52 protein-coding genes and 7 tRNA genes (1 of these 59 only partly in view) are annotated in these 57671 nt (G+C 48.8%); 24 read left to right on the top strand and 35 right to left on the bottom strand.

Annotation, left to right across the window (positions count from 1 at the left end; translation table 11 throughout):
- From frr to rpsB, 4 genes are all read right to left on the bottom strand, one after another.
- On the bottom strand, positions 1–15 hold the start of the coding sequence (gene frr, locus WCN91_RS04185) for a ribosome recycling factor (RefSeq protein ID WP_105200533.1). It extends 543 nt beyond the left edge of the window; only the first 15 of its 558 coding nucleotides appear in the window; the start codon lies at positions 13–15; the stop codon falls past the left edge of the window.
- Positions 16–28: 13 nt separating this feature from the next.
- Entirely contained in the window at positions 29–775 is a 747-nt protein-coding gene (gene pyrH, locus WCN91_RS04180; protein WP_342676595.1) for a UMP kinase, read from the bottom strand.
- Between the two features lie 210 nt (positions 776–985).
- Positions 986–1837 (bottom strand): translation elongation factor Ts, encoded by an 852-nt coding sequence (gene tsf / locus WCN91_RS04175; protein WP_342676593.1) that lies wholly within the window; start codon positions 1835–1837, stop codon positions 986–988.
- A gap of 111 nt (positions 1838–1948) precedes the next feature.
- Positions 1949–2677: a 30S ribosomal protein S2 gene (gene rpsB / locus WCN91_RS04170; RefSeq protein ID WP_342676591.1), complete on the bottom strand. Its 729-nt coding sequence runs from the start codon at positions 2675–2677 to the stop codon at positions 1949–1951.
- A gap of 301 nt (positions 2678–2978) precedes the next feature.
- Between rpsB and map the strand changes: the two genes are divergently transcribed.
- The 4 genes from map to WCN91_RS04150 all read left to right on the top strand — a co-directional run bounded on the left by map (position 2979) and on the right by WCN91_RS04150 (position 8461).
- Positions 2979–3767: a type I methionyl aminopeptidase gene (gene map, locus WCN91_RS04165; RefSeq protein WP_342676589.1), complete on the top strand. Its 789-nt coding sequence runs from the start codon at positions 2979–2981 to the stop codon at positions 3765–3767.
- Positions 3768–3784: 17 nt separating this feature from the next.
- Positions 3785–6415, top strand: a complete 2631-nt coding sequence (gene glnD / locus WCN91_RS04160) for a [protein-PII] uridylyltransferase (protein WP_342676587.1) — start codon at positions 3785–3787, stop codon at positions 6413–6415.
- 22 nt (positions 6416–6437) lie between these two features.
- The gene (gene dapD / locus WCN91_RS04155; RefSeq protein ID WP_342676585.1) at positions 6438–7262 is read left to right on the top strand and encodes a 2,3,4,5-tetrahydropyridine-2,6-dicarboxylate N-succinyltransferase; all 825 of its coding nucleotides are present in this window, start codon (positions 6438–6440) and stop codon (positions 7260–7262) included.
- 149 nt (positions 7263–7411) lie between these two features.
- Positions 7412–8461 (top strand): S66 peptidase family protein, encoded by a 1050-nt coding sequence (locus tag WCN91_RS04150; protein ID WP_342676583.1) that lies wholly within the window; start codon positions 7412–7414, stop codon positions 8459–8461.
- Between the two features lie 236 nt (positions 8462–8697).
- On the opposite strand, the gene WCN91_RS04145 is transcribed toward WCN91_RS04150, so the two are convergent.
- The 3 genes from WCN91_RS04145 to WCN91_RS04135 all read right to left on the bottom strand — a co-directional run bounded on the left by WCN91_RS04145 (position 8698) and on the right by WCN91_RS04135 (position 10871).
- On the bottom strand, positions 8698–9438 hold the full coding sequence (locus WCN91_RS04145; RefSeq protein WP_342676581.1) for an HvfC family RiPP maturation protein: 741 nt from the start codon (positions 9436–9438) through the stop codon (positions 8698–8700).
- Positions 9439–9440: 2 nt separating this feature from the next.
- Positions 9441–10286, bottom strand: coding sequence for an HvfB family MNIO-type RiPP peptide maturase (locus tag WCN91_RS04140; protein ID WP_342676579.1), 846 nt, complete (start codon positions 10284–10286; stop codon positions 9441–9443).
- Between the two features lie 120 nt (positions 10287–10406).
- On the bottom strand, positions 10407–10871 hold the full coding sequence (locus WCN91_RS04135; protein ID WP_342676577.1) for an HvfA family oxazolone/thioamide-modified RiPP metallophore: 465 nt from the start codon (positions 10869–10871) through the stop codon (positions 10407–10409).
- A 186-nt stretch (positions 10872–11057) separates the two neighbouring features.
- Between WCN91_RS04135 and WCN91_RS04130 the strand changes: the two genes are divergently transcribed.
- Both WCN91_RS04130 and WCN91_RS04125 read left to right on the top strand, forming a co-directional pair.
- Entirely contained in the window at positions 11058–12017 is a 960-nt protein-coding gene (locus WCN91_RS04130) for a tRNA-dihydrouridine synthase (RefSeq protein WP_342676575.1), read from the top strand.
- Positions 12018–12274: 257 nt separating this feature from the next.
- The gene (locus WCN91_RS04125; RefSeq protein ID WP_342676573.1) at positions 12275–12631 is read left to right on the top strand and encodes a TraR/DksA C4-type zinc finger protein; all 357 of its coding nucleotides are present in this window, start codon (positions 12275–12277) and stop codon (positions 12629–12631) included.
- On the opposite strand, the gene WCN91_RS04120 is transcribed toward WCN91_RS04125, so the two are convergent.
- The 9 genes from WCN91_RS04120 to WCN91_RS04080 form a co-directional block, all read right to left on the bottom strand.
- On the bottom strand, positions 12618–13598 hold the full coding sequence (locus tag WCN91_RS04120; protein ID WP_342676571.1) for a DUF885 domain-containing protein: 981 nt from the start codon (positions 13596–13598) through the stop codon (positions 12618–12620). The two genes, WCN91_RS04125 and WCN91_RS04120, sit on opposite strands and share 14 nt — an antisense overlap.
- Positions 13599–13676: 78 nt before the next feature.
- Positions 13677–14942 (bottom strand): tetratricopeptide repeat protein, encoded by a 1266-nt coding sequence (locus tag WCN91_RS04115; protein WP_342676569.1) that lies wholly within the window; start codon positions 14940–14942, stop codon positions 13677–13679.
- A 13-nt stretch (positions 14943–14955) separates the two neighbouring features.
- Positions 14956–15573, bottom strand: coding sequence for an energy transducer TonB (locus tag WCN91_RS04110; protein WP_342676568.1), 618 nt, complete (start codon positions 15571–15573; stop codon positions 14956–14958).
- Positions 15573–15974: an ExbD/TolR family protein gene (locus WCN91_RS04105; protein ID WP_342676566.1), complete on the bottom strand. Its 402-nt coding sequence runs from the start codon at positions 15972–15974 to the stop codon at positions 15573–15575. The genes WCN91_RS04110 and WCN91_RS04105 overlap by 1 nt, the downstream gene beginning before the upstream one ends.
- Positions 15975–15988: 14 nt before the next feature.
- The gene (locus WCN91_RS04100; protein WP_105190820.1) at positions 15989–16513 is read right to left on the bottom strand and encodes a MotA/TolQ/ExbB proton channel family protein; all 525 of its coding nucleotides are present in this window, start codon (positions 16511–16513) and stop codon (positions 15989–15991) included.
- Positions 16513–17877: a MotA/TolQ/ExbB proton channel family protein gene (locus WCN91_RS04095; protein ID WP_342676561.1), complete on the bottom strand. Its 1365-nt coding sequence runs from the start codon at positions 17875–17877 to the stop codon at positions 16513–16515. Before WCN91_RS04095 ends, WCN91_RS04100 begins: the two co-directional genes overlap by 1 nt.
- Before the next feature lie 6 nt (positions 17878–17883).
- Positions 17884–18654 carry a DUF3450 domain-containing protein gene (locus WCN91_RS04090; RefSeq protein ID WP_342676559.1) on the bottom strand — a complete coding sequence of 257 codons (771 nt, stop codon included), beginning with the start codon at positions 18652–18654 and terminating at the stop codon, positions 17884–17886.
- A 969-nt stretch (positions 18655–19623) separates the two neighbouring features.
- The gene (locus WCN91_RS04085; protein ID WP_342676557.1) at positions 19624–22257 is read right to left on the bottom strand and encodes a TonB-dependent receptor; all 2634 of its coding nucleotides are present in this window, start codon (positions 22255–22257) and stop codon (positions 19624–19626) included.
- 257 nt (positions 22258–22514) lie between these two features.
- On the bottom strand, positions 22515–24842 hold the full coding sequence (locus tag WCN91_RS04080) for a DNA polymerase II (RefSeq protein WP_342676555.1): 2328 nt from the start codon (positions 24840–24842) through the stop codon (positions 22515–22517).
- A gap of 164 nt (positions 24843–25006) precedes the next feature.
- Here WCN91_RS04080 and dinG point away from each other — a divergent pair, with 164 nt between their 5' ends.
- The 6 genes from dinG (at position 25007) to rsmS (ending at position 29885) form a co-directional block, all read left to right on the top strand.
- Positions 25007–27076, top strand: coding sequence for an ATP-dependent DNA helicase DinG (dinG, locus tag WCN91_RS04075; RefSeq protein ID WP_342676553.1), 2070 nt, complete (start codon positions 25007–25009; stop codon positions 27074–27076).
- A 2-nt stretch (positions 27077–27078) separates the two neighbouring features.
- Positions 27079–27855, top strand: a complete 777-nt coding sequence (locus tag WCN91_RS04070) for a TSUP family transporter (RefSeq protein WP_342676551.1) — start codon at positions 27079–27081, stop codon at positions 27853–27855.
- Positions 27855–28463, top strand: a complete 609-nt coding sequence (locus tag WCN91_RS04065; RefSeq protein ID WP_342676550.1) for a primosomal replication protein — start codon at positions 27855–27857, stop codon at positions 28461–28463. The genes WCN91_RS04070 and WCN91_RS04065 overlap by 1 nt, the downstream gene beginning before the upstream one ends.
- The gene (locus tag WCN91_RS04060) at positions 28460–29368 is read left to right on the top strand and encodes a histone deacetylase family protein (RefSeq protein ID WP_342676548.1); all 909 of its coding nucleotides are present in this window, start codon (positions 28460–28462) and stop codon (positions 29366–29368) included. Before WCN91_RS04065 ends, WCN91_RS04060 begins: the two co-directional genes overlap by 4 nt.
- An 87-nt stretch (positions 29369–29455) precedes the next feature.
- Positions 29456–29746 (top strand): late competence development ComFB family protein, encoded by a 291-nt coding sequence (locus WCN91_RS04055; RefSeq protein ID WP_342676546.1) that lies wholly within the window; start codon positions 29456–29458, stop codon positions 29744–29746.
- On the top strand, positions 29718–29885 hold the full coding sequence (gene rsmS, locus WCN91_RS04050) for a pleiotropic regulatory protein RsmS (protein ID WP_342676544.1): 168 nt from the start codon (positions 29718–29720) through the stop codon (positions 29883–29885). The genes WCN91_RS04055 and rsmS overlap by 29 nt, the downstream gene beginning before the upstream one ends.
- A gap of 41 nt (positions 29886–29926) precedes the next feature.
- Here the strand turns inward: rsmS and WCN91_RS04045 are convergent, their stop codons facing one another.
- Positions 29927–30691 (bottom strand): class II glutamine amidotransferase, encoded by a 765-nt coding sequence (locus WCN91_RS04045; RefSeq protein WP_342676542.1) that lies wholly within the window; start codon positions 30689–30691, stop codon positions 29927–29929.
- A 176-nt stretch (positions 30692–30867) separates the two neighbouring features.
- On the opposite strand from WCN91_RS04045, the gene fadE reads away from it, so the two are divergent.
- The gene (gene fadE, locus WCN91_RS04040; protein WP_342676540.1) at positions 30868–33324 is read left to right on the top strand and encodes an acyl-CoA dehydrogenase FadE; all 2457 of its coding nucleotides are present in this window, start codon (positions 30868–30870) and stop codon (positions 33322–33324) included.
- Between the two features lie 163 nt (positions 33325–33487).
- The gene (locus WCN91_RS04035) at positions 33488–35443 is read left to right on the top strand and encodes a S9 family peptidase (RefSeq protein WP_342676538.1); all 1956 of its coding nucleotides are present in this window, start codon (positions 33488–33490) and stop codon (positions 35441–35443) included.
- 144 nt (positions 35444–35587) lie between these two features.
- Here the strand turns inward: WCN91_RS04035 and WCN91_RS04030 are convergent.
- From WCN91_RS04030 to dnaQ, 9 genes are all read right to left on the bottom strand, one after another.
- Positions 35588–35664, bottom strand: a tRNA-Asp gene (locus WCN91_RS04030).
- Positions 35665–35692: 28 nt separating this feature from the next.
- Positions 35693–35769 (bottom strand) — tRNA-Asp (locus tag WCN91_RS04025).
- Positions 35770–35803: 34 nt separating this feature from the next.
- Positions 35804–35880 (bottom strand) — tRNA-Asp (locus WCN91_RS04020).
- Positions 35881–35919: 39 nt separating this feature from the next.
- Positions 35920–35996 (bottom strand) — tRNA-Asp (locus WCN91_RS04015).
- Positions 35997–36026: 30 nt separating this feature from the next.
- Positions 36027–36103, bottom strand: a tRNA-Asp gene (locus WCN91_RS04010).
- A gap of 26 nt (positions 36104–36129) precedes the next feature.
- A tRNA-Asp gene (locus WCN91_RS04005) sits at positions 36130–36206 on the bottom strand.
- Between the two features lie 24 nt (positions 36207–36230).
- A tRNA-Asp gene (locus WCN91_RS04000) sits at positions 36231–36307 on the bottom strand.
- A gap of 100 nt (positions 36308–36407) precedes the next feature.
- Positions 36408–37760, bottom strand: coding sequence for a TIGR03503 family protein (locus WCN91_RS03995; protein ID WP_342676536.1), 1353 nt, complete (start codon positions 37758–37760; stop codon positions 36408–36410).
- A 77-nt stretch (positions 37761–37837) separates the two neighbouring features.
- Positions 37838–38551, bottom strand: coding sequence for a DNA polymerase III subunit epsilon (gene dnaQ / locus WCN91_RS03990; protein ID WP_342676534.1), 714 nt, complete (start codon positions 38549–38551; stop codon positions 37838–37840).
- Positions 38552–38617: 66 nt separating this feature from the next.
- On the opposite strand from dnaQ, the gene rnhA reads away from it, so the two are divergent.
- Together rnhA and WCN91_RS03980 are read left to right on the top strand one after the other, a co-directional pair.
- The gene (rnhA, locus tag WCN91_RS03985) at positions 38618–39082 is read left to right on the top strand and encodes a ribonuclease HI (protein ID WP_342676532.1); all 465 of its coding nucleotides are present in this window, start codon (positions 38618–38620) and stop codon (positions 39080–39082) included.
- A 100-nt stretch (positions 39083–39182) separates the two neighbouring features.
- Positions 39183–39980 carry an MBL fold metallo-hydrolase gene (locus tag WCN91_RS03980; RefSeq protein ID WP_342676530.1) on the top strand — a complete coding sequence of 266 codons (798 nt, stop codon included), beginning with the start codon at positions 39183–39185 and terminating at the stop codon, positions 39978–39980.
- On the opposite strand, the gene WCN91_RS03975 is transcribed toward WCN91_RS03980, so the two are convergent.
- Positions 39957–40730 (bottom strand): class I SAM-dependent methyltransferase, encoded by a 774-nt coding sequence (locus WCN91_RS03975; protein ID WP_342676528.1) that lies wholly within the window; start codon positions 40728–40730, stop codon positions 39957–39959. The genes WCN91_RS03980 and WCN91_RS03975 overlap by 24 nt on opposite strands.
- A gap of 52 nt (positions 40731–40782) precedes the next feature.
- On the opposite strand from WCN91_RS03975, the gene gloB reads away from it, so the two are divergent.
- The gene (gene gloB / locus WCN91_RS03970) at positions 40783–41547 is read left to right on the top strand and encodes a hydroxyacylglutathione hydrolase (protein WP_342676526.1); all 765 of its coding nucleotides are present in this window, start codon (positions 40783–40785) and stop codon (positions 41545–41547) included.
- A 92-nt stretch (positions 41548–41639) separates the two neighbouring features.
- Complete coding sequence (locus WCN91_RS03965; protein WP_342676524.1) at positions 41640–43202, top strand: lytic transglycosylase; 1563 nt, start codon at positions 41640–41642, stop codon at positions 43200–43202.
- A 65-nt stretch (positions 43203–43267) separates the two neighbouring features.
- Here WCN91_RS03965 and WCN91_RS03960 read toward each other — a convergent pair whose 3' ends face one another.
- The 3 genes from WCN91_RS03960 to WCN91_RS03950 all read right to left on the bottom strand — a co-directional run bounded on the left by WCN91_RS03960 (position 43268) and on the right by WCN91_RS03950 (position 45169).
- The gene (locus WCN91_RS03960; protein WP_342676521.1) at positions 43268–43711 is read right to left on the bottom strand and encodes a flavodoxin; all 444 of its coding nucleotides are present in this window, start codon (positions 43709–43711) and stop codon (positions 43268–43270) included.
- 359 nt (positions 43712–44070) lie between these two features.
- Positions 44071–44850 (bottom strand): tRNA pseudouridine(65) synthase TruC, encoded by a 780-nt coding sequence (truC, locus tag WCN91_RS03955; RefSeq protein ID WP_342676519.1) that lies wholly within the window; start codon positions 44848–44850, stop codon positions 44071–44073.
- Entirely contained in the window at positions 44843–45169 is a 327-nt protein-coding gene (locus WCN91_RS03950; RefSeq protein ID WP_342676517.1) for a YqcC family protein, read from the bottom strand. Before WCN91_RS03950 ends, truC begins: the two co-directional genes overlap by 8 nt.
- A 447-nt stretch (positions 45170–45616) precedes the next feature.
- Here WCN91_RS03950 and WCN91_RS03945 point away from each other — a divergent pair, with 447 nt between their 5' ends.
- Complete coding sequence (locus tag WCN91_RS03945) at positions 45617–46648, top strand: DUF3549 family protein (RefSeq protein ID WP_342676515.1); 1032 nt, start codon at positions 45617–45619, stop codon at positions 46646–46648.
- 14 nt (positions 46649–46662) lie between these two features.
- Entirely contained in the window at positions 46663–46947 is a 285-nt protein-coding gene (locus tag WCN91_RS03940; protein ID WP_425416007.1) for a DUF3301 domain-containing protein, read from the top strand.
- Between the two features lie 539 nt (positions 46948–47486).
- Here the strand turns inward: WCN91_RS03940 and WCN91_RS03935 are convergent.
- Complete coding sequence (locus tag WCN91_RS03935) at positions 47487–48128, bottom strand: GNAT family N-acetyltransferase (protein WP_342676511.1); 642 nt, start codon at positions 48126–48128, stop codon at positions 47487–47489.
- A 68-nt stretch (positions 48129–48196) separates the two neighbouring features.
- Between WCN91_RS03935 and WCN91_RS03930 the strand changes: the two genes are divergently transcribed.
- From WCN91_RS03930 to WCN91_RS03920, 3 genes are all read left to right on the top strand, one after another.
- On the top strand, positions 48197–48427 hold the full coding sequence (locus WCN91_RS03930) for a DUF2789 domain-containing protein (protein WP_105200572.1): 231 nt from the start codon (positions 48197–48199) through the stop codon (positions 48425–48427).
- Between the two features lie 146 nt (positions 48428–48573).
- Positions 48574–48840, top strand: a complete 267-nt coding sequence (locus tag WCN91_RS03925; protein WP_105200573.1) for a hypothetical protein — start codon at positions 48574–48576, stop codon at positions 48838–48840.
- Between the two features lie 2 nt (positions 48841–48842).
- Positions 48843–49616, top strand: coding sequence for a Zn-ribbon-containing protein (locus tag WCN91_RS03920; protein WP_342676507.1), 774 nt, complete (start codon positions 48843–48845; stop codon positions 49614–49616).
- Between the two features lie 2 nt (positions 49617–49618).
- On the opposite strand, the gene syd is transcribed toward WCN91_RS03920, so the two are convergent.
- Complete coding sequence (syd, locus tag WCN91_RS03915) at positions 49619–50161, bottom strand: SecY-interacting protein (RefSeq protein ID WP_342676505.1); 543 nt, start codon at positions 50159–50161, stop codon at positions 49619–49621.
- Positions 50162–50217: 56 nt separating this feature from the next.
- Here syd and queF point away from each other — a divergent pair, with 56 nt between their 5' ends.
- Positions 50218–51066: an NADPH-dependent 7-cyano-7-deazaguanine reductase QueF gene (queF, locus tag WCN91_RS03910; protein WP_342676503.1), complete on the top strand. Its 849-nt coding sequence runs from the start codon at positions 50218–50220 to the stop codon at positions 51064–51066.
- On the opposite strand, the gene WCN91_RS03905 is transcribed toward queF, so the two are convergent.
- From WCN91_RS03905 to WCN91_RS03895, 3 genes are read right to left on the bottom strand one after another with little or no spacing between them, the layout of a single operon-like run.
- The gene (locus WCN91_RS03905; protein WP_342676501.1) at positions 51053–51946 is read right to left on the bottom strand and encodes a peptidylprolyl isomerase; all 894 of its coding nucleotides are present in this window, start codon (positions 51944–51946) and stop codon (positions 51053–51055) included. The two genes, queF and WCN91_RS03905, sit on opposite strands and share 14 nt — an antisense overlap.
- Before the next feature lie 31 nt (positions 51947–51977).
- Entirely contained in the window at positions 51978–55739 is a 3762-nt protein-coding gene (tamB, locus tag WCN91_RS03900; protein WP_342676498.1) for an autotransporter assembly complex protein TamB, read from the bottom strand.
- Positions 55736–57487 carry an autotransporter assembly complex protein TamA gene (locus WCN91_RS03895; RefSeq protein ID WP_342676496.1) on the bottom strand — a complete coding sequence of 584 codons (1752 nt, stop codon included), beginning with the start codon at positions 57485–57487 and terminating at the stop codon, positions 55736–55738. The genes tamB and WCN91_RS03895 overlap by 4 nt, the downstream gene beginning before the upstream one ends.
- Between the last annotated feature and the right edge of the window lie 184 nt (positions 57488–57671).

Raw genomic sequence — 57671 nt, 5'->3', positions numbered from 1 at the left:
AATGTCGTTTATCACGCTAGTATCCTACTTATTTTGTCTCACTAGAGGCTTCAGAAGAAATCAAGGTTCCCTCTTCTTCACCCATGATCACGCGCTTAAGCGCACCAGGTTTATTCATATTAAAGACACTGATTGGCATATTGTGGTCGCGCGCCAGGGTAAAGGCGGCTAAGTCCATCACTTTCAGTTCTTTTTCAATTACTTCATTATAGGCAAGGTGACGATAAAGAGTGGCTTCTGGGTTTTTAACCGGATCATCACTGAACACACCGTCTACCTTAGTGGCTTTAATTACCGTGTCGGCTTCGATTTCGATGCCGCGTAAACAGGCCGCCGAATCTGTGGTAAAGAATGGGTTACCTGTACCGGCAGAGAAGATCACTACACGACCCGACTTCAACAAGCTGATCGCCTCAGCCCAGTTGTAAGCATCACATACGCCATTTAGAGGAATGGCAGACATCAGGCGCGCATTTACAAAGGCGCGGTGCAAAGCATCACGCATTGCCAGGCCATTCATAACCGTAGCCAGCATACCCATGTGGTCGCCAACAACACGGTTCATACCCGCTTCTGCCAACGAACCGCCACGTAGGAAGTTACCGCCACCGATAACCAAACCCACTTCTACGTCGAGCTCTACCAACTCTTTAATTTCTTGTGCCATGCGGTCAAGCACTTTAGGGTCGATGCCGAAGCCTTCTTCGCCCATTAAGGCTTCACCACTTAGTTTGAGTAGAACACGTCTAAAAATAGGTTTGCGATTAATATTCATATTTTCCTGGCCAATAACGAATTGAGATAAAAAATAACCGCGCCTATGTGGGTACATAAGAGCGCGGTTATTCTAATTAATTTTGCTGGGCGAAGCAAAAGCAAATCATGGCTTTTGCTCACTTAAGGCCGCCGTTTTCTTTACTAAATGCAAAGAAACACAGGGCTGGTAAAAGGTTCGCCACAGCATGCTTATACAAGCTTAAAGAAATTACTCGCCTTTAGCAGCAGCGATTTGCGCAGCTACTTCAGCAGCGAAGTCTTCTTCTTTCTTCTCGATACCTTCACCTACTTCTAGGCGAACGAAAGCTGATACTGATGCGCCACGCTCTTTAAGCATTTCGCCAACAGTTTGCTTAGGTTCCATGATGAAAGCTTGACCAGTAAGTGAGATTTCACCAGTGAACTTCTTCATGCGGCCAACAACCATCTTTTCAGCGATTTCGGCTGGCTTGCCTTCGTTCATTGCGATTTCTACTTGAACTGCTTTTTCTTTTTCAACTACTTCAGCAGGTACGTCTTCTGGGTTTACGAACTCAGGCTTAGACGCAGCAACGTGCATGGCAACGTGCTTAAGAGTTTCTTCGTCAGCTTCACCAACAACAACAACACCGATACGGTCGCCGTGACGGTAAGCAGCTAGTTTAGCGCCATCGATGTACTCAACGCGACGTACGTTGATGTTTTCACCGATTTTAGCAACTAGAGCAACACGCGTTTCTTCGAACTGAGCTTGAAGAGTTGCGATGTCTGCTTTTGATTCAACAGCAGCGTCAAGTACCTGGTTAGCGAAACCTAGGAAGTTTGCATCTTTAGCAACGAAGTCAGTTTGACAGTTAACTTCAAGAAGCGCAGCGAAGCCGTTGCCTTCTTTGATAAGGATTGTACCTTCGGCAGCGATGTTACCCGCTTTTTTAGCAGCTTTAGCAGCACCGCTCTTACGCATGTTCTCGATCGCTAGATCGATGTCACCGTTAGTTTCAGTTAGTGCTTTTTTACAATCCATCATGCCAGCGCCAGTGCGCTCGCGTAATTCTTTAACTAGGGCAGCAGTTACAGCCATGGGAGTTTCCTCAAATCAATGTTTAGAGCAAGTGACGATGCGTCACTTTGAATTAAGAATATCAAGTCTTCACCACTTTAGGATGAAGACTTGATGACAAGCGAGTCGCGATTACTCAGCGGCTACGAAATCGTCTTTTTCAGCTTGAACGGCGATGTTGCTTTCACGGCCTTCAGTAACGGCAGCAGCAACTGCGTTAGTGTAAAGCTGGATTGCACGGATCGCGTCGTCGTTACCAGGAACGATGTAGTCAACGCCATCTGGGTTAGAGTTAGTATCAACGATAGATACTACTGGAATGCCCAGGTTGTTCGCTTCTTTGATAGCAATGTGCTCGTGATCAGCATCGATAACGAATAGTGCGTCTGGAAGACCGCCCATATCCTTGATACCGCCAAGGCTCTTTTCAAGCTTAGCCATTTCACGAGTAAGCATTAGCGCTTCTTTCTTAGTTAGCTTCTCAAACGTACCGTCTTGGCTTTGAGTTTCAAGATCTTTAAGACGCTTGATTGACTGGCGAACAGTTTTCCAGTTAGTAAGCATACCACCTAACCAACGGTGGTTTACGTAGTACTGGTCACATTTAACTGCCGCTTCTTTTACTGCTTCGCTTGCAGCGCGCTTAGTACCAACGAAAAGTACTTTACCTTTGTTAGATGCAGCATTCTGGATGAAGTTAAGTGCATCGTTGAACATAGGTACAGTTTGCTCAAGGTTGATGATATGAACCTTGTTACGCGCACCGAAGATGAACGGCTTCATCTTAGGATTCCAGTAACGAGCCTGGTGACCGAAGTGTACACCCGCCTTAAGCATGTCGCGCATTGAAACGTTTGCCATTGTATTTTCCTCTATAATTTTGGGTTAAGCCTCCACATACCCCATAGCACCAACACCGCGGAAAATTTCGTAAAATCATTCCTAAGTGCACCCAAGTGTATGTGTCGATATGTGTGTGTGTTAATATTAAATGGTTATGTCTTCGTTACAGACAAATCACTCGCAGCAAGTTGAATTTTAACTGCAGTGATTTTATTTGTAAAAAGACGGCGCGCTTTATACCATATTAGCGATCAAGACTCAAATTTTTGTGTACTATTTGTGCGCAGCAAATCTCATTAAAAACCGAATTGGAGCATCAATGACTGCAGTGATCAAAACCCCGGAAGAAATCGAAAAAATGCGCGTTGCGGGCCGTTTGGCGGCCGAGGTACTGGAAATGATCGGCCCTTATGTAAAGCCTGGGGTGACCACTGATGAGCTCAACACCATTTGCCACGACTACATAGTGAACGAGCAAGATGCGATTCCGGCGCCGCTAAACTACCACGGTTTCCCTAAGTCCATCTGTACCTCAGTGAATCATGTTATTTGTCACGGTATTCCTAACGACAAACCGCTTAAAGAAGGCGATATCATCAATATTGATATCACAGTGATCAAAGATGGTTATCACGGCGACACCTCAAAGATGTTCCATGTCGGCCAGCCAACGATTCAAGGCAAGCGCCTGTGTGAAGTAACACAAGAAAGCCTCTACCTGGCCATTAAAATGGTTAAGCCGGGTGCTCGTTTGGGCGATATCGGTGCTGCTATCCAAAAATATGCCGAAGGCTTTAGCTACTCAATCGTGCGCGAATACTGTGGTCACGGCATAGGCAAAGACTTCCACGAAGAGCCGCAGGTAATGCACTATGGCCGTCCGGGCACGGGCGAGACCTTAAAAGCCGGCATGTGTTTAACCATAGAGCCTATGGTGAACGCCGGTAAGCGCCAGTGTAAACTGCTTAAAGACGACTGGACTGTTGTCACCAAGGACCGCAGTCTGTCGGCGCAGTGGGAGCACACCCTGCTGGTTACCGACAACGGCGTTGAAGTGTTAACGCTGCGCAGCGATGAAAACCTGCCGCGAGTGATTGAGCACAGTTAATAAGCAAGGATAATTAAGTGGCCCTACCGAATAAGTTAAAAGACCTGCTTGAGCAGGCGAGCAAATTGGATGAATACAAGGCCTGTAGCCAATACTTTTATAAATGGCTGGGCAATCAATTTGATAAACAACCGGTAGGCTCGCTTATCCGAGCCCGCGCCGAATACATAGACCGCTTACTGATCAAGCTGTTTCACTGCTGCAATCTGGCCCATGAGCCGGAACTTGCCTTGGTTGCGGTCGGCGGTTATGGTCGCGGCGAATTACACCCCTATTCCGATATCGACTTTCTGCTTTTAGTACGCAATGAGCCCGCCCCTGAGCTGTGCGAAAAAATCGGCCAATTCGTTACCCTGTTGTGGGACTTGAATCTTGAAATTGGCCACAGCGTACGTACCCGCGAGCAAGTTCTCGAGCAAAAAAAAGAAGATGTCAGCTTCGCCACCAGTTTGCTGGAAAGCCGCCTTATCTTCGGTAACCATATCGAGTTTGAAAAGCTCAAAGAGCATATTTTGCAAACGCCAGTATGGGGCTCGGACGACTTCTTTATCGCCAAGCGCCAGGAGCAAGACCTGCGCCATCGCAAATGCCACGGCACCGCCTACAACCTGGAACCCAATATCAAGGAAAACCCAGGTGGCTTGCGTGACTTGCAAACCATTATCTGGGTGGCGAAAAAACACTTTCAGGCCGAAGCTCTTGAAGAGCTGATCAACCACGGTTACCTCACCCACGAGGAATACCAAGAGCTGCTCGAGTGTTTGGAGAACCTTTGGAATATTCGCTTTGCCTTGCATTTAGCCGCCGGACGCAACGAAAACCGCCTGCTGTTCGACCATCAGCCCCATGCCGCCGAGATTTTAGGTTTCGGCAGCGACGGTAAAGCCTCGGTCGAGCGTATGATGAAACGCTTGTTCCGCATTATGAGCCGGGTGCGCGAGCTCAACCAGATGCTGCTGGCTTATTTTGAGCAAAGTATTTTACCGGACCAACGCCAATTACCCGTGGTCGAGCTCGACCGTAACTTTGAGCGTATTGGTCATCAAATTCGGGTAAAAAACCCTTCAGTATTTTTCCGCCGCGACCAGCTTTTGGCGCTGTTCGAGCATATTGCCGATCACCCGGAGATTACTCATATCTACCCCAGTACCATACGCACCATGCGTCAGGTACGCCGTCGTTTACTCGGTGATTTACAGGACTACGCTGCTTGTCGCGATGCCTTGATGCGCTTGGTCAAGCACCCCAATGGCATGGGCCGTGCCTTTACCCTGATGCATAAGCACGGCATTTTAGCGGCCTACTTGCCACAGTGGCGTAATATATTTGGACAGATGCAGTTTGATCTCTTCCACGCTTACACAGTGGATGAGCACACCCATAGACTAATCAACAATATCTACCAATACGGCGATAAAACCCGCGTCAGCGATTTCCCCATTTGCAGTGAAATCGTCACCCGCATGGATAAGCCGGAGCTCTTGTATCTGGCGGCGATTTTCCATGATATCGCCAAAGGGCGCGGCGGCGACCACTCCGAACTTGGTGCCGTGGATGCCCTTGCCTTCGCGCGCTTACATCAGTTGCCGACTTCCGATGGCAGGTTAATTGCCTGGCTGGTTGAAAATCATCTATTGATGTCGGTTACGGCGCAACGCAAAGACATTAACGACCCGGATGTAATCAATGAATTTGCCGGCAAGGTTAAAAATGAGCGCCAGCTCGATTACCTCTATTGTTTAACCGTGGCGGATATTCGCGCCACCAACGACAATTTGTGGAACGATTGGAAGAACACCCTGCTGCGCGAACTCTACCTGCATACCCAAAGGGCACTGCGTTTAGGCTTGGAAAACCCCATGGATATGCGCGACCAAATTCGCGACAAAAAACAGCAGGCTAAGCAAAGGTTAATCAACCTGGGTTATGATGAGGGGCAGATTGACCTGCTTTGGAGTCGTTTTAAGGCTAATTATTTTACCGCCTTTAGTGAGCAGCAGATTTCCTGGCATTGTGAGCACTTGCTAAGCGCCGAGGACTTGTCTCAACCCAGTGTTACCGTTTCCCCGGAGCCAATGCACGGCGGCACCCAGGTCTTTGCCTACAGTCCGTACAGTGCCGCGCTATTTGCGCGTCTGGTCAGTGTTATCGGCTCGAAGAAAGCGCAAATTCAACATGCCCAGGTGATGACCACCAAGGACGGCTATGTGATTTTCAGCTTTGTGATTTTAGAGGTCAATGGCGAGCCGTTAAGTAAAGGACGAGGCACAAGTATTAAACGGGCGCTGGAGCTCTTTATGCTCGATCCCAAGAAGAAGATCCGCATTAAAAAGAATCGCTCACAACGCTTTAAAGACTTTAATATTAAACCCAAGATAATATTACGACCTCATGCCCACGCGGATCGCAGTCTAATAGAAATTCAAGCCGTGGATATTCCCGGATTATTGACCAAAATAGCCCAGGTATTTCAACGTCACCAACTGCATATTCATGCCGCCCGCATCACCACAGTGGGCGAGCGTGCGGAAGACTTTTTTGTCGTTTCCAACAACGACTACAAGGCCTTGACGGATGAAGAGCAAGTTAAAATCCATCAAGCACTTAGGAAGAAACTAAACGCCGACAATGAAGCAACAACCGCTTAGTCGGCGCACTAACGAGGATAATATGGCAGATTTAAAAACCATTATTGAGCAGGCGTGGGATAACCGCGACGCCATTAGCCCAAGCAGCGTATCGAGTGAAGTCAAAGACGCCATTATCGCCGTACTTGAGCGCCTGGATAAGGGCGAAGCTCGTGTTGCCGAGAAGATCTCCGGCGAATGGGTGGTGCATCAGTGGCTGAAAAAAGCAGTATTGCTATCGTTTCGTATTCGCGACAACCAGGTGCTTGCCGACGGTGCCAACCAGTATTACGACAAGGTGCCACTTAAGTTTGCCGATTACACGCCAGAGCAGTTCCAGCAAGAAGGCATGCGCGTAGTGCCTAATGCAGTCGCCCGTAAAGGCAGCTATATAGGCAAAAACGTAGTGTTAATGCCTTCTTACACTAATATCGGCGCCTATGTCGATGATGGCACCATGGTTGATACCTGGGCCACCGTAGGTTCATGTGCGCAAATCGGTAAAAACGTGCACCTGTCTGGCGGCGTGGGTATCGGCGGCGTACTTGAGCCACTGCAGGCCAACCCAACCATTATCGAAGACAACTGCTTTATTGGCGCACGCTCGGAAATCGTTGAAGGCGTGATAGTCGAGGAAGGGGCGGTGATCTCTATGGGTGTGTATATCTCGCAAAGCACCCGCATCTTTGATAGAGAAACTGGCCAAATCCATTATGGCCGCGTGCCTGCCGGTGCTGTTGTGGTTCCAGGCTCTATCCCAAGTAAAGATGGTACCCACAGCCTATATGCCGCTATTATCGTGAAGAAGGTCGACCAACAGACTCGCGAAAAAGTGGGCGTGAACGCCCTACTACGAGGCGTAGAATAATCATTTCATTAGCCTCCACAACCAGTGGAGGCTTTTCCTTCCTGATTAATTTATTCCACCCTGACTATAAAGTTTGAAATATTTGCTTCACTGCGGTAATCATAGAGTCTGTTGACCGTGATTCTAGTACGCATCCTGTGAGGTAGAAAATGAACAAACGCGCCTTTTTAAAAACCTGCTCCCTTCTCGGAATAGGCCTGATGGCCAGTACCAGGGCACAGGCAATTGGTATACCTAAATTGGGCGCTCAAGCCGTTATCAAACCCAAGGCACTAAAAAAAGGTGGCACAATCGCCATTGTCAGCCCCTCTGCGGCGACCGTAGAGCTCAAAGAGCTAACCCTGGCGAGCCAGTTGGTGGAGGCTCTGGGGTATAAGGTTAAGCTGGCTGAACATGTACTGGCCCGCCGTGGCCATTTGGCGGGAACCGATGCCCAGCGTGCGGCGGATATCAATGCCCAGTTCGCCGCCCCCGAGGTCGATGCACTCTTTTGTCTGCGCGGTGGCTCAGGCGCAGCCCGCATTCTTCCCCTACTCGACTACCCAGGTATCGCTGCCAACCCCAAACCTTTATTGGGTTACTCAGATATTACCGCCTTGCATAACGCCTTGCTTTCCCAAGCGGGCCTGATCAGCTTTCACGGCCCCAATGCCACAAGTGATTGGAATCCATTTAATGTGCAGCAGTTCCAACGCCTGTTTGAGCAGCGCCAGCGCATGCACTATATGAATTTACCCCGCGGTGAGGGCGAGCTGGTAAACAGCCGCTATCTGACGCAAACCATTAACCCAGGGCGCAGCAGTGGCCGCTTAATTGGCGGCAATTTAACCGTGCTCACGGCCTTGGCAGGCTCGCCCTATTTACCTAGCTTTGATGGCGCTATTTTATTTTTGGAAGATACCGAGGAAGCCCCCTATCGTATCGATAGAATGATGAGTACCTTAAAGCTGATGGGCGCGTTGGATAAGCTCAGTGGCTTTGTGTTTGGCGATTGCAACCTGTGTAAACCTAATTCTGGTTACGGCTCGCTGAGCCTGGATGAGATTTTCGCAGATTATATTAAGCCGCTGGGCATACCCGCCTATCGCGGCGCTATGATAGGTCATGTGAAGCAACAGTTTATCTTACCCGTGGGCGCTCGGGTTACACTCGATGCCGATGCAGGCTCCATCACCCTGGCCGAGTCGGTGTTTAGCTAGGTTTTTTTCAGGCACAAAAAAGCCCCTAACGGGGCCTTGTGCAAATATTTTCTTAGGCTGAAATGGCGGTTACCCAACCTAGAATTGCATTAAGGCAACCTATACCTACGAATACCGCAAGAAATGCAGCGAAATACTTGAAGTTGAAAGGGTCTTTAAAATCACCTTTATGCGCCATAGTCATTACCTCTTAAACACGACAAAAAACGGCGCATATAGTAATCTAATATCGGCTATCAATCCAGCGTTAGCACTATGCTTCTTTGTGCTAAGTCCGCTAGAATCTGCTGCGCTCCGGCTTGCAATTGTTCTTCACTGAAGCTGGGGGCCTGCTGCTTAAGCAAGGTACATAAAGCGCTAAGGCTAATGCCCGGAGACTTATCGAGAGTATCGAGTAACAGCGCGGTCATGGCATTGAGGGCCAAAAATTGCACCTCATCATTCCTATCACGATAAACACAGATATAGCTTGGCACCTGATCTGGGGCAGTAGGTTGGTTATCAATAGAGATGGTTTGCACCGGATAGTGATAACAGACCACCTGCGCACATTCACTTAAATATAAGGGCTCACTCTCCACGGCGGCGATGGCACGATATTGGCCCTGCACCTTGGCAGTAGCCACCGCAAGCTCGACCCATTCATAATGAGCCAACTCAAGTAAAAACGCAGGGTCGCTGGCTTGAGGCGTATACTCTTGCGCTAAAAAATCCACAAACTCCTTCGAGATATCAAGAAAGTATGGGGATTGCGCCTGATGTTGAGCAAAAAAGGCGCGCACCAGCTGCAGCCATTGCTGCGGTTTATAAAGGCTATGCAATACCGGAAAGCCACTTTCTAAAAAGCCGTTGACGTTATTAAAAAACAGCTCACGGTAGATTTTCATGCGCCGCTCTTCGATATCCACAGGCTTAGGATTAGCCAGTGGATCGCGAATATAATCACTGAATTGCTTTTGCACCTGTTTAAACTGCATCTTTAAGCTCGCTGCTGATTAACTAAAAAAGGCTTTTGCAGCTCGGCTATGGTATCGAGCTCGGTTATTAACTGTGGCAAGGGTGGAATATTAAAGTCACGCTCAAGCAAGGTTGGGTGCACACCATGACATTCATAAGCCTGCTGTAGCAGACGCCACACCGGATCTATGACATCGGCACCATGGGTATCGACAATTAAATCTTCGGCCTCATTATAGTGACCGGCCACATGGATATAGGCGATGCGCTCCGTGGGCAAACCTTGAAGAAACGCTGTGGCGTCATAGCCGTGATTGACCGAGTTCACATAGATGTTATTTACATCAAGCAGGAGCTGACAATCGGCCGCCGCCAGCACCTGGTTAGTAAATTCCAATTCCGTCATTTCTTGCCCAGGCGCACCGTAATAAGAAACATTTTCCATGATCAGCGGTCGCTCTAAAATATCCTGCACTTGACGGATACGCGCCGCAACATAGTCTACCGACTCGCTGGTAAAGGGAATGGGCATAAGATCATACATATGGCCACCGGCGGAGCAATAACTTAAATGCTCGCTATACATACGAATATTGTGCTCATCAAAGAAGCGTTTCAGGGCCTTGAGAAAACTAATATCCAGGGGATCCGGCGAGCCTATCGATAAGGAAAGGCCATGACAAATAAAGGGGTGGCGCTCGGTCAAGGCTTTAAATTGCTTACCCAGTTTGCCACCAAAGGGCAACCAGTTCTCCGGCGCGACTTCCATAAAACCAATTTGCTCGGGGATATGGGTGAGCATCTCCTCGACCATCTCGCGACGCAGCCCAAGGCCAACCTTACCTATGTCTGTGACATGGGATTTCATTTCGTACTCCTAAAAACACAAGCCGCGTGTGACAGCGGCTTGTGTAGGTTTGACTTTGCCCTAGTGCTTTTGCCCTAGTACTTATGCGCTGTGGCCGCCACATTTACCTTCTTTTTCGGCTTAGCCTTCACCGCACTTGCCTTCTTTCTCGCCTTTTTTGGCCTTACCTTCACCGCATTTACCTTCGCCACACTTGCCTTCTTTTTTGGCTTTACCTTCACCACACTTGCCTTCGCCGCACTTACCTTCTTTTTTGGCTTTACCTTCACCGCACTTGCCTTCGCCACATTTGCCTTCGCCGCACTTACCTTCTTTTTTGGCTTTACCTTCACCGCACTTGCCTTCGCCACATTTGCCTTCGCCGCACTTGCCTTCTTTTTCGGCTTTCTTGGCTTCACCGCAGCGACCTTCTTTTTCACTCTTACCTTCACCGCATTTGCCTTCACCGGCGTCTAATTGATAACCAGCTACCATTTCTTGCATCTCAAATGGGTTTGCCTGGGCATCGGTGGCTGTCATTGCAGCACCACCGGCAACAACCGCGCCTAAGGTCAATGCAATTGAATTTTTCTTTAATGTGTTCATGCTCTTGCTCTCTCTGTGTTAGTAGCAATCAAATTAAGTAGACCCGACCTGGCGGCGGATGCTTTCACTAATGCTAGATTAATTTTGTAATCAGATCACAGACTTAAATATGAACTGATAATGCTATTTTATCAATAGCCTAGTTCAGGTTAGAATACGCGGCCAAAATTTACCATAAGGTCAAACATGAAACTTATCCTCGCTCCCATGGAAGGCGTTGTAGATTTTAAAATGCGCCAGCTGCTGACCGACATTGGTGGCTTCGACCTGTGTGTGACCGAGTTTGTTCGTGTTGTTAACCAGCGCCTACCGCGACGCGTGTTTATGCGTTATTGCCCAGAGTTACATAATGGCGGCTATACCCGCGCCGGCACACCGGTGCGCATCCAGCTGCTTGGGCAAGACCCATACTATTTAGCTGAAAATGCCGTTAAGGCGGTTGCTTTGGGCTCCCACGGCATAGATTTGAACTTTGGCTGTCCAGCCAAGACGGTAAATAAAAGCAAGGGCGGCGCCGTGCTTTTAAAAGAGCCTGAGCAGGTCTATCAAATCGTCAAGGCGGTACGTGATGCCGTTGATAATGAGCATATTGTTACCGCCAAGGTTCGACTTGGCTTTGACGATGACTCCTTAAGCAGTGAGATTTTCGATGCCGTTGCCCAGGCCAAGGCCGATGGTATCGCCATACATGCGCGCACCAAACGCGATGGCTACCGCCCACCGGCCTACTGGGACAAAATAGCGCCTCTTCTGGCCAGAAATACCAATATGGAAGTGGTCACCAACGGCGAGATTTGGGATCTTAAAGATGCCCATAACGCCCGCGCCCAAAGCCAGTGTCAACACCTGATGCTGGGCCGAGGCGCCCTGGCCATGCCCGACTTGGCGGCCTGGATAAAAGCAGATGATTCAGGGCAAGCCCACCGCCGCTTGAGCTGGCATGATGTTATCTATCATATAGTGCACTCATCCATGCATGACGATGAGTTGATGTCAAAACGCTACTTCGCCAATCGTACCAAGCAATGGTTAGGATACTTAAAACGCACCTACAACCAGGCCGATGCCCTGTTCGAAGATATCCGCCGTCTACACGATAAAGACGAGGTGTTAGCTGTGTTAAAACACCATAGTGAGCAAGCGTAATACCAATTCTGTTAAATATGTGATCAGAGATAGCGCTAGATAAATGATGTGATAACAAGGCGGAATTTTTCTTATGTAGTTACTCTACATAAGAAAATCCCAACGCCGTTAGCACGATATTTAGCCCGCTAGAATGATTAGCTACTTAAGTGAATTGGTAGAACTCACTCTTTTTCGCCTTTAGTTGATCACGGTCATATCGACGCAGCCATTTACTGGCCACAATAAAGCTACCTAAGTAAACAGTGGATTGTGTCATGACTATCGAGACGCTCAACTTTGAATCGAAAGTAGAGGTGTTACTCGCGCAAGTACGTGAAGAACTTTTAAACCGCTTGCGCTATTCCACCCTCAGCCATGAGAACGACATATACCAGAACCTGGCAGCGCATCCGGAATGGGATTGGGTGGCGCATCTTCGCGATAAATCTGGCCCCACCTATAAAGATCTGGTGGATAAACTGGAGCGCTTAGAGGCAACCCAGTGTCAATTCGATCTCGGGCTATTCGGTTTTTGCAGCGATTGCGAAGAACCCATTGAGGCGGCCCGTCTTTTAGAAGACGTAACCACCCAACGCTGTGGGCAGTGCGAAATGAACCTTAAAGCTCGTTAAGCACGCCAGCATAAATAAAGCTTTGCCCTGGGTGGGTTAAAACCTGCATCAAGATGCGCGTTGCCACCCCGGCATCTATTCCCTTCCTGGCCAAGGCCGTATAAACAAATTGTTCGCTCCACATATGAGCATGCACGCCTAAGTCAACTTCCATCCATATTAACGCCATACGGTGCTGTGCCGGGCTCAACGCTTGCTCTTTAGCCCATCCCCTTAGGTCGTCATAGTTTTGTCGCCAATCAAGGTCTGGGAGCATTTGTGCACCGTCTCTGTTAGGCAAAGGCTGCGTATCTGTCCCTTTTAGACTCTTTTTCTTGTCTTGGATATGGGTAAACCATTGAATGGGTGAGCGCACCTGGCCGCTGTAATAATTAATTTTTGTCTGATACCACTGGGCCCCATTAGGCAACTGGGACAAACCCAGTTGATTGCGAGGCGTATACTTGTCTAAATAGACCTCCAAACTGGTAATGGCCTTATTGAGCGCGGGCTCTGTACCCTTGCCTTTAAAATGCCCTAACTGCGCCTGAATATGCGCCACTTCAACAGCATTGAGGAAGATTTTACTCTCTTTCGCCAGCTCCAAGGTCTGCTCTATATGCGTCAACCACATGGCTAAGCCTTGCTGCCATTGAGGGTTTTGAAAAGCAGCGGCATCGACATTGATTTTTGCCGCTAAGGGCCAGGGCTGATAACGGCGGACAAAGCGCTCTTCAGTAATAAGGTAATCCAGGGTTTGCGCTTGCTCTGGGGTTAACTGCGAGCGCGCTATGGCATTGTAGATATCATGACGTTGCTTTAAATACTGCTCGGTATAGGGCCAGGGCTGGCTGTTGTCGCTTGATTCGCCACTGAGCTTGGCATTGAGCTGCTGTAAGGCCGCAATAGCCTGTTGTGAATTTAAATCAGGTGCATCCGAGCACCCCGCCAATAACAATAAACCTACCGATAAAATTCGCTTGATCATAATCTGCTCAATGCTGTTATTTGTTCTATAAATATAAAAAAAGCCCCAAATGGGGCTTTTTATGGTCACATGCTGTGATTAAAGACTTACGCCGTTACGCTGCGCCTTATCTTTAATAAAGGTCTTCCAGCTGCGAGCAAACTTACGTGTGCTTGGATCTTCCGCTGCTTTGGAGATCGCTGCATACGCCTGCTTGTATTTCTCTTGCTGTAAGTAGGCTTCGGCTAGGTCTGAATAAATTTGACCTTCTTTATCCGAGCCCAAATCAAGCGCTTTGTTTAACAAGGCCACGGCCTTATCGAACTGTTGCTCTTGTAAACGCAATGAACCTGCTTTACGGAAAAGCTCGGCATCGTTATCAAACTTTGCTGCTTCTTCGTAGTACTTAGCCGCTGTCTTAATGTTTTTCGCATTATGATAGTAGCTGGCAATTGCAGTTACATTTGGCTTAGTGCGCTCAACCTTACCTTCATTAACCGCTTTTTCCATATGGAAACCGGCTTTATAAGGTATGCCAACGAACGAGTATAGCTGGGCAAGTACCTTATAGTCTGTTTCAGACTCTAGGTAACCGTTGTCGTATGCGATATCCATGATATTCAGACCTTTTGAATAGTCTTCTACCTGCATATAGAAACGACCTAGGTTAGTCCAAGACTTTTTGTCTTCGGGCCAACTTTTCACCATACGTTCGCCAACTTTAACTACGTTCGGAAAGTCTTTCGTCTCGTAGTAAGCACCCATAAGCAGCGAGAAAGGTGCCTTTTTAGGCTCACCTTTCGCATTTAGCTCAATGGCGCGCTCGGCTGGTTGCACTACATCTTTAAACAAACCAAGCTCATAGTTAGCCTGCGCAATACGCGTGTACACCGTGGCATCTTCTTCACCAGTGAAGTCCATCCAGTCAATGTAGGCTTGCTTTGCTTCTTTGTACTTCTTGGTATTAGCCAACAAGTCACCAATCAGCTTCATTGATTGCTCTTGGTCGTTGAAGTTAAGCACATCAGGCTTTACTGCATCGCGAATATGCTTGATCGCTAACTGATAGTTATCCTTTTGAGCGTACAACTGACCTAAATAACGGTCTACCGTCGCCTTATCGAATCTATCCGATGGATCCAGCTCTTTCAATACAGCAATCGCGCCATCGATATCTTCCGCTTCATAAAGCTCGAACGCTTTAACCACTTTTTTACCGACGCGCTCGCCCATGACCTTAGTCTTAGCGTTTTTGCGTTTTTCGATCTCCGCGTAGTTTGGCGCAGCCACCGCTGAGGTGCTGACTACGCCGCCCGATACGGAGATTAGCAGAGCGAGTGCAGTAACTTTCGATAGATTTTTCATCTCTACACTCTCCTTACTGGTCTTGGTTCAGTTTAAAGTCAAGCTGTACTGTGATGCCAGGCTGTTTAACCGGCTTGCCATCAACAACTTTTGGCTTGTACTTCCATTTACGCAGTGCACGCTTAGCTTCACGGTCGAAGATACGCTTAGGCTCGGCATCGATTACCTCAACGTCATCAACTCCACCTAGCTCGTTAATGGTGAATGAAAGTTGTACCCAACCTTCTTTACCATCACGTGCGGCTTGCACTGGGTATTTAGGTTCAATTCGCACAAGAGGTGTCGCATCACCATCTCGACCAAATGCACCTGGGCCGTTTAATCCACCGGCAGAACCACCCACGTTAACACTTGGCATATTAAAGCCTAGTGCGCCAGCATCAGGGTTGCTGTTGTCTGGCTGTGGCGGCTGCGGCTTAGGCGGCTGCTTTGGCGGTGGAGGCGGCGGCGGCGGTACACGCTTACGCTCCTGCACCTTGGATTCAGGTGGATTCGTCATAATTTCGACAACGATCTTCTCTTTCTCGTTAGCGGCGCGTCCGTCTCCCCCGGAGATCAGATACGCCATGAAAAAGAATAAGCCGAAAGTAACTGCCCCACCTGCAATCAGTGAAAACAGAAAACGAATCATTACTTTTCTCCAGCGATGGATATCTTATCGATACCTGCAGCTTTAATTTGGTCCATTACCTTCACAACTACACCGTGCTTCGCATCTTTATCCGCTTGGATAATTACGATTTCGGTTGGTTGCTCGGCTAATAGACGTTCGATATTCGCAGCTACACGCTCGGCATCTACCTGACGCTTATCCATCCAAATTTCACCGTTAGAGCGAATAGCGATGAAGATATTTGCATTTTTCTTCTTAGTCGCTTGCGCTGCTTCAGGTTTATTTACATCAATACCAGCTTCTTTAACGAACGATGTAGTTACGATAAAGAAGATCAGCATGATGAATACGATGTCTAGCATCGGCGTCATATCGACGGCTGCTTCTTCTTCTTCACGAAAACGTTGTTTACGTGCCATATTCAAATCTCTCTCTAGTGATGAGGCAAGCTATCAATCAGCTTTTCTTTAGCCATTTTTGCACGTGCTTCTAGACGTGTACTAAAGAATACACCTGATAGTGCCGCAACCATTCCAGCCATTGTTGGGATTGTTGCCATTGAAATACCTGATGCCATTAGTCGAGGGTTACCAGTACCTTGAGTAGCCATGGTTTCAAAAACCGCGATCATACCCGTTACAGTACCCAGTAGACCAATCAATGGACATACAGCTACCAATGTCTTAATCAACAACATGCGCTCATCTAATTTTTCAGACGCTTCAGAAATCCATGCATCGCGGATTCTGTGTGCGTACCAAGACGTAGTGTCCTGGCGGGCGTCCCACTTAGCTACGATTCCTTTTTTCATTTTCGGAAACTCAGCAAGTAGGAACCAATAGCGCTCAATCATTAAAACCCACATGAGGAAGAGTGCTATCGCGACCACGTATAAAACCTGGCCGCCTGTGCCAACAAAATCCCTGATAGATTCCCAAATCTCCATCAGGACTAGCATTAGGCTTTCTCCTTCTCCGCGTGAGCAGCGATGATACCAGCGCTTTGCTCATCAAGAATGTGGATAATTGATTTACTACGACCGGCAACAACAGCGTGTACTAGGATTAGCGGAAGTGCCGCGATTAGACCTAGGGCTGTAGTTACTAGAGCCATTGAGATTGAACCAGCCATGATCTTCGGATCACCTGTACCGAATAGCGTGATCTGCTGGAAGGTGTTGATCATACCAACAACGGTACCAAGTAGACCTAGTAGTGGTGCGATAGCAGCCAAGATCTTGATGATGTTGATACCCATTTCGATGCGTGGCGTTTCACGTAGAATCGCTTCATCAAGCTTAAGCTCAAGGTTTTCAACGTCTTGGTTTTTGTTGTCTTGGTAAACTTTAAGGATACGACCAAGCGGGTTACCTTCAGAAGGTGCGCTGGTGTTCTTAAGTTGACTCTTGATCTTACCTGAAGTAATTGTTAGGTCTACTAGACGTACAATCGCGATTAGGAAACCAATCACTAGTAGAATAGCGATGATGTAACCTACTTCACCACCTTGGTGGAAACGCTCTTCAGGAGTCGCTTTTTGCGTGTTTAGGCGCAGGATTGAACCACGAGTTGGGTCAACGTAGAAGCCAGTGTACGCGTCTGCTGAAGTATTGATAAGTGACTTAGCAGTGTCTAGTACGTAACCGTCTGGTTGACGACCTAGTGGTTGAATCGACTGAGTGTCGCCTGAGTAGATCAGGTAACCTTCGTCTGTGATCAGGTTGAAGTTACCGATACGAGTTACTTGCTTGGTAGAGATTGAACCATCAAGCTCAGAAACTTCAGCTTCGAAAGTAGATACTTTCGCAGACTCGGTCATTTCAGTTTGTAGGGCAATCCAAAGCTCTTCTAGTTCACGAGTAGTTGGTAGCTCTTTTGCTGCCGCTAGTGAACGAAGGATTTCAGCACGTCCAGGCTTTTCAGCACTTACTAGTGATGCTTCGATTGAACCGATAGTTTCTTGTGCCGCACGACGTACAACACCGAACATTTCACCTAGGGTACCTTTTGCATTTTCAAGTGCAGTTTCTTTTTCCGCTAGAGTGATTTCGTTTTGTGCGTATTCTTTTTGCAGACGCTCACCACGTGCTTTTTCAGCCGCTAGTTCACGCTTTGCAGTGTTAAGAAGCGCTTGCTGGTCAGCACGAGCCGCTAGGAACTCTTGCTCACGTTGCTTGTTTAGCTTGCCTTCAGAGATACGCTCTTTCTTTACTTGCTCAAGGATTTGGTCAAGTACTTGCGTGTTTGCGTGGGCATTAAGCGCAGCACCGGCAGAAACAGAAAGTACTGCTGCAACAGCAAAACCTTTAAATAGTTTCTTCATTATCTATTACTCCGCGCCGAAGATTGGTAGTTTAACAAGATCCGGAGCCGCTTGCTTACGGGCCATACGGATTGTCTCTTTGATAGGCTTCAAGAATTCATCGCCTAACGCTTCCCATTGCTTAGTAGTGTTGTTCCACACCCAAGCACTCTTCTGGTCAAATGACTGCGCTACATAAGCAATACGACCAAGACGCGCGAAGTCTACAGAGATATCACGACCGTCGATGTTTAGGGTGCCTTGGTTAGCAACCATAGTCGTGCTGTAGTCTTTCTCTATCATGTAAGCTTCAAGAACCTGACGGAACTTCTCAGAAGTTGTTACAGAAGCGCTAGTCATGATGTCGCGTAGTTTTTCAATACGCTCAACACGCTCTTCAGTATCAAACGGAACGTCCGCTTTGATGAATTGCTCAAGCGTATCGATCATGCGATACATCAAAGGCACAACGTTTTGTTTCGTTTTGTCGATACCGGCGATCTGACGCTCCAAAGACTCGATTTGAGAGTTTTGGTCATCAACAAGGCGCTGAACGTGGTCGTTATAGACCTTCATGATTTCTGTTTCATCTACAGTAGAGCGGTAATCGGCGATTAGCTCTTGAGTTTGACCGTAGATGTTGTCGATTTTAGTTTGAGACTTAACAGCAGCCGTTTGAATTGTTGCACCAGCTTTGTGCAAGTCATTCAACGGATCTGCCATCACATTGTTGCTTGCAAGTGCAGCTGCGCCAACCAACGCAGAAGCTACAAGACTCTTTCTGATTTTAACAGACATAGTTCCCAACCAATTAAGTAATGTTACTTTTTGAATTTTTATCGGCCCACTCGAAGTGAGCCAACCTAGGTATCTTTATAGTGATACCAACTAGCCAATAATGCTAAAAGCTTCCGGTGCTGTCAACTTGATGTTCATCGCAATTTTCCTTGCATTCGTCTTATTTCTTCATATGAAACATAAAATTAACACACAACTTATCTATATAGCCCAAAATGCCTAGCTCCCTCTGCATTTTGGAAATAAAAAGTTAATATAAAAACCCTAACAATTGACATAAAATTTAAATTATTAATTATCCTGTGACGGTAAAAATCACCTTATTTTCGGCTCAAAATCACTATCAGCAACAGACATCGGTGCCTATTAATCAGGCTGAACCTTTTTGTAGTCCTAGTTACTTAAGCTGCATATCTACACATAAATTTAGCGAAAAAGTTAATCATGCGCGTTATTGCGATTAACTTTATCGATATCTAAATTCGTGCAAGGTTTAGAGATTGTTCCATACAGATAATTGCGTTCAACTTGAGTTCTTAATACATACCCTTCATACCCAAGTTTAGATGAATAAAAGCCATTGCATCAGGGCTCTAAAAGGCACTACAGAGACACTATAACCCTTCTCTAAACCACTACCTCTAAGGCCTCTAAGGGCAACTAAAAAGAGTGCAATAAAACAATTTCGAGCTTGTGTAAGCTAGCTAATAAACAACCAAGTAACGAGCCCCCTCTCGTTTACCTCGTTATGTATTATCGCTTTATTAAGAGTGACACAAAGACCTGTAGTGAACTGAAATAGCAAAGCACATAAAGGTTAGAAAGTTAGGAGGAAATTCAGCTGAGCAAGGGCAGAAAAAGCTATTGATTATAAAAACCGTTCCTGTCTCCAGACCATAAAACGCAAAAAAATGGCCCCACTTGTGGGGCCATTCGGTATTAATTTATCTAATTATGCCAAAGGCACTATTAGAAAGATTGCTCTACTTTGATGAACACTGTGCGACCTAGTACGTCGTATAGTGCTGTAGAAGCATCACGGTAGTCGTAGAAACCGTCGTACCACTTAGGTGCTTCACGGTCGAATACGTTGTTCACACCAAGAGTAACCTTACCGTTCCAGTCGTGGTTGTACGATACTTGTACGTTGTGCTTGAAGTAGCTTGGAACCGCTTTCAAGTAAGTCACGTTGTATTCTTCGTTACCTGACTCTTGCTTACCGATGTAGTAAGTTGACCAAGCAGCGCCGAAGTTCTCGTAGCTCCAGTCTAGAGTCATGTTACCACGCCACTCTGGGTAGTCTTGAAGACCAGCTGAATCAAACGGTTCTGCACCTTTCTCAGTAATTTCTACGTAGTCACGAACGTAGCTTGCTTCACCGCGTAAGCCGAAATCACCGAAACCAGTTTCCATTGAGTAATGAGTCTTGAAGTCAAAACCTGAAGTCTCAAGAGACGCTTGGTTTTGGTCGAAGCTGTACATTACGTCGATTTTGCCTTCAGCATCACGGATAACGGCAGGGTTTGAACCGTTTTCGATTTCATCTGAAAGTAGACGAGCAGTACTGATAGACGCGATACGGTTTTCTAGCTCAACGTCATAGTAAGACAATTCCATTGAGAAATTATCGGTAACGTTCCACACAGTACCCATAGTCAGAGACTCACCTGATTCAGGCTTAAGGTCTGGGTTACCACCGAACCATGTTTTGTGCTGAATACCGCTTGGTGCACAGTAAACTGTATCGCTTGCGGCATTACCTTGGATATCACACCAAAGTGTATCGTACTCAGTTTCAAAGCTTAGCGCTTGGCTAGAGAACATTTCGCCCATGTTAGGAGCGCGGAATGACTCACCCCAGCTTGCACGTAGGATCCAGTCATCAGTTACACGCCATGCAGCACCGAACTGAGTAGTAACTTCGTCGAATTTACCAGAAACAACCTGTGCACCTACGTCACCTTCTTGGTCGTATTCGTCATAACGCATAGCAGCGTTAAGATCTAGGCCGAATGGGAACGCGGCTTGAAGCTCTACGTAAGCAGAAGTGCGGTCACGCTCAGCGAATACGTCATCACCACCTGAACCACCAGATACGTTACCTGATGCAGATAGAGGATCTGAGTACTGAGTGAACTCGATGTTTTCGAATTCAGCACCAACAACACCGGCTAGCTGCCATGAGCTGTTATCGATTAGCGTAGTAGACACTAGGCCGTCGAACTGAGTGCTTTCGAATTCTGCTTTGTATGTACCCATGTGCGCAGCACCTGCATACATTTCAGCCATTTGCGCATCCCAAGTAGCGAAATCCATACCTGATGTATTGAAGATATCGTACTCACCAGTGTTGATGATGGTTTGTAGCAGTGGGTCATTGATCAGGTTTTGGTTGAATGACTCAGTATTTGAACGGCTGCGCTGTGCATTGATTTCCCAATCAATACCGTTACCTAGGTCAGAGAAACCTACCAGGCCACCTACGAAATCGATGTTAGAGATTTCTACGCGAGTATCACGGTTACCCAGGTTAGCTGAACGCATGCTTAGCGTTACGTCTTCACCGAATGGGTTCATTGGGTTGTCAGCTGACATTACCGGCTTCGAAGTAGAAACCGGAGTACCTGCGTAACGCGCATCGGTCTTAGACATTGACGCGCTAGCACGGCCACGGAACGTGATATTGTCAGTGATCGAGTAGTTGAAGTTTGACAGGATTGAGTCTTGCTCAGTGTCCGCGAACAACTTGGTTACCGCACCATAGCTGTATAGACAACGACCGTCGCCACTTGGAACTACGTTTTCAGCTTGATCACAGAAGTCTGCTGAGTACCAGTTTTTGCTGTCTTTACCTTGACCATTTGGTACAGAGCTGTATCCAGAGAATGCACCGTAGTCAGGAGAGTCTAGTTCCCAGATATCACGGTCAAATACTGCATCCGCTTTCGAGTGCTCATAAGTAAGAGTGATGTTACCCTTGTCAGTCGCGAAGCCGCTGCTAACAGAGAAACGGTTAGTGTCACCACCGTCTATTGAAGGAAGTTCAGTATCATATGTAAGGCTAACACCGTTGAAGTCTTTCTTGGTGATGATGTTGATTACACCAGCAACCGCGTCAGAACCGTATACCGCAGAAGCACCGTTACGAAGAATTTCGATGCGCTCTACGATAGCCATAGGGATACGTGAAGTATCGGCAGCGGCACCTGAGCTTGAACTAGTACCAGGCATACGACGGCCATCAAGAAGTACTAGCGTGTAGTTAGCACCAAGACCACGCATGTTTACGTTAGAAGTAGCAGCCCCACCTGAACCGTAACCAGACATACCACGCCATGAACCGAAGCTGTTTACAGAAGAGTTATTTAGTACGTCAGCAACGCTGGCTTCACCAGAAAGCTGGATGTCTGCTGCAGTGATAACTGTAACTGGTGCAGCTGTTTCCATATCAACTTGTTTGATACGTGAACCAGTAACTTCGATACGCTCTACTTCGTCTGCGCTTTCTTCAGCGGCCATAGCCGTTGCTGAAATACCAGCAGTTGAAGCAGCGCCAAAAACTAGCGCTAAGCGCACTGATTTTGCAATTTTGCTGTTTAACATTGGATTCTCCCTGGGCCACACAGAGGTGTGACTAATTATTTTTTTGTTGTGAACAACTCTAAATGAAATGTAACAAAATACACTTCCTAAGGAGATACTAAACAATTTAAGAAATACCGGTCAACAGCAAATTAACAACAAAAGCATAAAAAAAAACGTTAAATAAACAAAAGATTAGAATCAGCTATAAAATTAACCTTTAAAAACAACAATATAAACATTCAATTATATAAATGTAATCGTTATAAATTATTTTGTTACAGCAGTGGAAATTGTTTGCCTGAGTGGCCGTAATTAATGTTAATTCCAAGGCCCTGAAGGTCATCAATAATGGGCCGTAATTGCTTTTCTAAATAGTGGTCTAAGTCCAGCGGTTGCGTGGTCGGCAGCAGCTTTGGCCCCGAGAGGGTTATAACATAATGCACCCAGTCACCCTTACTGAATCCTTTATCGGATCCCCGCGCGGCGCGCACATGAGGAGGGATAGCTTTTGTATAGTGATCAGGGTCTTTACCCAAACGTTTGCTATAGGTAAGGAGTTTCACATCATCGCAGTGGTGCAGCTTATCTAGATACTCTGCAACCACCTGTTGCAGGTCGCCGCCTGTAAATAATGCTTTAAATAAGTCTTGTTGAAAATCCCGGGCGAACTGCGTCCAGTCGCTACGTACCGACTCCATTCCTTTAAACACCAGACGATAATCTGCTTGTGCTAACAAACCCGCATAACGCTTTTTGCTGCCAATATCCTTATGACGAGCTTTTGGCATAAAAAATGGCCTATACAAGCTCTCATACTCTAACTCGAGATAACTGGTTAACTTTAGGTTATTTTTTAATCTAGCACGCCATTTTTGATTAATTTTTGCCACCAAGTCCGCTGCAACGTGATGACTTTGCGCTTCATCCAGTTCCCTAGGCAGGGCCACAAAGGTCGAATCCGTGTCACCGTAAATAACGGTAACACCCAATTCCTCAAGCCACATTTTGGTGGTTTGCATAATTTCATGGCCGCGCAAGGTGATAGAGCTTGATAACCTGGGATCATAAAAGCGACAGCCCTTTGAACCGAGCACGCCATAGAGACTATTCATAATAATCTTGATCGCCTGCTGCAAATGGTGATCGCCATCATTTTTTGCCCGTTGACGCGCCTCGGCCAAATTGGATACTAATAGCGGCAGGTGATGCTCGGTGCGAGAGAAATAAGCATGATTAAACCCCGGCACACTGTCTTGCGGCTGCTGCAAACCCAGGATAAGCGCCATGGGGTCGATACAAAAGGTGCGAATAATGCTCGGATACAGACTTTTAAAATCGAGCACGGCAACGTTAACGTAAAGCCCTGGTGTGGAGTCCATCACATAGCCCCCGGGGCTATCAAAGCTCAGGCCATGATCGCCCAAGTTCGGGGCGACATAGCCACTACGATGCAAATGGGGAAGATACAGGTTGGTAAATGCCGCCACCGAGCCTCCTAAGCGCTCAAGTGGTAAACCGGTAAGCTGAGCACGAGCTACGGCAAATTCGCACAGCTCCAGCTTATTGAATATCGCCAGTACCAACTCACTGTCTTTAAGGTTGTATTCGGCTAACTTAAGTTTATCCTGATGGAAAAGACGCTGTATGGCGCCGAGCTTATCCCCCTGCTCCAGCAATTTACACTCGCCGAGCACCTCGGCGGCGACATTATCCAGGCTGTAACTGTTAAAGTGGTAGGTGGCATTTTTTAACATATCAATGCCATCGAGGACCACCCGCCCCGGTACTATTAGCTTATTAACCTGACCACCGCGCCAGATCACAGCTTCGCTATCGCGTCCCAGGGTGAGCTCAATACCCAATTGCTGGGCACGAAAACACAAAAGCTGCATATCAAAGTCAGCCACATTCCAGCCGATAATTAAGTCCGGATCTAAATTTTTAATTTGCTCAATAAGCGCATATAGAAGCGCAGCTTCGTCCTCTACATATTCAAGCCAAGGTTGCTCTGAGCCTGCGCTGGGGCTTGTGCCTATCATAAACACCTGGCGGCTGTGCTCACTCACCAAGGCCACACTGTATAAAATGCCCTCGGGACTGCACTCCAAGTCTAGCGACAACATGGAGAGCTTGGGGCGAAAGCCATCATTAGCTTTAAAGCGGGCGTTACGAATTAGACTGTTATCACCGCCGGACGCTTCGCCTTGCACCCAAACGCCACCGCGAATAAAGCGCTCCATTAAGAATTGTTCTTGCGGACGGATATCATCCTCATAGAGTTCGATACCCTGCTCACGCAGTAACTCTCTGCTCTGGTAATAATCTTGCAGAGAAGAAAAATAAAGCGCACAGACTGGCTCACCCGCAAATGTTTTAAGCGTCAGAGTACGTTGCTGATACTGGCCTGAAAGAGATGAGAGGATACGCTCGGCGCTCGCACTATTTTTTTGCGCGATAAAAAACACCGCCTTTTGCGCCGTCGATATGACCTTAACCGGACCACGCTCGGTAGCCAGCCAGGCAACATAATAAATACCATGGCGGCGCTGCTGCGTTTGCATGGAAAGGATAAAACCGGCGGTGGCAGGGTTAGGCGTAGACAAGGCGGGTTCACTCAAACTTCAGATATGGCACCAGTGTAACCAAGCAGCGCCATAATTACAGCAGCTAAAGATGCCAAGTAGTAGACTCTGGTTGACTAATCCTTGAGTCTTTCTTCTAGTCCCCCTAGAATATCAGCACTGTAAATATATACATAAGTTAAATCATGCTCTGTGATCCGCTTAAAAAGACCATACGTACCGCTCATCAGCGGATCGCTACCAGCCTTGAGGATTATCGACCCAGGCCGAGCCAAAACTACCTGGTGGCGGAAATAGCCAAAACCCTGGCCGGTGAGTATGACAAAAAGCAACGCATCTGCGTTATCGAAGCGGGCACGGGCACGGGTAAATCTTTGGCTTATTGTTTGGGTGCTCTGCCCATCGCCCTAAAAGCAAATAAGAAGTTAGTTATTTCCACCGCAACGGTCGCATTGCAAGAGCAACTTATCTATAAAGAGCTGCCATTTTTTGCCGAGCACAGCGGCTTGAGCTTTAGCTATGATCTGGTTAAAGGACGAGGCCGTTATATCTGCGCCCACAAGCTGGAAAATGCCGTCAACGGCGATGAACAGCAAATGGCATTGATGCCCACACTCAGCTCGCCGCTCAGTGAGATGGAGCAAAAATGCCTGAAGCAATTGCATCAGGCCTATAGCAATAAGAAATGGCAGGGCGACAGAGACTCTTGGGCCGATGTAATACCGGATAGAGTCTGGGGGTTGATCAGCGGTGATAAGCATTCCTGCCAACGGCAAATGAAGGCACACCAAACCTGCCCCTTCCATCTGGCGCGCAATAAAATTGCGCAAATGGATGTACTGATTGCCAACCATAGTTTGTTACTGGCAGACCTAGACCTTGGCGGCGGGGTTATTTTGCCCGAGCCGGAAAACTGCATTTATGTGATAGACGAGGCGCATCACCTCGCCCATATTACCCGAGATTTTTCCTCCGCCGCGGCGACCATCAAGGGTACCCAGGATTGGCTGGAGAAATTACTTAAGTTCAGCGGCAAAATGGCACAAACCATTTTCAGTGCCAGTGCCGCAGGCAGCCAATTTAAGCTAAACGATGCCGTCGATGATATCGGCCGTGGCCATAAAGCCGTGTTGACCATGCTCGATAGCGCCGCCTATGAATACAATGAAGACCATACCTATCGCTTCGCCCATGGCCTTTTACCAGAGCAACTTACACAGCAGGCACAGGACATAGGCGAGGCTGCAAAAATCGCGCTACGCACCCTGAATAAAATGCACGAAGCGCTCAGCAGTGATGTTAACGATGGTGATGTGAAGGGCTTTATCGCCGAGCCCTTGCTGGCCGAAAGCGGCCAATACATCGCCCGTTTAGAAACCCTGTATAAACTTTGGTCAAGCTACAGCAAACACAGTGAAAGCGTGCCTCATGCCCGCTGGATAAAGCGCATGGAGTACAAAAATCACCATGATTACCTGCTCAGCGACTGCCCTATCGAAGTGGGTTTTTATCTTAAAGACAAATTATGGCGAGAATGTGCCGGCGCCGTGCTCTGCTCGGCCACACTCACGGCTCTTGGTTCGTTTGAACATTTTGCCCATGAAAGCGGCCTGCGTGGCGAGCCAGGTGTTAAGTTTATCAAGGTGCCTTCACCCTTTGATTACCCGCAGCAAGCCCTGTTACATATTCCAAAAACCGAATGTGAACCCACGGATAAAGCCTTTAGTGACTATCTAGTCAAAGCCTTGCCCCAGAGTTTAGAAAAGAAACAGGCTAACCTAGTGCTGTTCGCCTCCTACTGGCAAATGCAGCATGTGGCCGAGCGTCTGCGCAAACAAGGCTGGGACATATTAATGCAAGGAGAAATATCTCGGGACGCCCTAGTGCGCCGTCATAAGAAACGCATTGATGATGGCCAGGGCAGTATTTTATTTGGTACCCAAAGCCTATCGGAAGGTCTTGATTTACCTGGCGATTACCTTACTAACCTGGTGATCACCAAGATCCCCTTTGCGGTGCCTACCTCACCCATTGAAGAAGCTCAAGCCGAGTTTGTACAAAGCAAGGGAGGCAACCCGTTTTTATCCATTACCGTGCCCGATGCGGCTAAGAAATTAGTACAAAGCTGTGGTAGACTACTGCGCAAAGAACGCGATAGCGGTCGCATTACTATCTACGACAGGCGCTTAGTCAGCAAAAGATATGGTAAGGCGATGCTTGATACCTTGCCGCCATTTAAAAGACAAATTGACTGATCATGTTTGAATTAGCGATCGACCCTTCTACCTGGGCCATACTGTGCGCCGTGGCACTGGCCGCTGGTTTTATCGATGCCATTGCCGGCGGTGGTGGCATGCTCACTGTGCCGGCACTTTTAACCGCTGGCCTGCCGCCTCATTTAACCTTAGGCACCAACAAGTTGGCTGCCAGCTTCGGCTCCCTGACCGCCAGCGTCACCTATTACCGTAAGCGCTTATTCGACCCGGCTTTTTGGGCCGGCTCAATTGTCGCCACCGCCATTGGTGCGGCCATAGGCACCTTGATCGTTGACCGTCTCAGCATCGAATTTTTAAATAAACTGATCCCCGTGGTGATCATCCTGGTGGCCATTTATTCTTTATTTGGCAAACTCAGTCCCGAGCAAAGCGATAAACTGCCCATTCTCACTCCCATTCTGCGCGTGAAGCAATGGTTGCAAGGCTTGGCGCTGGGCTTTTTTGACGGCATCGCCGGCCCGGGCACAGGCACCTTCTGGACCGCCAGCAACAGTGTTTTATACAAGATGAACCTATTGCTGAACTGCGGCCTGGCGCGCTCGATGAATTTTGTCAGCAACTTTATATCCCTGATCACCTTTGTTGCCCTGGGTCATGTGAATTTTATCCTCGGCATTACCATGGGACTGTTTTTAATGTTCGGCGCCTGGCTGGGTGCCCACTCGGCCATTCGCTTTGGCTCTAAGGTGATCCGCCCGGTATTTAATACCGTGGTGATCCTGCTGGCACTAAAACTTGTTTATGAGGCCTATCTCTAATGGCGCGCGCCGATGCCCTGAGTAGATTAAAGCAGCAGGTGCAGCGTTTGCGCCATGATGCAGACCAATTCGATAAGGCCAAGTGGTTTGCCAAAAACCGCTATATGCAGAACCAGCACGCCCTGTTTGAGCGTTCGGTGTTTAATACCCGCAGCATGCAGTTACTCGACTATGTGGATGAAGTCGAACAACAGTTAGAGCGACTTGGGCGCAGCGAGCTACAAGCGGCGCGCCACCAGTACCGCTTTGCCCTGACCCAGCTCAGCGAGCAGATAGAAGCCATAGTCAAAGTATTAAAGGCCACCCCGGTTTGGGAAAAGGAAAATACCCCAAGTAGCAGGGCGAGAAAATACCAAAAGGCGGTGCAGCAGCTCATTCAGCCCACCAGTGAGCTCTATCAGGAGCTGGCCAAAAACCATGAGTTTGAGCGCCGCTTAGAGCTGATGATAAGCGAACGTCAGCAGCTGTTACACAAGGCACAGGGTGAGCAAGCAGGTCAGTTAAATAAAGAAATACTGGCATTACACGCCCGTTTGGGACGCTGTCGTAAAGCCATAGGGGCCTGTGAAGAGCGCATTCAATACGCGGAAAAACAGCAAGCGCGATGAATGTCTTTTATCATCCCCTGTATTCGGCACTGCCCTTACCGGCGCACCATCGCTTTCCTATCAATAAATACCACCTGCTACACGAGCGCTTGCTTGCAGATCCTGAGCTTGGTAAAGCTGTGCAATTACAGTGTGCCGAGCCTGCCACACTAGCGCAGCTAGCTCGGGCTCACACAGCAGAATATATAGATGACTTTATCGGCGGCACCTTGCCCGCCAGCGCCCAAAAACGCATAGGCTTCCCTCACAGCGAGGCCTTAGTAGCACGCACCTTACAGTCTGTGGGCAATTCTCTGGGCGCCGCCTATTGCGCGCTGGAGCACGGCATAGCGGTAAACCTGGCCGGTGGTTATCATCATGCCTTTGCCGACCATGGCAGTGGCTACTGTATCTTTAACGACTTCGCCATCGCCGCCCGCGAGCTGATACAGCAAGGGCGTGTAGATACCGTGTTACTGCTTGATTTGGATGTCCATCAGGGCGATGGCAGCGCCAGCATTCTCGGCGATGATGCGGATATCATCACCCTCTCTTTACATGGCGAGCAGAACTTTCCCCGCCTTAAGCAAAGCTCGGATTATGATTTCCCGCTGCCGATGGGCTGCGATGATGCCCTTTATCTTGAAACCCTGAAAACGGCGCTTAATCTGGTACTGCGCCTGCATCAACCAGATATAATCCTGTATAACGCCGGAGCCGATGTGGTGGCCGAGGATGAACTTGGCTCCCTGTCCCTATCCCTTGAAGCGGTTCGCCAGCGCGATACCCTAGTGATGACCATGGCGAAAGAAAAAAACATTCCATTATGCTGCGCCCTCGGCGGTGGTTATCAACGTAACTTGGAGCGGGTGGTGGATGTGCATTGGCAGTTGTTGCTAAGCGCCTACCATAACTACCAGAAATAACCCCCGCAAGGCAAAAGGTATTTGCTGGACAGCTGTTTCTGGTGCGCTATGATAATTGGGTATCAATTAGATTAGAGCATAGAATTCATGAAGTTACATGACGATGTTCATAATTACTATGAAAAACTCGTAGTTGAAGAAATGGCACAGCAGCAGTTGCAGCAAAACTATGATGAAGATACCTTGGCCGATCTTAGCTGCACCGCTTTAAATCAACTGCCATCACGTTATATCCGCTCCGATGTCGATATGTTGTTTTATTTGTCTGCAGAAGAAGCCGCCCACATGCGGTTGCAGGTACAGGCAGCCATTGAAGTGGCTCGCGGTTTAATAGCAAAACGAGGAAACCATGGAGAATTCAGGCAAGCCCCTAGATAAAGCCCCGGATGACGTCAAACTGGCAGTCGATCTGATCATGCTGCTGGAGCAACATAATATAGACCCGCACCTGGCCCTAAGCGCTTTAGAAATTGTCAAACGCGACTTGGAGTTGCGCGTCAAAGAGTCAAACTCATAACACTACGGCGCCAATAAATTCAGCGCCGCAAGAGACTAGTCTTAAATCTTTTCCCCAAGCTTAAATAAAGCGAACTCACCCGGCTCCATTTTATGCCAGCACTCGTCATTAGTGAGTGGCCGCGTCGCTATCACTGTGACTATATCGTTGGGGGTGGTTTCTTCTTGAAAATTCACCACCAATTCGGTGTCGATCAAGGTTGCCTTGCCAAAGGGTGCACGACGGGTGATCCAGTGCAAATTATTGGTGCAATACGCCAGCACATAGACGCCATCTGTCAACAACATATTAAACACCCCTTTCTCACGCAAATGATGCGCTAATTTAGCCGCGTAGCGAAATACGGGGGCCATATTCGAGGGGCGCTTTGGATACTTTTCGCGAATTTGATCAAGTAACCAACAAAACGCCAACTCACTATCTGTGTTACCTACCGGCTGGTAATAGCTCGGCTTAAGGTCATTGTAATTGGATAACTGGCCATTATGGGCATAAGTAATTTCCTTGCCCCACAACTCACGGGTAAAAGGATGGGTATTCTCCAAACAGGTTCGACCGCGATTGGCTTGACGAATATGGCTTATCACAGATTTACTTTTAATGGGATAAGCACGCACCAGCTTAGCAATTTCCGACTCGGCGCTAGGTAAAGGGTCTTTAAATGAGCGACACCCCTTACCCTCATAAAAGGTAATGCCCCAGCCATCCGTATGCGGGCCGGTGTTACCGCCGCGCTCTAATAAGCCGGTAAAACTAAAACAAATATCGGTGGGGACATTGGCCGACATGCCAAGCAATTCGCACACATAAGCTCCTAATGAACAAAAGTACTAAGGGTATATAAGAAAGTACTCGCCGCTAGCGAGTCAGGTACTAATAAAATTCATATCACAGCCCTATAATTAAATACAGGACTTGCAACCCCCATAGAGTAACGCTAATCTACTCGGTAGTGGTCAGACCTCTAACAAGGAATAAGATTATGACACTCCTATTTTTACTCGCGCTTATTGCGGTGCTGTCTTACGCCAGCTACCACAGAGCCAGTTACAACACCTGCCTGGGCTTGGCCGCTGCGACCATGCTTATCGGCACCTTTGCCGGCGCCTTTGGTTTTATCAGCTGGCTATTATTCTTGGTTATTGCGGTGCCTCTATCGGTTACCACAATTCGCCAAGAATATATCACTCAGCCGCTGTTTAAGGCCTTTAAAAAAGTCACCCCCACCATGTCAGAGACCGAAAAGTCGGCCATCGACGCAGGTACCACCTGGTGGGAAGCAGATCTTTTCTGTGGTAATCCAAACTGGAAAAAGCTCCACCAATATCCAGCCCCTAAACTCAGCGCCGAAGAGCAGGCCTTCCTAAACGGCCCTGTGGAAGAGGTATGCGGCATGTTCAACGATTGGGAAGCAACCCATGAATTGACAGATCTGCCGCCTGAGGTGTGGCAATACCTGAAAGACAACAAGTTCTTCGCCATGATCATCAAAAAAGAATATGGTGGCCTGGAATTTTCTGCTTATGCTCAATCATGTGTACTGCAAAAACTCACCAGTAAATCGACCCTGCTCTCTTCTATAGTAGGCGTGCCTAACTCATTAGGCCCGGGCGAATTACTGCAACACTATGGTACTAAAGAGCAAAAAGATCATTATCTACCGCGACTAGCCCGCGGTGAAGAGATCCCCTGCTTTGCACTAACCTCACCGGAAGCCGGCTCAGATGCCAGTGCCATTCCTGATTATGGTGTGGTGTGTAAGGGTGAATTTAATGGCGAAGAAGTAACGGGTATTCGCCTGACCTGGAATAAGCGCTATATCACCTTGGCACCGGTTGCTACCGTCCTTGGCCTGGCCTTTAAAATGCAAGACCCCGATGGCCTGCTTGGCGATACAAAAGAGCTGGGCATTACCTGTGCGCTGATCCCAACCGATATGGAAGGCGTGGAAATCGGCCGTCGTCACTTCCCGCTGAATGTGCCGTTCCAAAACGGTCCAACTCAGGGTAAAGACGTATTCGTGCCCCTAGATTACATTATCGGTGGCCCAAAAATGGCCGGTCAGGGCTGGCGTATGCTGGTTGAATGCTTATCCGTAGGCCGCGCTATTACCCTGCCTTCTAACTCAGCAGGCGGCATAAAGTCGTTGGCTCTGGCAACTGGCTCCTACAGCCGTATTCGCCGCCAGTTCCGTTTGCCCATAGGTAAAATGGAAGGGGTTGAAGAGGCCATGGCAAAATTGGGCGGTTACGCCTATGCCTGTGACGCGGCGGTAACTATGTCTACCGGCGCCGTGGACTTGGGTGAGAAACCCTCTGTGGTTTCCGCCATCCTTAAATATCACCTGACCGAGCAAATGCGCGAGTCGACCATGCACGCCATGGATGTACACGGCGGTAAGGGTATCTGCTTAGGTCCAAATAACTACCTGGGCCGCGGTTACCAGGGCGCGCCTATTGCCATCACGGTGGAAGGTGCCAATATCCTTACCCGTAATATGATCATCTATGGTCAGGGTGCGATCCGCTGTCATCCGTTCGTGTTGACCGAGCTTAACGCCACCACCATAGAAGACAGTAAAGAAGCCCTGGATGTGTTCGATAACGCGCTAATGGGCCATATCGGCTACACCATTTCTAACCTGGTACGTACCAAATGGCTGGCCTTCACCGGTGCCCGCTTTACTTCGGTGCCCTTTAAAGATGAAACTGCTGAGTTTTATCGCGATGCAGCGCGCTTCAGTGCTTCACTGGCGCTTATGTCTGATATCTGTATGGCGGTATTTGGCGGCTCATTAAAGCGTAAGGAGCGTATTTCTGCGCGCCTTGGCGATATGCTCAGCTACCTATACTTGGTATCGGCAACGCTAAAACGCTATGACGATGAAGGTCGCCGTAAGGAAGACTTACCTTTGGTACGTTGGGCTTGCCAAGAGTATCTGTATCGTTGTCAACGCGCCCTGGCGGATCTGATCAACAATATGCCATCGGCACCACTTCGCGGATTGCTTAAGGTGGTACTCTTCCCTTGGGGCCGCCCAGTGCGCAAGCCAACCGACAAGCAGGAGCAGCTTATTGCCCAGCTATTGCAAACGCCGAACGAAACTCGTACACGTTTGGCACAGCATATTTTCTTGAGCGAAGGGCCAAACAGCCTGTTAGGTAATCAGGAAAAAGCGCTACGTGATATTCTTGCCGTCGAGCCACTGTTCGACAAAGTATGTCGCGCTACAGGTAAGAAACTGGCCTTTATGCAGCTCGATAAAATTGCCGAGCAAGGCCTCAAAGCCGGTGTGCTAACAGAAGATGAAGCACAGCGTCTGCGTGATGTCGAAAAGCAGCGTCTTAAAGTGATCAATGTCGACGACTTCGACCCTGAAGACCTGCTTGCCGGTAAGGCGGCACGCAAACAAACAAGTAAAAAGGCATCGGTAGCGTAAAGCTTCCTGACTCCTCTTCTAAAAAGCCGGCCCAGCCGGCTTTTTTTATACCCGTTAAATTTTTCTGACTATAAATTCCACACTTTTCTTGCATTTACGCCTGCCAGGGCAAACACTATTAACGCTACAAAAAGCTATAACAACAACTCTAAGGACGAGAAGCATGTCAAAAGCCCTAGTCGCGACCAGTTTGGCTGCCGCGTTAACCCTAGCCTTAAGCGGTTGCCAATCAAACACTTCCAGAACTGCTCAAAGTCAAGCATCAGCTCCTGCTACCGCCCCCGTGGCAACAAGTGTTGCAACTATCCCTACTTATAGCGCGGAAACCTTTTTCGACACCATCAGCCTGAGCGGCAACAGCTTTAACCACAGCGGTAACAAGCTGCTGCTGAGCAGCGATGAAACGGGTATTTACAACCTGTATGAGGTCAAAGTCAGTGACGGCAGTCGTACCCAGATCACAGATGCACAGGACAGCACCTACAGCGTTGGCTACTTTCCCAAGGATGACCGTATCTTGTTTAGCCGCGATAACGGCGGTAACGAGCTACACCACCTTTTTGTGCGCGAACTCGATGGCACCATCAGAGATCTGACACCCGGCGAGCAAACCCGCGCCGGATTTGCCGGCTTCAGTAAGGACGACGCCAGCTTCTATGTCTTAAGCAATAAACGCGATCCTAAGTTTATGGACTTGTACAAGTACGATGCCAAAACCTATGACAACGAGCTGATTTATAAGAACGAGCTAGGCTTTAATGTGGCCGCCGTCAGCCCGGATGGCCGCTTTATCGCCTTAAATAAAACCAACAGCAACCGCGACAGCGATTTTTACCTGCTCGACACCCGTAAACGCAGTGCCAAACCAAGCTTACTCAGCGCCCATGACGACCCAGCCAATTACAATGCCTGGGGTTTTAGTGTCGATGGCCAGTCGCTGTACTATGCCACCGATGCCAGGGGTGAGTTTCGCCAGCTCTGGCGTTATGATTTAGCCACCAATGAGCACAGCCTGGCGCTAAAAGCAGACTGGGACATCAGTTTTCTGCGTTTTTCCGAAACCGGCCGCTATATGGTTAGCGGCGTCAATGCCGATGCCAGCACCGAGATCAGCATCTTCGATACCAGCACCAATAAGCAGTTAACCCTGCCCAGCTCGCTTCCCAAGGGCACCCTTAGTGGTGTTGAGTTCAGTCATGACGAGCGCTTTATGTCATTTTATCTCAGCTCGGATACCAGCCCACGTAATCTCTATCACTGGGAGATCGGCAGCGATACGGCGCAGCGTCTGACCAGCACCCTAAGTAAGCAAATAGACGAAAACAACTTGGTTAACAGTGAAATTGTGCGCTTTAAGAGCTTCGATGGCTTAACCATACCTGGAGTGCTCTACAAGCCTAAACAGGCATCGGCTACCAATAAGGTGCCCGCGCTTATTTGGGTGCATGGCGGCCCAGGTGGACAAAGCCGCACCGGCTACAGCGCCATGCAGCAGCACTTGGTTAATCATGGCTATGCCATATTTGCGGTCAACAACCGCGGCAGCTCGGGCTATGGCAAAACCTTCTTCCACCTTGATGATAAAAAGCATGGCGAAGACGACCTGCAAGACATCATCTATGGCAAAAAGCACCTGCAGACTCTTGATTGGGTCGATGGCGACAAAATAGGCATTATGGGCGGCAGCTACGGCGGCTATATGACGGCGGCGGCACTGACCTTCACCCCGGAAGAATTCGAGGTGGGTATTAATATCTTCGGCGTAACCAACTGGGTGCGCACCCTCACCTCCATCCCGCCTTGGTGGGAAAGCTTTAAAAAGTCGCTGTATGACGAAATGGGCGATCCGGCCACGGATGAAGCACGTCACCGTCGCATCTCGCCCTTGTTCCACGCCAAAAACATCACCAAGCCTCTGCTGGTAGTACAAGGCACTAACGACCCTCGGGTGTTGCAAGTGGAAAGTGATGAACTGGTAGCGGCGGTGAAAGCGAATAATGTCCCGGTTGAATATGTGCTGTTCGATGACGAGGGCCATGGTTTTAGCAAACGGGAAAACCGCATTGCCGCATCCAACGCCTATGTTCGCTTCTTGGATAAATACTTAAAAGGCGAATAAGAATGGCAGATAAAGCCAAAACATAAATAGCTGGTTTAAACACCGGCTATTTTTTTGCCTGGATTTTTATTAAATAAAGGCAATAAATAATTGGGACTTTTAAGAGAGTTTCAAGGGAGAAATTTGCTTAAGGGGAGAAGCAAATGGCGGAGTGGACGGGACTCGAACCCGCGACCCCCGGCGTGACAGGCCGGTATTCTAACCAACTGAACTACCACTCCGCAGTGGTATGCATTGTACATCATTAAATGGCGGAGTGGACGGGACTCGAACCCGCGACCCCCGGCGTGACAGGCCGGTATTCTAACCAACTGAACTACCACTCCGCAGTAATGATGCTGTACATGTTTTCAGGCTAAATGGCGGAGTGGACGGGACTCGAACCCGCGACCCCCGGCGTGACAGGCCGGTATTCTAACCAACTGAACTACCACTCCGCAGAAGCGCTGAATTGCATGTACTAAAGAGATATAAAATGGCGGAGTGGACGGGACTCGAACCCGCGACCCCCGGCGTGACAGGCCGGTATTCTAACCAACTGAACTACCACTCCGCAGTATCTATATTCTTTAATTATTCCTTGTGGCGGAGTGGACGGGACTCGAACCCGCGACCCCCGGCGTGACAGGCCGGTATTCTAACCAACTGAACTACCACTCCGCGAAGGAATATTGTGTTTGCTTAACTGGCGGAGTGGACGGGACTCGAACCCGCGACCCCCGGCGTGACAGGCCGGTATTCTAACCAACTGAACTACCACTCCACAGAGTAAGCAAACTGGGATAATTGGCGGAGTGGACGGGACTCGAACCCGCGACCCCCGGCGTGACAGGCCGGTATTCTAACCAACTGAACTACCACTCCGCGTTATCCAAACTGTTCAGGACTCTGCCCGGACAGCGGCGTGAATGATACGAATCACCCCTTGGTGAGTCAACAGTTTTTTTGAAATTTTAAGGCTTTTTTAGTCATCCGACAGCGAAAGGTTTAAAATTTCACCTGATTTATCACTTTTTGAGCCATTTTTACCTAAGTTTACTTGTGAAGCATTTAACTGGCCTTGTTGTTTTTTACGCCAAAACAGCAAATTAGCACCTGGCACTAAGGGCTTTTTCAACAGGAAAACACGGATCAGCACGGCGCCAATAAACAAAATAACCAGATTAGCCAACACCACCAGCTGAATATTTTCTAACAGACTTTGCGAGCCCTTACTTTGCTCTTGGGTCATTAGGCTGTCTTGCTCATCAAGAGCTAAATTTGCCCTTTGCATATCTGCTTCTGAGTTTGGCGTTGTCGCTTGGCTCTCGACAAGCCGCTCTATGGGCTGGGTGATCACAAACTCATGCTTAGGCAAGTAAGCCATAAACTCGCGGCCATTGATGTTGGTGGCAAACATTTCCACCTCCACTTCATAGCGGCCGCGGTCATAATTACTGATTTTTAAGCGACGCTCGGCCAAAGCACTCGCAGGTAAGGAAAAGACTTGCTCATCATTATTGGGGTAGAAAATGCGCCCTTGCAGTAACACCGACTGTGGCTGCACCAATTCAGGGTCAAGGCGAAATACCAGCTCATGATCGGCATCGTTTTCTCCTTTAATCAATTCATAGGTTAATGGCGGCTCCTTGACCACCACGGGCTCTTGCACCACCTTGCGCTGAATAAGCGGCGTGGTTAAGGCGATTTCCGGGCGCCACTGCCCAGGTGCAAAATCAAGACGGAATTCTCCGGTAAAAATAGCATCACCGGGGCGCTCATCAAAGCCGCGACCATCGTCTTTAAAATAGGCCACATGCTCAGTGCCAGCACCAAAGTTGGTGAATTCGTTGTTGTTGGTGCTGACAAAGTCCACCTGCAGGTTAATCACCTGTTGGAAATGCCCCACTTCCACATGCTCACCATCGTTGAGCACGCGCCCAGTCAGTTTTATTATTTCACCACGAAACAATAACGGCGGCAAGGCATCCACTTCTAAGGAGATATCGCCGAGCACCATGATCCGGCTTTGTGGAAGGATTTGGCCTACCACCTGCCAAGGGCCAGGCATAGGATTGCGCAGCTCAATCAAATCATAACCGCGTTCATCATGCCATTGCAGCTGATCGTCATTCAGTGCGTGCGGGGCATACAATTTACTGCCATCGGGGCGTATCAAGACTACAGCGGGAGAGCCGGGGCGACGGAAAAAAAGCAGGGTTATTTTGTCAATTTCATGATCGATGCGAAAGCGGTTATTCAGCAAAGGCAACTCATTGCCTTCGGCTAGCAAAGTCAGTTTTTCTTGCTCGCTGGCATGCGTACTCACGCCTAACATTGTGACAGCAGTCAATAGACAAAAAAGACGCGTTATCATGCTGGTCATATTATCTCCCTGTTGTAAAAGCCAGGTTTTTACTCACCACGCCATAAACAGCTGCCACCCTCTTTGGCGACCAAGTCCAAACGCTCTTCATGCTCGGCCAACTCAGCTTCGCTGGCGCTTATCACTCTCAGCGGGGCTCGTTCGCTCGATAGGCGGATAATACCGCCGCTGTTTGCGCTGTCTTGTTGTTCGTTATTTTGCGCTAGATTCAGCTTTTTTTGCCCCCCGGTCATGGCCAGGTAAACATCGGCCAAGATCTCGGCATCCAGCAAAGCGCCGTGCAGAGTTCGCTTTGAGTTATCTATATCATAGCGACGACATAAGGCATCCAAGCTGTTCTTTTGACCCGGATGCATATTTCGGGCCATAACTAGAGTGTCGAGGACCTCACAGACATCCGCGGTTTTTGGCAGGCCGCGATTAAGCAGGGCAAATTCATGATCCATAAAGCCAACGTCGAACGGCGCGTTATGAATGACAAGTTCAGCACCGCGAATATAGTCAAGAAACTCATCCGCCACTTGATGGTACAAGGGCTTATCCTTTAGAAACTCGGTGGTGATACCGTGTACATCAATGGCTTCGTCTTCGATACCCCGTTGCGGGTTGATATAAACGTGAAAGTTATTGCCGGTCAGGCGGCGATTAACCAATTCCACACAGCCTATTTCTATAATGCGATGACCGTCTTTGGGGTTGATCCCCGTGGTTTCAGTATCCAGGACTATTTGTCTTTGCGCCATATCAGTTTACGCTCATATTTGCTATCTTTGCTGCTTCGGACATTGTACATAATAACAAGGTAAAGCGTGCAAAAAAGCGTAGAAATTTATACCGACGGCTCCTGTTTAGGTAATCCCGGACCGGGCGGCTACGGCGTGTTATTACGCTACGGAGAACATCAAAAGACGCTCAGCCAGGGCTATAAGAACACCACCAATAATCGTATGGAGCTACTTGCGGCCATTGTCGCTCTGGAATCCCTTAAACGCCCTTGTCATGTCGATATCACCACCGACAGCCAATACGTAAAACAAGGCATTGAAAGCTGGATAGACAATTGGAAGAAGCGCAACTGGCGTACCGCCAATAAACAGCCGGTAAAGAATATCGACCTGTGGCAACGCCTTGATGCAGCTCGTGCTGCACATCAGATAAGCTGGCACTGGGTAAAGGGCCACAGCGGCCATGATGAAAATGAAATCGTTGATGATTTAGCACGTGACGCGGCGATGAGCGATAATTTATTGGTGGATGAGGGCTACCAAGGTTAGTCCCAAAGATGCCGCCGCCGTTGACCGAGGCTAACTTTACTCAAGGGTGTGAATGCTATATAACGAATGGATATAACTTATAACTAATTTTGGAATAGCTATGTCACTCAAGGTCATTCCCTTTTTCCATGATGACAGTAACACCCTGAGTTACATTCTTTATTGCGCCCATACTAAGGTCGCGGCGGTGATAGACGCCGTTGCCGACTATAACAGCGAGTCGCATACCCTTAGCTATGGCAACGCCGACAAGCTACTGGCCTATATCAATAAGCATCAGATACAGCTTAAGTGGATCATTGAAACCCATGTTCATGCTGATCACCTCAGCGCCTGTGCCTATCTGCGCCAGCACAGTCACGGGAAAATCGTGGTCAGCGAGCATATCACTGAGGTGCAACAAACCCTCAAACCCATCTATCAACTGGACTGCGCCACCGATGGCTCACAATTCGATGTGCATGTGAAAGACGGCGATATTTTAGATCTAGGTGAGTTGCATATTGAGGTTATAGCCACCCCGGGGCACACGCCCGATGGCATTAGCATTTACTGCGATAATCAGGTGTTTATTGGCGACACCCTGTTTATGCCGGACTCCGGCAGCGCCCGTTGCGATTTTCCTAATGGCAGTGCTGCACAGCTGTATGACTCCATCACTCGCCTGCTGGCCCTACCCGGGCACACCAAGGTCTGGGTTTGTCATGATTACCAGCCCAATGAGCGCGCCCTGGATTGTCACAGCACTATCTCGGAGCAACGCCAGGCAAATGTGCATTTGCAACAGCACAAAGAGGATTTTATCGCCCAGCGCCAATTGCGAGATGCCAGCCTGAATAAGCCAAGACTGATGGATATCGCCGTGCCCTTTAATTTACAAGGGGCGCTGGTCCTTTAAGGTTTTGTTAGTTCGCCGCTGGCGGCTCACTTCCACTCCCTTGATGGCAGGTTTAAAGGTTGGACGAGCCTGCCACTTGGGCTTGATTGGCGTCAAAGGTGTCACTCTTTTGCGCGCCACCAGCATATAAACACTGCCCATGGGTTTTAGATAATGACGGCAAAAGCTGCGCCAGCGAGCAAAGCGGGATAAACGTGAGCCACGCGCCAAAGAGGCGTGTAAAAAACGCTCCTCGGCAACCAATTCAAACCCTAGTAAATCCAGCCAGTCTTTAACCCTTGAGGGAGTAAAGAAACGACCGCTCCAGGGGAGTTTTTTTCGGCTAAAAGGCATCAAACTGGCCAGGCCGCAGAAACTAAGCGGATTAAAACCGGTAATAACTATATAGCCACCCGCTATCAGGGTGCGATGGGCTTCCCTGAGTATATGATGGGGATCTGTGTTGTATTCCAGGCACAGACTTAATACACAGGCATCAACACTGCCCTCGGCAAAGGGCAGCTCATCCACCTCGGCGATCACCCCAGCCTTTGGGGCACGCGCCGACACTCCAACCTGGTGCTTAATTGGGCTTGCAGAAGTATCCAGTTGCACACTGAGATCGCCTATTTTCAACAGGTGATAGCCAAACATGCGCTCCAGCCAAGGCTGCATCTTGCGTTCAATATCGCTTTGCAGATACTCGCCATGGGGAAACTGCCCCCAGGCATGGGGCGGCGGATGTCTTTGCAAACTCAGGGCTGGTTTCACACAATTAGCTCGTTATACTAATGAATATGTTAACGATATAGAGCAATGACCCATGGTGCAAGTAGAGGCAATAAAAGCCTACAATGATAATTATATTTGGGCGCTACAAGGTAGCGATAATAAAGAGGTCGTGGTCGTCGACCCAGGCCTTGCAGAGCCGGTTTTTGCTTACCTTAAAGAGCAAGGTAAAACTCTGGCCGCCATCCTTATTACCCATCATCACTGGGATCACACCACAGGTGTGGAAGCACTCAAACAGGCCTATCCACACATCACAGTGTACGGGCCAAAAAACAGTCCCTTTACCCAGGTCGATGTGGCGCTTGGCGAAGACGATACGTTCAGCGTACTTGGATGCGACTTTAAGGTTCGTACCACCCCGGGGCATACGCTTGATCATATTTGTTATATCGGAGTCGGCCTGGTTTTTTGTGGTGACACCCTGTTTAGCGGTGGCTGTGGGCGCCTGTTTGAAGGCAGCGCCGAGCAGATGTGGCAATCTATGCAGGTTTTTCGCGCCTTGGATGACAACACACAAGTTTATTGCACCCATGAATATACGCAGGCCAATATGCAGTTTGCTGCCGCCAGTCAGCCCAATAATGCCGATGTCTTAGCCTATCAGCGTCAAGTAGAGGCCAAGCGTGCGCAGGATATCAACACCTTGCCAAGCACCATAGGCCTGGAAAAACGCATCAATCCCTTTTTGCGTGCCGATGAAATAGCCCTGAGCGCCCTGCCCCCGCAATATCGCCCGCAACAGGACGATGCGGCGGGCAAGTTTGCGGCTCTGCGCGCCTGGAAGGATAACTTCTAAGGCCATTGCGAGCTCAGCAAACTGTGCAAAATTTGTCTACCCTCATCATTTTTTGCTAGTATGCGCGCAGTTTTTTCCAAAATTAACGGTTCATGAATAAGATCACCTATTCGCTGGCATTGTTGTTGGCACTATTAACAGGCTGTACGGCAACCGAAACCACCCCGGTGGCGCAATTACCGGATAATGGCGCCAGCCCACAAGAAATCAGCGAAGCACTCACCTTGGATCTGCTCGATGATGGACAAGAGCTTGAGGCCGACAGCGAAGAGCCGGTACCCGTTTTTGATGATGTCTGGGAGCGCATTCGCTTCCAGCTCTCTATCGACATACCACAAAATCGCCCTGTGGTGACCGAGCGTAATTATTATGCCCGCCATCAGGCCTATCTGGATCGCATTTCAAAACGCGCCGAGCCTTATCTTTACTACATAGTGGAAGAAGTGGAAAAGCGACAGATGCCCATCGAAATTGCTCTGCTGCCTATCGTCGAAAGTGCCTTTGACCCCTATGGCTACTCCCATCGCAGCGCCAGTGGTATCTGGCAATTTATGCCGCAAACCGGCAAGCGTTTTGGTTTAAAGCAAAACTGGTGGTACGACGGTCGTCGCGATATTCCCGAGTCAACTCGCGCGGCTCTAGATTACCTGTCATATTTGCACAAAACCCTTGAGGGCGATTGGCTTAACGCCATCGCCGCCTATAACTCGGGTGAAGGCCGAGTGATGCGCGCCATTAAAAAGAACCGTCGCAAACACTTACCTACCGACTTCTGGTCCTTAGAGCTACCTAAAGAAACCACCGCCTATGTGCCTAAGTTACTGGCCCTTGCAGACTTGCTAAAACGTCAGGATGAATTTGGTGTACGTTGGAATAAAATCGTCAACGCCCAGGTCGTTGACCGCGTTGATGCCGGTGCACAAATCGATCTGGAGCTGGCCGCTGAAATGGCGGGCATTTCCTTGTCCGAATTATACCGCCTAAACCCAGCGTTCAATCGTTGGGCCAGTGACCCCGAAGGGCCGCACCATTTATTGCTACCCCTTGATAGCATAGAGCGCTTCGAGCAGCGTTTGGCCACGGCGCAACTAAAAGACCGCCTTCGCTGGCAACAGTATGAAGTGCGATCTGGCGACAGCCTGTCCTTGATTGCCCGCAAGCACAACACCAATGTTAAAGCGATTCAAAGCCTTAACTCTTTATCCTCTACCAATATCCGAGTCGGGCAAACCCTGATGATCCCTTTATCGGATAAGGGCGCAGCGCACCTGCCCGAGCGTGTACGTTTGGCAGTAAATAAGGGCGCAAGTGTCACCCGTAGCCATACGGTGAAATCCGGCGATACCCTGTGGGATCTCAGTCGCGAATATGATGTGACAGTAGCCCAGCTTAAAGCCTGGAATAGCCTTAAAGACAATGCGGTGCTGCGCCTGGGGCAAAAGTTAAAAATTCGCCAGGCGGCCAACTCCAGCGCCGTTAAAAATGTTAACCGCACCATCACCTACAAGGTGCGTCGCGGTGACTCCCTCTCGCGTATCGCCTCGCAGTTTGGTCTGCGCGTCAGCGACATTCAAAAGTGGAATAAACTGGACAGCAAAAAATACCTGCAGCCAGGGCAAAAGCTCAAACTGATTGTCGATGTAAAACGCGGGTAATGTATGACGAAAAAAGCGCTCATTGAGCGCTTTTTTTATAACTTAAAGAGTTGCTTATTACCAGCTTAAGATTGCGCTACCAAACGCTCCACCCAAGGCAGAGCCACAGGCTCGGGCTCAAAATCAACCATGGCATCTATATCCAGGCGTGGTTGGATGATCTTGCCCTGTAGCTCAATAAGCAGCTCTTCAAACTGGCGTCCACCACCGCAAAAAGTCTCACCATAACTGCTATCGCCGAGGGCAATCACTGCACAAGGTTTAGCGCCGAGCAGCGGAAACTGCTCTTGCAAGCTTAAATACAGTGGCAATATGTTATCCGGCAAGTCGCCCTGTCCCGTAGTCGAAGTAACCACCAAAATCTGTTCGGCGGCAATGATATCTTCCACCTGAGGGTTATCTACTAGCTTAGCACTGCCGCCCAACTCGTTAATATGAGCACTGAGGGTTTCAGCAAGACGTTCGGCGGCGCCATACACACTGCCGTAAAAAATACTTATGGTTGCCATTGATGATCCTTACATAGGGTCTGTTGACCTTTGTTGTTTGTTTCTGCAGCAGTTTGTAGTGTATTTATACAAGGCGGCACATGTGTGGTGTAGTTATTCTACATGAACATGTAACAACACAGTAGAAATGCGCTACAAGCGCTGCCCTATGGGTTCATCTAAACGCATCCTGCTCTGTGTTGCTCGCTATGTACATAGGCGAGCAAGACCGAAGCAATGCTTCGCAGCTTAGCGAGGTGAGTGCATGGATGCACGATGTAACCAAGCTTCATGGATGAATTATGCCTTATAGGTTAGTGCTAAATTCATCAGAATGCGTTTAGATTGAACATAAAGTAAACCGCAAAGATAAACAGACCCTAATAACTTTCTTCGCTTTGTGGCCAGCCCAAGCGTGCAAAAATTGCCAAAGCCTGCTCGCCAAGGGGCGCACGAATATGAATTCTTGTTTGCGTATAAGGATGCACAAAGTACAGATCCGTTGCAAACAGCATCAGCCGAGTGCAGTCGAAATGATCAATAAAAAAATGGTTTTGGGTGTTATCGCCGTGGTTTACGTCATTAATAATGGGGTGATTAATGCCGTTGAGGTGACGGCGTATTTGATGCTTGCGTCCGGTTTTTGGCCAACACTCCACCAGCGAATAACGTACACTGGGGAATTTTCCTAGGCTTACTGGCAAACTTGCCTGACGCAGGCAATGAATCTGGGTTTGCGCTTCCTGCGGCCCTTTATTGGTGTCGGCAAACTTATCGGCGATTTTATCCAGCTTTTCTTTTAACGGCCGGTCGATAAACCTATCTTCTGGTGCAAAGCCACGTGCTAAAGCCAAATAACGTTTACAGATCAGCTTGTCGCTAAACAGAGTTTGCGCATCTCGGGCCGCTTCGCTGCTAAGGGCGAATAACAAGACGCCTGAAGTTGGCCTGTCGAGACGATGCAAAGGGTAAACATGCTGGCCTATTTGGTCGCGCAGCATTTGCATCGCAAACTGGGTTTCTCTTTTGTCTATGGGCGAGCGATGCACCAGCAGGCCGGACGGTTTATTGATAGCAATAAAATACTCGTCGCGATAAAGGATCTCCAAGGGCTCGAGTGGCAGCGCTTCAATCTCATGCGACTGTGTTTGCTCACTCATAAGTGCCGCCCACATCTTGGCTTAGGTGCTGATCCAAAGCAGTAAGCACCTTATGTAGGTCCAAATAACGTCCGGGCCACTGGACCTCGGCCATGGGTGCCAGCGCTATACTACTTGGCAGCACGGCGCGGTTTTGTACCAAGACGCGCATTTTTACGAGAAAGACAAACTGCAACCACTGCTCAAAACGCAGAGTATCAACGCAAAAGGGCTGCCCAGATTGCAGCAAATGCGCATCTATGGGTTCGGCTTGCCACAATTTATGTGCCCGTAACTGAGTTTCTAGCTGCTGTAACAGCGTCGCGGTTTTATCGTACATTTAGGGTCTGTTAACCTTTGTTGTTTGTTTCTGCAGCGGTTTGTAGTGTATTTATACAAGGCGGCACATGTGTGGTGTAGTTATTCTACATGAACATGTAACAACACAGTAGAAATGCGCTACAAGCGCTGCCCTGCGGGTTCATCTAAACGCATCCTGCTCTGTGTTGCTCGCTATGTACATAGGCGAGCAAGACCGAAGCAATGCTTCGCAGCTTAGCGAGGTGAGTGCATGGATGCACGATGTAACCAAGCTTCATGGATGAATTATGCCTTATAGGTTAGTGCTAAATTCATCAGAATGCGTTTAGATTGAACATAAAGTAAACCGCAAAGATAAACAGACCCTAGAAATAGGTAAATTTAGCAGCGGCCATAATAGCATTTCCCTTGGGTTGATGACGCAATATGCCTATAATTTGCGGAATTTTATTTCCAGGAGCAGCCCATGACTGCAAATATTGCCACCCTAGCCGAGCTACTCGACGCCGCAGGTACTACCTGGCGGGTGTACGACATTGGCCGTCGCGTGCAGAAACTAGATAAAGCCACCTTTGCCGATATCGAGTCAACCAAGCTTGCTTATCCTTTTCCTTTGGCACAGCATGCCCTACTCGCCATACAATTTTGGGATGCCAAGGCCTCTGCCGAGCCCTATGTGTGGTTTTTAAAGTTGCCACTGGATGAGCAAAGTAAACTGATTGCCGCCAGTCGCGATCACTTTGCCAATATGGTGTTAGAAGCCGTGGGGACTCAATTACTGGGTGATGAACAAGAACAAAGTAAGCTTGACAACAACCCTTATGTGTTTACCCCCAATGCCAATAAGCGCGCCGCTTTTAATGCGCATATTAAGGTAGAGCTACACCAAAGTGCATCTCAATATTATGAACACACGCAGCTGTATTTCAGCGGTAAACTGGGTTGGCAACAGTGGCAAAGCATAGCGGTACAAGGGCTGGCGGATTTTGCCGCGCGCTTAAACCAAGGTGATAACGAGCTGCGGTTATGCAGCGCTTGGGAACATCTTCCCGCCGAGGTACGCCAGCCTTTAGCGGCGCAACTGGAAAACGCTCAGGTATCGACACAGGTGGCAGAGATGCTACAGCAATCAATACAGCATGCTTTAGATAAAAATGACAAAGCCTTGTTGATAGACAGCCTGCGTGCCATCAGCTTTGCTCCTGCTTCTGGCATCTGTTGCGCCGCCATCGATAAGGTTCTGGTATCAAACTGGGCTGAAGATGCGGATATTTGTCAGGTGATCGCCGGGCGTTTATGGACTCACCTGCAAGCGCCGGAGCGCCTTGCCGCCTTTATGGAGAAAAGTGCACAGATCGAATCAGAGCAGCCTGTTTTTGCCAGCCTGTTTGCCGATCTCGTTGCAATCCCAACGCTGCGCCCCCATGTATTAGCCATGTTAAGGTGCGAGCAACGCTCTGAAGCGCTGTCGCGGGCAATTGGAGGCTTGTTCTCTTAGTGGCAACTATATGGATGTTAATGCTGGTCGCGGCGGTGATCGGCTTATTTTGGTATCAGCGCAAGTTAGCTGAACAGGCGCGGATACATGCGCAGCATCAGTGCCAACACCTGGGTGTTCAGCTTGTCAGTGTGGCCTGTCTAAAATGGCGTATTGGTATATTAACTAACGGTAAGTTGGGAATACGTAGCACTTATCTATTTGAATTTTCAAGCGATGGTGAGAGCTTGTATCAAGGCAAGCTGTATATGGACAATGAGCGCCTGCACGGCAAAGACATTCCGCCGCACAAAATATAAAGTGCAAATGTAATACATAAAACTAAGGCGTGACCTTGGTCACGCCCTAATCAAACTCTTCCCTGTGCGATATCCTTTATCGCTGACCACCATGATCGTCCTTATACCTTCCTGGTTCGATTACCTATCTTAACCGACAGCACTCCGTGCCCTAATTCCTGCTTCGTCCTGAAGTGTCCACTTGCCATCTTGGCTATTCCTAGGCTCCAAGCCTTCCCTGCACATCCTGTGCTCCAATCCCTGAACGGCTTTCCTAACCGTCTAGTCCCTTGCTATTCCTGCAATACCTTGCTTTGTTGGCCTCTATCCTATCCCTAGCCTGGTACACCCTGCACCCTTGTCTTCCTGACCCTTATAATGATAGAGAAAAACGCTTAAACTGCAGCCATAGGGAAGCAATTAAAACCAATGTCATTAAAATGAAACATAAATAAATTCCCATAAAATCAAATAGTTGCCAATATTTTGATGCTTTTTTAGAAAGCAAAAAACAGGAATTCCGCACATCAATGTGAGATATTTCCTACAAGCAAATTTCCCTATACGCCATTGCTTTTATGTTTGAAGAGCAACTCGCCACTGACCTTACTAAATTGCAATGTCTGCAATACTTCAAAACCGTGGCTGATAAAGAAATCGATATGCGGTTGTTGGGTGACAAATACCGCCATGCCTTTAAGATCATTATCCTCCTGCATCAGGCTATCCAGGCTATTGAGCAGATAATGCCCTAAGCCATGACGTTGGCTTTGCGGCGCTACGGCAATAAAGGCCAAAAACAAATAATTGCCCATGGTTTGCAAGGCATTGCGTATGGTTTGCTCTTTTTCAATAAGCTGCTGGGTGGTCAGATAACCGGCGCTCATCATTAATTTCAAGCGCCAATGCCAGTAGCGCTGCGCCGGCAAGGATGCCGTCGAGGAAAACACGCAGGCAATGGCCTGTAACCTGTCGTCTTCAAATAACCCCACCAAAGGTTGTTTAGCCTGCCAAAAGGTATGCAGCTCTTCTCGAATTAAGGCGCGCAATTTCTTTTCGTAGTTTTGCTCTGACTGCTCATGGCCGTGGAGCAATTCCCGCATTAATGGGTCTTTATGATAGGCTTGATAAATCAGGCTGGCAGCTAGGTTTAAGTCTTCGGGAGTAAGATATTTGACGCTGTATTCGACGGTCACTGACATGGAATTTCCTTGTTATCATTGTTGTTCTATATTTAAACATAGTTGCTATCAACAAAATTGAGAAACTCATGGATACCTCAAAACACAGTATGAATACCCTGTTCGATCAACTGGGCCTGCCGAGCAGCGATAGCCAGATTGAACAGTTTGTTAGTAATCACAAACTGGACAACAGCCTTAAACTTGCCGACGCGCCGTTTTGGTCCAATGCCCAGCGTCATTTTATTAGTGAATCTCTTGCCGAGGATGCGGATTGGGCGGAACTCATTGATATTCTTGACGCTCAGCTGAGGCACTAGGCTGTAGCTGGGCTGATTTAGCGCCAGCACTGGGTTTGCGGACAGTTTGGGTTCAGCAAAATCGCACTACACTGCGCAGATATTTTTCGCCCCTGAGCGAATCTGCTTTTATAATGCGTCGATTTTCAGTAAGAGGACCTAGCACAATGAACCCCGTGGTGTTTGAAGCGATCAAAGCCCTATTGGCCCAAAACAAAACTCCTACCGTTGCCCTAACCAAATCCATGTTAAGCGAACCTGTGCCCATGCCGATGATCATCGCCGCGGTCAGCCAATACAAGAATAACCCTGAAGCCTTCAAGAACATGGTTATTGAGCCAAGTACACAGATCTCGCAACAAAAATCATCGCAACTGGATCGTATTGAGCAAAAACTTGATAAACTATTGGCTTTATTAGAAGCCAAGAAATAAAGATGTTTGTTGCCGATTTAACCTTTGACTGTTATCAAGATACTCAATTAGCCGACGCCGAGCAGGCAATCAACCAAATGGTGGTGGCGCTGCGCGCTAACGGGCAGATAATCGGTGACGAATTTCCCACGGTATTAAAAGAGGGTTACTTCCTCACTCGGGTGATGTGCCCGGAAGAGGACTCGCTGCATCCCTTGCACCATAGCCCTTTTGTTAAACACGCCATCAACAAACTTAATGAAGCCGGACTGCTGGCACCCAAGGTTAAGGTGATCGGTCAGGATATTCATGCCAACAGTGCCGACGCCTGCGTTGAGCCGAGCTGCTATATTCTCTATACCACCTATTTACATACCTGCAGCCCGCTGTACTGTGGCGATGATTTCTTGCCGGTACCACTTTATAAGCTCCCCGCCATTGCCAATGGCGATTACAAAACCTTAATCAAGTGGCAAGAAGACTGGCAGGCCTGCGACCAACTGCAGATTAACGGTGCCACCCGTGCAGAATTTGCGGCCCTCGATGAAATGAGCCTGCTCGATAGCTCACTCACCCGCCGTGGTCTGGACTTGAGCAAGCGTATTAGTTTTTTGACCAAAAAGCCGGTGTATTACTATTTGTATCGCGTTGGTGGGGAGAGCCTACAGCACGAACAACAACGTCGCTGTCCGGGCTGTGATGGCGAGTGGGCACTCGCCGAGCCTTGGTTTGGCTTATTCGATTTCCGTTGCGATAGCTGCGAGCTGGTCTCGAATATTTCCTGGGATCATCAATAAGGTTAGATCACCTCTATGACGTCTAGTAAGGCGCCAATATTCTCGGCTAATACATGGTGCGGCTCCTTGCCCACATATTCTAGGCACACGGCACCATCGCTTAAACGCACCGTCAGCAAGAGGTCGTCCTGCTCGGTTAAACCAATAAACACAGTATCCTGTTGCTTTAAACGGCGTTTCATCAGTACATGACCGGTAATATTTTGCTGCAAACGCACAAAGTCCTCTTCATTCCAAGGCAATAACAGCTCGATACCATGACCATCGATTTGCGCCGGCAAATTACCGCCATAAAGGCTGCAAAACAACTGCTCCAATTGCGCCGGGAATTCCACCTCTAACGCCTTGGCCAAGTCGCTTAAGGTCGCCTTATCATCACGCACAAAGGTTTGCCACTGCACTTGTTCGCCCTGCTCGGTGCCGCTGATGGCCGCCGGACTTGGTGATTCTGGGTCGATATAGGCCAAAGGGTTAGAATTAAACTGGGCCTGGTGCTTATCGATATGGGTTTGTAGTGCCTGTTGGAGTTGTGTGCTTACACTCATGCATGCTTTCCGTAAATTCGTTATAATGACGCCATTGTAACTAGATTTATAACATCATGACAGATTACCGTAACGCCCCCGAGCTGCAGGCCAGCATGCTGGGTAAAACCACCGAATATAAAGACTCTTACGATGCGAGCCTGCTCTATCCCATTGCCCGTAAACTTAATCGCGATGATTTAGGCATAGACGAGCAGGCGCTGCCATTTCAAGGGGAAGACCTGTGGACCGGCTATGAGCTTTCCTGGCTCAATAGCAAGGGCAAGCCACAAGTGGCGGTAGCGGAATTTGTGTTCCCCTGCCAAAGCCCGAGCATTATCGAGTCCAAGTCGTTTAAGCTGTATTTAAACAGCTTTAATCAGACTCAATTTGAGAGTATGGACAAGGTACGGGAAGTGCTCGAAGCGGATTTAAGCCAGGCGGTGCAAACGCCGGTTAAGGTGACCTTGTACGGGCCGGACGACACATCTTTGTTTGCTGCCACGCCAATGCCGGGTTTCTGTATCGATGAACTGGATATAGAAATTGATTCCTTCGACCTTGACCCGGCGCTGCTACAACTTGCACCTAATTGCGAGCAGGTAGAGCAAACCCTGTATAGCCACCTGCTCAAGTCGAACTGTTTGATCACCTCGCAGCCAGACTGGGCCAGTGTGGTGATACGTTATAAAGGGCCGCAGCTGAGCCATGAATCTCTGCTGCGCTACCTGGTATCATTTCGCTCCCACAACGAGTTTCATGAGCAATGCGTAGAGCGTATTTTTAGCGATATTATGGCGCTGGCCAAACCGCAAGAACTAGAGGTATATGCCCGTTACACCCGCCGCGGAGGCTTAGACATCAACCCCTATCGCTCAACGCATCAGCAACATATTCCCTTTAGTCTGCGTATTAATCGTCAATAACGCTGGGCACCGCCATGGCGCAGGTATCTATGTAGTTCGGGGTGGCCACAAACCAGTCCTCAGGGCGGTTCTTTCGAGCCGCAACCAGCGCCTGAAAGCGTGGCGAGTCGGTGCGCATTACGCGAATTTTTGGCTGTTGCGCCGCGTCCAATTGACTGGCAAATTGCAGGTCTTGAATAGGGTTAAAAGGTGTTTGCTTGCTACCGGGACGCTGTAACTGCTGCAGGTGCTCCATACCACTTAGGACGCGACCAAATACCGTGATGTTTTTATCCAAATAGCGCGGGGCGTGGCCAATTATCACATAAAACTCACTGGTGGCACTGTCTATGCCATTGTCTCGGGCCATACCTAAAGCACCCATACAATGGAGCTGCCAGGTTTGCGTCCCCGCTTCATTTTGACCTACGGCAAAACCCTTGATAAAGCCACTGCGCGGCGCATAACCGTCATTGTCATTGACTTGAATATCAAGGGGCATGGGCTGCTCACTGTGCCAGACAAACTCCTGCTGCAGCGGCGCAATATCGGTTTTCTTCTCCCCAGCCCCACCTTGGGCGACAAAGCCCTCAACAAAGCGATACATGCTTAACCCTTGGTAGAAGCCGGCTTTAGCCAACTCGCGCAGTCGCTGCACATGCTTAGGCGCCAACAAGGGGTTTACCTCAAGATACACTTGGCCGGTTTGCAGAGTGAGGATCATCAAGTTATCGCTATCCACCTGACGCCAGTCCGATGCCTCGGCGGCGGCGAGAATTTGCCCCGGTGATTGCGCAGCTGGCTTAACCGAGTTAAATGCGTGTGCCTTTGAAGTCAATTGACCGCTCATTTGCGCAGCCAAAAGCCCCGCGACGATTAAGGCTAAGGATTTTTTTATCATTATTATTTCTCTATTTTTTAAAATCTAAGAGTTAATCGATATCGAAGCGATAAAGAATATCCAGCGTATCATACAAACCGCTGGTCACCTCGATATAAAGCTTTTGCAGCACCTGATAGCGCACCGCCACCTCGGAGATGGACTCAAACACGCCAACGCTGTATTTCACTTGTATTCCAGGAGCAATATAACCGGCGATTTCCACCTTGGTATCATCGCCGCTGCCGCTGGAGTTCAGGGTCACATCACGCAGGCCGATAGACTCACCAAAACGCGATACCAGGCCTTCACCACGATTGGTGCCCTGAGCCAAAAGCATACGCGTTAATAAAGCATCGGTATTATTATCACCATCCCCTAAGGGTTGGCCGTTAAGCACATACGACAAAGCCTGTGAGCGGTCCATGGCGGGCTCGGAAAATACATGCAGTTGTGGATGCTCCGCGCTGCCCACCAACTCAATACCAGCCACCACGCCATTGGCCGTGTTATCCGGGTTACGAATAGCACGAACATTAATATGCGGCTTATCCAAGGTGCCACTAAAACCGATTTGTCCGGTGCGGATCAGCAGATCCTGGCCAAAAGCCCGGTATTTCCCATCCACCAGATTCAACTCACCCACCGCCAGGGGGTGACTTTCATTATTGGCAGTGATCATCAGATCGCCCTTTATATAGGATTTCAAACCAAATGAATCTATATATACATCGTCTTGAATATTAACCTTTAAATCAACATCATACATAAAAGGCACAGTCGGCTCCTGAACCGGAGCATCGACAATGATTTCATCATCACTGACCTTCACCGCCCCTTGCGGCAGCTCTTTTATTTTAATGCGACCATAAGGAATATCGACGCCTCCCTCTACCTTCACCTGGTGGGCATTGACATCAATATTGAGTTCCGGTGAAAGCGCAATCATGATCCCTTGCTCGGGAATAACAACAAATCGCTGCCCCTGCACCTTAAGAGTCAGGTGCGGCTGCTCACCTAACCATAGGCCTTCACCACTGAGATTTAAGTCGCCCCCATCCGGGTTGGCCAACAGGCCGGTTATCTGGATTTGCTCACCCGCCAATTGCACACTTAAGCGCGAGTCGGCCAAAGATAAAGGCAAGGTTTCCCCTTCAAGTGCCAAACCTTCGGCATTAATTTGGCCATGCACCAAAGGCTGGCTGATATTGCCGGAAAAACGTAAGTCGGCGCTGATCTCCCCGGCCAGATTCTTAACTTCAGGAGCTAACGCAGCCAACTTTGTAAGTTGCACACCGTCCATTTGCAGTTGCCCATCAAGCTGCTGCGCCGCCATCACATCGGTTACCTTAACGTCGGCGTTCAAGTTCCCCAAAATGGATGATTTCAGCTGTAGCTGGGCCTGAGCCCGGTTAATATCGCTGTGCAAAGACAAGACCAAGGTTTCAACGGGGAAATTATGCTGTTGTTGCTGATAACGGTAACTTGCCTGCAATTGCTCACTTTGTAGCTCAGCATCGATTTGCGGCGCCTCGCCGCTGCGCCATTTAAACTGGGCATGACCTTTGGCTACGCCCGTCAACCCGGTATGTGGGCCAAGATACGGTGTTAACGCCGACAGATAGAAGTGCGTTAGCCTAGCTTTCGCCTCGCCTTGCATTGGGTCTATGTTTGCAGGCTCAAGGCATAAGTCCAGCGCTTCACCGCGCAAACACAAACGCTCCGAGCGCAGCGCCTGCTTGGTCAAATCCAGATGCACCTTGGTCGGTGCAGTTAAAGCCACCTGATGCTCCTGAGATTGGAGTTCAAGCTGCTGCAATTGCACCTTTATTTGCTCATATGACGACGAAAGCTCACTGGTAAAAGCACTTTGCAACTGTGCCAGTGGCGAGTCCAGACGCAAGGAGGTTTGTTGCACCTTGTCGCTGCCACGAGATTGTAATTCAAGGCTATCAAGGTGTTGCCCACCGGCTTTAAGGCCAGACAGCTGGGCTGTAATATCGTATTGCAGTTCATCATTATATTCGCTTTCGACATTCAGCTTAAGGCTGTCCAGGCTGGCGCCAGCACCTTGCACTTGCGCCAATTGCGCGTCGAGCTTTATTTTCGGTGTTAAACGCTGGCCACGGATCTGCAATTGGGCCTGCCCATCGGCGCTATAACCTGGCATCAAGGGCGTGTCGGCGGACAAGGCTAAAACTCCTTCGAGGCGCCACTGCTCGTCTACCTCACCCTTGAGGTATAAACTATTATCGCCCTGGCGCAGCTGCAACTGACGCACCACGCCATGCAGTGAACTATTGAGGTCGAGATCGGCCTGCAATTGCAGCGCCATATCGTTTACCGTCCCGCTTAAGGTCGAGGGAGCCAGCAACAGTTGCCACTGGCCTTGAGAGTCCATCTCAAAAGAGCCAGAAACCTGGCCGGAAATATCGCTTTGCACCTTATCGATTAGGTATTCGCTATGCAGATTTGCCAGCTCGGCGCTAAATTCGGCGTTTAGGCCATCGCGCCAATTAAGCGCCGTTTTTACCTCGGCTGTACTTTCGCCAGCCTGTAATTGCATTGACGCCACTTGCAGCGAGCTTAATGTCCCACTGGCGTTTAGGTGACTGTTCAGCTCTGGGGAATCGCCCAACTGCGAGTGCAATTTCAGCTCAACTTGATAATCATCGATATTACCCTGAGCTTGGATATCGCTTTGCAGCAATTGCAATGTCTGAGCGCCTGATGCTGAATCCAATGGCAGCTGCCATTGCTGTTGCTTGGCATGCAAGGTAAAGGGCCAGTTGCTTTGTCGCAGCTCGGCTGTGGCGTTCACGCTCAGCGGATATTGCCCCTGATTTGCCAATGCCAATTGCAGCTCGCTAAGGCTGCCGCTCATATCCAACTGACTGCGCTCACCCAGGGCTTCTACTTGCAGCGCCAATTGCAGCGGGTTATCACCAGAGAAGGCAAGGTTACCGCTTAGGGCGGCGTGCAATAATTCGGTCTGGTTTTGTGTATCAGTCGCCTCAAAAGGTAACTCATAGCTAAGGCTGGCTCGGTCGATGGCCAGTTTATTTCCTTGCAAGGCCGCATTTAAATGCACATTGCTGAGCTTATGTGTGCTTTCCCCTTGCACTAGGCTTGCATTATTCAAGGCAAAATCCTGAATACGAATATCCAGGCCGAGGTCAAAGGCAATCTCGGCCAGTGGCGGCAACTCTAACAAGGGTTCACTTTTTGGCTCAGGAGCCCCAGGTGCCAACTCAACTCGTAGCTCTTTTACCTTAAAGGGCTTAATCTTGATACGGTTACCCTGAGCGCTCAGGCTGGCGCTCAGTTCCCGCACCTGAATATCTTGCCCCGCTACGGCAATATCCGCCTCGCCAATAGCGAAGCGTTTAACTGCAATATTAGGTAATTGCAGTTGCACTAAAGGGCCAGTTGTTTGCCTCTTTTCATCATTGGTATTTACGTTAGCACTTGGTGCTGACTCCTCTTGTGGAGCGGCACTGCTACTTTGTACGCTTAAACGCTTGGCGGCGACATTATCTAAACACACGCCACCACAGCCGAAAACCCGCACATCAATCTGCACAGCCTGGGCATTCAAAGCCAGGCCGTCACCTTGGTATTGCAGCTCAAAGGGAGCATTGGCAAGCAAACGCCCCTGTTTAAGCTCTATATTAAGTCCATCGACCAGATTATTGGCTATGGCCACCACAGTGCGATTGCCATATCCGGTAAAGAGTAACAGGGACAGCAATAAAACCAGGGTAATAAGGGCCGCGGCGAAAATTTTCAGGCTTAAGGTAATAACGCGCTTCATAGCTCAGGTCCCACGGTAATGCTTAATCTTGTGGTATTGCCGGGACTGGCCAGGGCCCAGGCATGGTCAAAACGAATGGGGCCAACGGGCGTAAGATAACGCACACCAAAACCCACGCCCACAGAGAGCTTTTCAGAAAAGTCGTTGGTGGCGGTACCGGCATCGACAAACAAGGCACCGCGCCAGTTGCTGGCAAACTGATAGTTATATTCCAAAGTACCAGTTACCAGGTACTTACCACCCACCTTGGCGCCATCCTCTTCGGGGGAAATAGAATCGTATTTATAGCCGCGAATGCTTTGATCGCCACCGGCGAAAAAGCGCAGCGATACCGGCACATCATTAATATCGTCCACGTACATGGCGCCCAAATTGACGCGACTAAAAAACAAATGACGCTGCCAGTAAGTGTCTAGCCAGGCATATTGCAACTGCACCCGCACTATATCTGTAGAAGACTCAAGAGAGTCTGCCCCGACCTCGGTACTTATCAGCCATTGTCGCCCCCAATAGGGCGTGGTGCCGCCTTTTGAACGCTTGCGGGCATAGCTGACACCGGGCAAAAGCATTTTTGTGGTTTTTTCTTCATCGGCAATGCGGAATTCTTCGAACTCACGGCGGATAAAAACGGTGCGGATCCAATCATCCTCTATCTTCCATTGTCGCTGTACCAGACCGGTCAAGGTTTTTGAGAAAATATCCGTGTCGATATTATCCTCCAGCTTATAACCTAGACTAAAGCGCCAAATATCATCTATGGGGTCATCAACGGGGATAGTATAAGAGAGGCTGATATCCTGCTGACGCTCGGACACATTAAGGTTACTTTCTAAATAGTGGCCATCGTCACTTATCCAGGGGCGCGACCATTTAAAACGCACCTTAGGGCCTAAGTCAGTCGAATAGCCACCGCCGACCTCGAAGCTATCCTGTGGTTTATGCAGCACCTCAACACGAATGGGCACTTCATGGCTGCTGCGTTTGGCGATATCGGCGTAGACGCGCACACTGCTGAAATAAGGGGTTTGCGACAGGGCCAGGTTAAATTCGCTGACCTTGTTGGCATTGTAGGTCTGGCCGGGTTTGAACTCAGCCAAAGAATGAATATAGCCGCTCGCTGGCGTGTCGGTGGCAATATTTAAGGGACCAAAGTGATAGCGTATGCCCGTATTCACTACCAGGCTGATATCCGCCCGATAATGGCTACGGTCGATTGCCAGGCGCGACTGCTGCCATTTGGCATCGAAATAGCCAAGCTCCAGCAGTTGATTGTCGATAGCGCTTTTGGCCGCATCATAGTGGTCATGATTAATAATATCACCGACTTTAAGCGGCAACTGCGCCAGCACCTGAGTCAGCTCTTTATCCTGCAGCCCTGGGCCCAGCAATTGATAATCCAGGCTTTCAATGCGCGTCGCTTGACCGGGTTTTATTTTCGCAATTACCTTGGGGTTTGCGGTATCGTTTTCTAAGTGCAGCTCCACCTCGGCATGATAATACCCCAGGGCCCGCATACTCAGTAAAACCTGCTCGGTGGCATAACGTTGCAGCTGACGTGTGGGCTGCTCACCACTGAGCTGCTGTAAATAAAGGGCAACGTTTTGCTCCAGCTCACCCTCGATACCGTCAATGCTATAACCTGAGATCACCCGCCCTTGCAGGGATTGTCCGGGTTCAGCGCCCCAGGCGCCAAGAACATCGAATGAGCATAAGGCCAGCACCAAGAGCAGGCTTGTTAGTAGGTTCAACCTCAACTTACTGTGTCTCCATTGCAATCACTTTACCACCGCCTTTGTCAGCCTTTTTAATCGCGTGTAATTCTCGAGCCTGTTTATCTGGGCAATAACCTCAAACGGCCAAAAAGATAAACAAATTCTATTAGGGTCTGTTTATCTTTGCGGTTAACTTTATGTTCAATCTAAACGCATTCTG

The sequence above is a fragment of the Pseudoalteromonas qingdaonensis genome, from assembly GCF_038739665.1.
Lineage (GTDB): Bacteria > Pseudomonadota > Gammaproteobacteria > Enterobacterales > Alteromonadaceae > Pseudoalteromonas > Pseudoalteromonas qingdaonensis.
Note: the sequence above shows the minus strand (reverse complement) of the source record. Positions and strands in the feature narration are given on the sequence as shown.

Bases quoted from the DNA above. Each gene is read 5' to 3' on its own strand.
- truC (WP_342676519.1), bottom strand. From the start codon at position 44,850: ATGAGTGAGCAAACACAGTCGCATGAGATTGAAGCGCTGCCACTCGAG.
- WCN91_RS03945 (WP_342676515.1), top strand. From the start codon at position 45,617: ATGACTGCAAATATTGCCACCCTAGCCGAGCTACTCGACGCCGCAGGT.
- WCN91_RS03920 (WP_342676507.1), top strand. From the start codon at position 48,843: ATGTTTGTTGCCGATTTAACCTTTGACTGTTATCAAGATACTCAATTA.
- WCN91_RS03925 (WP_105200573.1), top strand. From the start codon at position 48,574: ATGAACCCCGTGGTGTTTGAAGCGATCAAAGCCCTATTGGCCCAAAAC.
- WCN91_RS04125 (WP_342676573.1), top strand. From the start codon at position 12,275: ATGACTATCGAGACGCTCAACTTTGAATCGAAAGTAGAGGTGTTACTC.
- syd (WP_342676505.1), bottom strand. From the start codon at position 50,161: ATGAGTGTAAGCACACAACTCCAACAGGCACTACAAACCCATATCGAT.
- WCN91_RS03950 (WP_342676517.1), bottom strand. From the start codon at position 45,169: ATGTACGATAAAACCGCGACGCTGTTACAGCAGCTAGAAACTCAGTTA.
- WCN91_RS04085 (WP_342676557.1), bottom strand. From the start codon at position 22,257: ATGTTAAACAGCAAAATTGCAAAATCAGTGCGCTTAGCGCTAGTTTTT.
- pyrH (WP_342676595.1), bottom strand. From the start codon at position 775: ATGAATATTAATCGCAAACCTATTTTTAGACGTGTTCTACTCAAACTA.
- tamB (WP_342676498.1), bottom strand. From the start codon at position 55,739: ATGAAGCGCGTTATTACCTTAAGCCTGAAAATTTTCGCCGCGGCCCTT.
- tsf (WP_342676593.1), bottom strand. From the start codon at position 1,837: ATGGCTGTAACTGCTGCCCTAGTTAAAGAATTACGCGAGCGCACTGGC.
- gloB (WP_342676526.1), top strand. From the start codon at position 40,783: ATGGTGCAAGTAGAGGCAATAAAAGCCTACAATGATAATTATATTTGG.
- rpsB (WP_342676591.1), bottom strand. From the start codon at position 2,677: ATGGCAAACGTTTCAATGCGCGACATGCTTAAGGCGGGTGTACACTTC.
- map (WP_342676589.1), top strand. From the start codon at position 2,979: ATGACTGCAGTGATCAAAACCCCGGAAGAAATCGAAAAAATGCGCGTT.
- WCN91_RS03965 (WP_342676524.1), top strand. From the start codon at position 41,640: ATGAATAAGATCACCTATTCGCTGGCATTGTTGTTGGCACTATTAACA.
- dinG (WP_342676553.1), top strand. From the start codon at position 25,007: ATGCTCTGTGATCCGCTTAAAAAGACCATACGTACCGCTCATCAGCGG.
- WCN91_RS03980 (WP_342676530.1), top strand. From the start codon at position 39,183: ATGTCACTCAAGGTCATTCCCTTTTTCCATGATGACAGTAACACCCTG.
- WCN91_RS04060 (WP_342676548.1), top strand. From the start codon at position 28,460: ATGAATGTCTTTTATCATCCCCTGTATTCGGCACTGCCCTTACCGGCG.
- WCN91_RS04055 (WP_342676546.1), top strand. From the start codon at position 29,456: ATGAAGTTACATGACGATGTTCATAATTACTATGAAAAACTCGTAGTT.
- WCN91_RS04090 (WP_342676559.1), bottom strand. From the start codon at position 18,654: ATGTCTGTTAAAATCAGAAAGAGTCTTGTAGCTTCTGCGTTGGTTGGC.
- rsmS (WP_342676544.1), top strand. From the start codon at position 29,718: ATGGAGAATTCAGGCAAGCCCCTAGATAAAGCCCCGGATGACGTCAAA.
- WCN91_RS04140 (WP_342676579.1), bottom strand. From the start codon at position 10,286: ATGAAATCCCATGTCACAGACATAGGTAAGGTTGGCCTTGGGCTGCGT.
- WCN91_RS04135 (WP_342676577.1), bottom strand. From the start codon at position 10,871: ATGAACACATTAAAGAAAAATTCAATTGCATTGACCTTAGGCGCGGTT.
- WCN91_RS04070 (WP_342676551.1), top strand. From the start codon at position 27,079: ATGTTTGAATTAGCGATCGACCCTTCTACCTGGGCCATACTGTGCGCC.
- WCN91_RS03930 (WP_105200572.1), top strand. From the start codon at position 48,197: ATGGATACCTCAAAACACAGTATGAATACCCTGTTCGATCAACTGGGC.
- WCN91_RS03905 (WP_342676501.1), bottom strand. From the start codon at position 51,946: ATGATAAAAAAATCCTTAGCCTTAATCGTCGCGGGGCTTTTGGCTGCG.
- WCN91_RS03935 (WP_342676511.1), bottom strand. From the start codon at position 48,128: ATGTCAGTGACCGTCGAATACAGCGTCAAATATCTTACTCCCGAAGAC.
- WCN91_RS04100 (WP_105190820.1), bottom strand. From the start codon at position 16,513: ATGCTAGTCCTGATGGAGATTTGGGAATCTATCAGGGATTTTGTTGGC.
- WCN91_RS03960 (WP_342676521.1), bottom strand. From the start codon at position 43,711: ATGGCAACCATAAGTATTTTTTACGGCAGTGTGTATGGCGCCGCCGAA.
- WCN91_RS04145 (WP_342676581.1), bottom strand. From the start codon at position 9,438: ATGCAGTTTAAACAGGTGCAAAAGCAATTCAGTGATTATATTCGCGAT.
- dapD (WP_342676585.1), top strand. From the start codon at position 6,438: ATGGCAGATTTAAAAACCATTATTGAGCAGGCGTGGGATAACCGCGAC.
- WCN91_RS04130 (WP_342676575.1), top strand. From the start codon at position 11,058: ATGAAACTTATCCTCGCTCCCATGGAAGGCGTTGTAGATTTTAAAATG.
- WCN91_RS04105 (WP_342676566.1), bottom strand. From the start codon at position 15,974: ATGGCACGTAAACAACGTTTTCGTGAAGAAGAAGAAGCAGCCGTCGAT.
- WCN91_RS04095 (WP_342676561.1), bottom strand. From the start codon at position 17,877: ATGAAGAAACTATTTAAAGGTTTTGCTGTTGCAGCAGTACTTTCTGTT.
- queF (WP_342676503.1), top strand. From the start codon at position 50,218: ATGACAGATTACCGTAACGCCCCCGAGCTGCAGGCCAGCATGCTGGGT.
- WCN91_RS04115 (WP_342676569.1), bottom strand. From the start codon at position 14,942: ATGAAAAATCTATCGAAAGTTACTGCACTCGCTCTGCTAATCTCCGTA.
- fadE (WP_342676540.1), top strand. From the start codon at position 30,868: ATGACACTCCTATTTTTACTCGCGCTTATTGCGGTGCTGTCTTACGCC.
- WCN91_RS04150 (WP_342676583.1), top strand. From the start codon at position 7,412: ATGAACAAACGCGCCTTTTTAAAAACCTGCTCCCTTCTCGGAATAGGC.
- WCN91_RS04065 (WP_342676550.1), top strand. From the start codon at position 27,855: ATGGCGCGCGCCGATGCCCTGAGTAGATTAAAGCAGCAGGTGCAGCGT.
- WCN91_RS04120 (WP_342676571.1), bottom strand. From the start codon at position 13,598: ATGATCAAGCGAATTTTATCGGTAGGTTTATTGTTATTGGCGGGGTGC.
- WCN91_RS03940 (WP_425416007.1), top strand. From the start codon at position 46,663: ATGTTAATGCTGGTCGCGGCGGTGATCGGCTTATTTTGGTATCAGCGC.
- dnaQ (WP_342676534.1), bottom strand. From the start codon at position 38,551: ATGGCGCAAAGACAAATAGTCCTGGATACTGAAACCACGGGGATCAAC.
- WCN91_RS04035 (WP_342676538.1), top strand. From the start codon at position 33,488: ATGTCAAAAGCCCTAGTCGCGACCAGTTTGGCTGCCGCGTTAACCCTA.
- WCN91_RS03995 (WP_342676536.1), bottom strand. From the start codon at position 37,760: ATGTTAGGCGTGAGTACGCATGCCAGCGAGCAAGAAAAACTGACTTTG.
- WCN91_RS04110 (WP_342676568.1), bottom strand. From the start codon at position 15,573: ATGATTCGTTTTCTGTTTTCACTGATTGCAGGTGGGGCAGTTACTTTC.